This is a genomic window from Enterobacter nematophilus (assembly GCF_026344075.1).
Classification (GTDB): Bacteria; Pseudomonadota; Gammaproteobacteria; order Enterobacterales; family Enterobacteriaceae; genus Enterobacter; species Enterobacter nematophilus.
Map to the genome: position 1 here is coordinate 1 of NZ_JAPKNE010000003.1, position 57671 is coordinate 57671.

The 57671-nt window shown below is 55.5% G+C and carries 50 protein-coding genes, 1 tRNA gene and 1 rRNA gene (1 of these 52 running past the window's edge); 22 read left to right on the forward strand and 30 right to left on the reverse strand.

The genetic code is table 11. From position 1 onward, the window contains the following. Positions 1-7 precede the first annotated feature (7 nt). A tRNA-Thr gene (locus OSH03_RS09720) sits at positions 8-83 on the forward strand. A gap of 43 nt (positions 84-126) precedes the next feature. Beyond that, positions 127-242, forward strand: a 5S ribosomal RNA gene (gene rrf, locus OSH03_RS09725). Positions 243-348: 106 nt separating this feature from the next. On the opposite strand, the gene OSH03_RS09730 is transcribed toward rrf, so the two are convergent. The 7 genes from OSH03_RS09730 to OSH03_RS09760 form a co-directional block, all read right to left on the reverse strand. Beyond that, on the reverse strand, positions 349-1107 hold the full coding sequence (locus OSH03_RS09730; protein WP_266178936.1) for an amino acid ABC transporter ATP-binding protein: 759 nt from the start codon (positions 1105-1107) through the stop codon (positions 349-351). 7 nt (positions 1108-1114) lie between these two features. Beyond that, positions 1115-2218 carry an amino acid ABC transporter permease gene (locus OSH03_RS09735; protein ID WP_266178937.1) on the reverse strand — a complete coding sequence of 368 codons (1104 nt, stop codon included), beginning with the start codon at positions 2216-2218 and terminating at the stop codon, positions 1115-1117. A gap of 9 nt (positions 2219-2227) precedes the next feature. Further along, entirely contained in the window at positions 2228-3409 is a 1182-nt protein-coding gene (locus tag OSH03_RS09740) for an amino acid ABC transporter permease (protein WP_266178938.1), read from the reverse strand. 67 nt (positions 3410-3476) lie between these two features. Further along, a complete protein-coding gene (locus tag OSH03_RS09745) occupies positions 3477-4502 on the reverse strand; it encodes an amino acid ABC transporter substrate-binding protein (protein ID WP_061096916.1) in 1026 nt (341 codons plus the stop codon). Positions 4503-4946: 444 nt separating this feature from the next. Beyond that, positions 4947-5168 carry a lipoprotein gene (locus tag OSH03_RS09750; RefSeq protein ID WP_008502867.1) on the reverse strand — a complete coding sequence of 74 codons (222 nt, stop codon included), beginning with the start codon at positions 5166-5168 and terminating at the stop codon, positions 4947-4949. 302 nt (positions 5169-5470) lie between these two features. Beyond that, positions 5471-8584, reverse strand: coding sequence for an efflux RND transporter permease subunit (locus OSH03_RS09755; protein WP_266178939.1), 3114 nt, complete (start codon positions 8582-8584; stop codon positions 5471-5473). A gap of 11 nt (positions 8585-8595) precedes the next feature. Then, positions 8596-9735, reverse strand: a complete 1140-nt coding sequence (locus OSH03_RS09760) for an efflux RND transporter periplasmic adaptor subunit (protein WP_266178940.1) — start codon at positions 9733-9735, stop codon at positions 8596-8598. A gap of 384 nt (positions 9736-10119) precedes the next feature. Between OSH03_RS09760 and envR the strand changes: the two genes are divergently transcribed. Beyond that, positions 10120-10836: an acrEF/envCD operon transcriptional regulator gene (envR, locus tag OSH03_RS09765; RefSeq protein ID WP_266178941.1), complete on the forward strand. Its 717-nt coding sequence runs from the start codon at positions 10120-10122 to the stop codon at positions 10834-10836. On the opposite strand, the gene OSH03_RS09770 is transcribed toward envR, so the two are convergent. The 14 genes from OSH03_RS09770 to acuI form a co-directional block, all read right to left on the reverse strand. Then, the gene (locus OSH03_RS09770; RefSeq protein ID WP_266178942.1) at positions 10752-12833 is read right to left on the reverse strand and encodes a putative bifunctional diguanylate cyclase/phosphodiesterase; all 2082 of its coding nucleotides are present in this window, start codon (positions 12831-12833) and stop codon (positions 10752-10754) included. The two genes, envR and OSH03_RS09770, sit on opposite strands and share 85 nt — an antisense overlap. A 138-nt stretch (positions 12834-12971) precedes the next feature. Next, the gene (locus OSH03_RS09775; RefSeq protein WP_014885446.1) at positions 12972-13136 is read right to left on the reverse strand and encodes a DUF2556 family protein; all 165 of its coding nucleotides are present in this window, start codon (positions 13134-13136) and stop codon (positions 12972-12974) included. Between the two features lie 181 nt (positions 13137-13317). Next, positions 13318-13614: a DNA-binding transcriptional regulator Fis gene (gene fis, locus OSH03_RS09780; protein WP_000462905.1), complete on the reverse strand. Its 297-nt coding sequence runs from the start codon at positions 13612-13614 to the stop codon at positions 13318-13320. A gap of 23 nt (positions 13615-13637) precedes the next feature. Beyond that, positions 13638-14603 carry a tRNA dihydrouridine synthase DusB gene (gene dusB / locus OSH03_RS09785; RefSeq protein WP_008502861.1) on the reverse strand — a complete coding sequence of 322 codons (966 nt, stop codon included), beginning with the start codon at positions 14601-14603 and terminating at the stop codon, positions 13638-13640. 330 nt (positions 14604-14933) lie between these two features. Continuing rightward, a complete protein-coding gene (locus OSH03_RS09790; protein WP_266178943.1) occupies positions 14934-15674 on the reverse strand; it encodes a carbonic anhydrase in 741 nt (246 codons plus the stop codon). Between the two features lie 138 nt (positions 15675-15812). Then, positions 15813-16694 carry a 50S ribosomal protein L11 methyltransferase gene (gene prmA, locus OSH03_RS09795; RefSeq protein ID WP_061096922.1) on the reverse strand — a complete coding sequence of 294 codons (882 nt, stop codon included), beginning with the start codon at positions 16692-16694 and terminating at the stop codon, positions 15813-15815. 11 nt (positions 16695-16705) lie between these two features. Next, on the reverse strand, positions 16706-18157 hold the full coding sequence (gene panF, locus OSH03_RS09800; RefSeq protein ID WP_151412478.1) for a sodium/pantothenate symporter: 1452 nt from the start codon (positions 18155-18157) through the stop codon (positions 16706-16708). Beyond that, positions 18147-18389, reverse strand: coding sequence for a YhdT family protein (locus OSH03_RS09805; RefSeq protein ID WP_006178860.1), 243 nt, complete (start codon positions 18387-18389; stop codon positions 18147-18149). Before OSH03_RS09805 ends, panF begins: the two co-directional genes overlap by 11 nt. 109 nt (positions 18390-18498) lie before the next feature. Beyond that, positions 18499-19848: an acetyl-CoA carboxylase biotin carboxylase subunit gene (accC, locus tag OSH03_RS09810; protein WP_003860388.1), complete on the reverse strand. Its 1350-nt coding sequence runs from the start codon at positions 19846-19848 to the stop codon at positions 18499-18501. 10 nt (positions 19849-19858) lie between these two features. Then, positions 19859-20323, reverse strand: a complete 465-nt coding sequence (gene accB / locus OSH03_RS09815; protein ID WP_008502856.1) for an acetyl-CoA carboxylase biotin carboxyl carrier protein — start codon at positions 20321-20323, stop codon at positions 19859-19861. A gap of 21 nt (positions 20324-20344) precedes the next feature. After that, on the reverse strand, positions 20345-20797 hold the full coding sequence (gene aroQ / locus OSH03_RS09820; protein ID WP_163329768.1) for a type II 3-dehydroquinate dehydratase: 453 nt from the start codon (positions 20795-20797) through the stop codon (positions 20345-20347). Positions 20798-21031: 234 nt separating this feature from the next. Then, positions 21032-21631: a protein-methionine-sulfoxide reductase heme-binding subunit MsrQ gene (gene msrQ / locus OSH03_RS09825; protein WP_061096925.1), complete on the reverse strand. Its 600-nt coding sequence runs from the start codon at positions 21629-21631 to the stop codon at positions 21032-21034. Then, the gene (msrP, locus tag OSH03_RS09830; protein WP_266178944.1) at positions 21632-22633 is read right to left on the reverse strand and encodes a protein-methionine-sulfoxide reductase catalytic subunit MsrP; all 1002 of its coding nucleotides are present in this window, start codon (positions 22631-22633) and stop codon (positions 21632-21634) included. A gap of 77 nt (positions 22634-22710) precedes the next feature. Beyond that, positions 22711-23685, reverse strand: a complete 975-nt coding sequence (gene acuI, locus OSH03_RS09835; RefSeq protein WP_266178945.1) for an acrylyl-CoA reductase (NADPH) — start codon at positions 23683-23685, stop codon at positions 22711-22713. A 182-nt stretch (positions 23686-23867) separates the two neighbouring features. On the opposite strand from acuI, the gene csrD reads away from it, so the two are divergent. The 8 genes from csrD to tldD all read left to right on the forward strand — a co-directional run bounded on the left by csrD (position 23868) and on the right by tldD (position 36132). Next, the gene (gene csrD, locus OSH03_RS09840) at positions 23868-25808 is read left to right on the forward strand and encodes an RNase E specificity factor CsrD (protein WP_266178946.1); all 1941 of its coding nucleotides are present in this window, start codon (positions 23868-23870) and stop codon (positions 25806-25808) included. Between the two features lie 282 nt (positions 25809-26090). After that, entirely contained in the window at positions 26091-27134 is a 1044-nt protein-coding gene (gene mreB, locus OSH03_RS09845; protein ID WP_000913396.1) for a rod shape-determining protein MreB, read from the forward strand. A gap of 61 nt (positions 27135-27195) precedes the next feature. Next, the gene (mreC, locus tag OSH03_RS09850; protein ID WP_028014605.1) at positions 27196-28212 is read left to right on the forward strand and encodes a rod shape-determining protein MreC; all 1017 of its coding nucleotides are present in this window, start codon (positions 27196-27198) and stop codon (positions 28210-28212) included. Beyond that, positions 28212-28700, forward strand: a complete 489-nt coding sequence (gene mreD / locus OSH03_RS09855) for a rod shape-determining protein MreD (protein WP_266178947.1) — start codon at positions 28212-28214, stop codon at positions 28698-28700. Before mreC ends, mreD begins: the two co-directional genes overlap by 1 nt. A gap of 9 nt (positions 28701-28709) precedes the next feature. Further along, positions 28710-29303 carry a Maf family protein gene (locus OSH03_RS09860; RefSeq protein WP_061096929.1) on the forward strand — a complete coding sequence of 198 codons (594 nt, stop codon included), beginning with the start codon at positions 28710-28712 and terminating at the stop codon, positions 29301-29303. Next, entirely contained in the window at positions 29293-30762 is a 1470-nt protein-coding gene (gene rng / locus OSH03_RS09865) for a ribonuclease G (protein WP_008502847.1), read from the forward strand. The genes OSH03_RS09860 and rng overlap by 11 nt, the downstream gene beginning before the upstream one ends. A 42-nt stretch (positions 30763-30804) precedes the next feature. Beyond that, positions 30805-34602, forward strand: coding sequence for an AsmA2 domain-containing protein YhdP (gene yhdP / locus OSH03_RS09870; RefSeq protein ID WP_266178948.1), 3798 nt, complete (start codon positions 30805-30807; stop codon positions 34600-34602). 84 nt (positions 34603-34686) lie between these two features. Further along, the gene (gene tldD / locus OSH03_RS09875; RefSeq protein WP_061096931.1) at positions 34687-36132 is read left to right on the forward strand and encodes a metalloprotease TldD; all 1446 of its coding nucleotides are present in this window, start codon (positions 34687-34689) and stop codon (positions 36130-36132) included. A gap of 111 nt (positions 36133-36243) precedes the next feature. On the opposite strand, the gene aaeR is transcribed toward tldD, so the two are convergent. Next, complete coding sequence (gene aaeR, locus OSH03_RS09880; RefSeq protein WP_028014600.1) at positions 36244-37170, reverse strand: HTH-type transcriptional activator AaeR; 927 nt, start codon at positions 37168-37170, stop codon at positions 36244-36246. Positions 37171-37349: 179 nt separating this feature from the next. Between aaeR and aaeX the strand changes: the two genes are divergently transcribed. The 5 genes from aaeX to OSH03_RS09905 all read left to right on the forward strand — a co-directional run bounded on the left by aaeX (position 37350) and on the right by OSH03_RS09905 (position 42328). After that, complete coding sequence (gene aaeX, locus OSH03_RS09885; RefSeq protein WP_003860416.1) at positions 37350-37553, forward strand: p-hydroxybenzoic acid efflux pump operon protein AaeX; 204 nt, start codon at positions 37350-37352, stop codon at positions 37551-37553. A 7-nt stretch (positions 37554-37560) separates the two neighbouring features. Then, positions 37561-38493, forward strand: coding sequence for a p-hydroxybenzoic acid efflux pump subunit AaeA (aaeA, locus tag OSH03_RS09890; protein WP_028014599.1), 933 nt, complete (start codon positions 37561-37563; stop codon positions 38491-38493). Between the two features lie 5 nt (positions 38494-38498). After that, the gene (aaeB, locus tag OSH03_RS09895) at positions 38499-40466 is read left to right on the forward strand and encodes a p-hydroxybenzoic acid efflux pump subunit AaeB (RefSeq protein ID WP_151412461.1); all 1968 of its coding nucleotides are present in this window, start codon (positions 38499-38501) and stop codon (positions 40464-40466) included. Positions 40467-40555: 89 nt separating this feature from the next. Next, positions 40556-42010 (forward strand): NAD-dependent succinate-semialdehyde dehydrogenase, encoded by a 1455-nt coding sequence (locus OSH03_RS09900; RefSeq protein WP_061096933.1) that lies wholly within the window; start codon positions 40556-40558, stop codon positions 42008-42010. Between the two features lie 45 nt (positions 42011-42055). Next, positions 42056-42328, forward strand: coding sequence for a barstar family protein (locus tag OSH03_RS09905; protein ID WP_028014596.1), 273 nt, complete (start codon positions 42056-42058; stop codon positions 42326-42328). A 61-nt stretch (positions 42329-42389) separates the two neighbouring features. Here the strand turns inward: OSH03_RS09905 and yhcN (OSH03_RS09910) are convergent, their stop codons facing one another. The 3 genes from yhcN (OSH03_RS09910) to argR form a co-directional block, all read right to left on the reverse strand. Next, positions 42390-42656 (reverse strand): peroxide/acid stress response protein YhcN, encoded by a 267-nt coding sequence (yhcN, locus tag OSH03_RS09910; RefSeq protein ID WP_061096934.1) that lies wholly within the window; start codon positions 42654-42656, stop codon positions 42390-42392. A gap of 110 nt (positions 42657-42766) precedes the next feature. Further along, positions 42767-43030: a peroxide/acid stress response protein YhcN gene (yhcN, locus tag OSH03_RS09915; protein WP_014885423.1), complete on the reverse strand. Its 264-nt coding sequence runs from the start codon at positions 43028-43030 to the stop codon at positions 42767-42769. A 374-nt stretch (positions 43031-43404) separates the two neighbouring features. After that, a complete protein-coding gene (gene argR / locus OSH03_RS09920; RefSeq protein ID WP_008502836.1) occupies positions 43405-43875 on the reverse strand; it encodes a transcriptional regulator ArgR in 471 nt (156 codons plus the stop codon). Between the two features lie 397 nt (positions 43876-44272). On the opposite strand from argR, the gene mdh reads away from it, so the two are divergent. Further along, a complete protein-coding gene (mdh, locus tag OSH03_RS09925; RefSeq protein ID WP_014885422.1) occupies positions 44273-45211 on the forward strand; it encodes a malate dehydrogenase in 939 nt (312 codons plus the stop codon). Between the two features lie 61 nt (positions 45212-45272). Here the strand turns inward: mdh and degS are convergent, their stop codons facing one another. The 3 genes from degS to zapG all read right to left on the reverse strand — a co-directional run bounded on the left by degS (position 45273) and on the right by zapG (position 48369). Further along, positions 45273-46340 carry an outer membrane-stress sensor serine endopeptidase DegS gene (gene degS, locus OSH03_RS09930; protein ID WP_028014593.1) on the reverse strand — a complete coding sequence of 356 codons (1068 nt, stop codon included), beginning with the start codon at positions 46338-46340 and terminating at the stop codon, positions 45273-45275. A gap of 92 nt (positions 46341-46432) precedes the next feature. Then, positions 46433-47800 (reverse strand): serine endoprotease DegQ, encoded by a 1368-nt coding sequence (gene degQ, locus OSH03_RS09935; RefSeq protein WP_266178949.1) that lies wholly within the window; start codon positions 47798-47800, stop codon positions 46433-46435. A 170-nt stretch (positions 47801-47970) separates the two neighbouring features. Continuing rightward, entirely contained in the window at positions 47971-48369 is a 399-nt protein-coding gene (zapG, locus tag OSH03_RS09940; RefSeq protein ID WP_010436126.1) for a Z-ring associated protein ZapG, read from the reverse strand. Between the two features lie 189 nt (positions 48370-48558). Between zapG and zapE the strand changes: the two genes are divergently transcribed. From zapE to sspB, 5 genes are all read left to right on the forward strand, one after another. Continuing rightward, positions 48559-49683: a cell division protein ZapE gene (gene zapE, locus OSH03_RS09945; protein WP_266178950.1), complete on the forward strand. Its 1125-nt coding sequence runs from the start codon at positions 48559-48561 to the stop codon at positions 49681-49683. A gap of 289 nt (positions 49684-49972) precedes the next feature. Continuing rightward, complete coding sequence (gene rplM / locus OSH03_RS09950; RefSeq protein ID WP_003860434.1) at positions 49973-50401, forward strand: 50S ribosomal protein L13; 429 nt, start codon at positions 49973-49975, stop codon at positions 50399-50401. 15 nt (positions 50402-50416) lie between these two features. After that, complete coding sequence (gene rpsI, locus OSH03_RS09955) at positions 50417-50809, forward strand: 30S ribosomal protein S9 (RefSeq protein WP_003860436.1); 393 nt, start codon at positions 50417-50419, stop codon at positions 50807-50809. Between the two features lie 308 nt (positions 50810-51117). Further along, entirely contained in the window at positions 51118-51756 is a 639-nt protein-coding gene (gene sspA, locus OSH03_RS09960) for a stringent starvation protein SspA (RefSeq protein WP_028014589.1), read from the forward strand. Positions 51757-51761: 5 nt separating this feature from the next. Next, entirely contained in the window at positions 51762-52259 is a 498-nt protein-coding gene (sspB, locus tag OSH03_RS09965) for a ClpXP protease specificity-enhancing factor (protein WP_061099617.1), read from the forward strand. A 29-nt stretch (positions 52260-52288) separates the two neighbouring features. Here sspB and gltD read toward each other — a convergent pair whose 3' ends face one another. Both gltD and gltB read right to left on the reverse strand, forming a co-directional pair. Further along, complete coding sequence (gene gltD, locus OSH03_RS09970) at positions 52289-53707, reverse strand: glutamate synthase subunit GltD (RefSeq protein WP_061096937.1); 1419 nt, start codon at positions 53705-53707, stop codon at positions 52289-52291. Positions 53708-53716: 9 nt separating this feature from the next. Then, a protein-coding gene (gene gltB / locus OSH03_RS09975; RefSeq protein WP_253543353.1) for a glutamate synthase large subunit crosses the window boundary here: on the reverse strand, positions 53717-57671 show its 3' portion. 506 nt of this gene lie beyond the right edge of the window; only the last 3955 of its 4461 coding nucleotides appear in the window; its start codon lies off the right edge, out of view; it ends in the stop codon at positions 53717-53719.

Here is a 57671-nt window from a genome sequence, read left to right on the forward strand (position 1 = left end):
TTAGCGTGCTGATATGGCTCAGTTGGTAGAGCGCACCCTTGGTAAGGGTGAGGTCCCCAGTTCGACTCTGGGTATCAGCACCACTTTATACTTAGGTTAAAGTTCGGCAAGAAGTAAAAGAATTTGTCTGGCGGCTTTAGCGCGGTGGTCCCACCTGACCCCATGCCGAACTCAGAAGTGAAACGCCGTAGCGCCGATGGTAGTGTGGGGTCTCCCCATGTGAGAGTAGGGAACTGCCAGACATCAAATAAGTGAAAAGGCCATCCGCAAGGATGGCCTTTTTGCGTTTCTGCCCTGCACAAACCGTAGGCCGGGTAAGGCGAAGCCGCCACCCGGCAGAGCAAACGACTAATGAATCACCTGCGACAGGAATGCTCGCGTACGTTCTGACTTCGGATGCGCAAAGAACTCATTCGGCGGTGCCTGCTCAACAATCTCGCCGCGGTCCATAAAGATCACCCGATCCGCTACCGTTCTGGCAAAACCCATCTCATGCGTCACGCAGAGCATCGTCATACCGGATTGCGCCAGCCCAATCATGGTATCCAGTACCTCTTTCACCATTTCCGGATCCAGGGCAGATGTTGGTTCGTCAAACAGCATGATTTTCGGTTTCATGCACAGCGAACGGGCGATAGCCACACGCTGCTGTTGCCCGCCCGAGATCTGGCCGGGAAACTTATTGGCGTGCTCCGCGATACGAACGCGTTCCAGGTAGTGCATCGCCAGCGCCTCCGCTTCCTGTTTCGGCATCTTTCGGACCCAAATCGGCGCAAGTGTACAGTTCTGCAGAACGGTCAGGTGTGGAAACAGATTAAAGTGCTGGAATACCATTCCCACTTCCTGCCGCACGCGTTCGATATTGCGGATATCTTCATTCAGCTCGATACCATCAACCACAATGCGCCCTTGCTGATGCTCTTCAAGATGGTTAATACAGCGAATGGTTGTGGATTTACCTGAACCGGAAGGGCCGCAAAGGACGATGCGTTCGCCCTGCTTTACCTTAAGATTGATGTCCTTCAGGACATGAAACTGTCCGTACCATTTATTGACGTTTTCCAGCGTAATCATCGCGTTGGCGGGTGTCATAGTAATCTGGCTCATAATTTCCTCAGTGCGGTGTACGCCCGGTGTTAAAGCGCTTTTCCAGATGCTGGCTATAGCGCGACATGCTAAAACAAAAGATCCAGTAGATCAGAGCGGCAAAGACATATCCCTCGGTGGACATACCCAGCCAGACAGGGTCAACGGTTGCCTGTTGTACGCTGCTAAAGAGATCGAACAATCCGATGATGATCACCAGGCTGGTATCTTTAAAGAGAGCAATGATCGTATTGACCAGTCCAGGGATAACCAGCTTGAGCGCTTGCGGAAGGATCACCAGCCCCTGCGTTTTCCAGTAACCGAGCGCCAGCGATTCCGCCGCTTCGTACTGGCCTTTGGGCAACGCCTGCAGGCCACCGCGCACAACTTCAGCGACATAGGCGGACTGGAAGAGAATCACCCCGACCAGGGCACGGATCAGCTTGTCGATCGTTGTGCCTTCCGCCATAAACAGCGGCAGCATGACCGACGACATGAACAGTACGGTGATAAGCGGTACGCCGCGCCAGAATTCAATAAAGATAACGGAAAGCACGCGTACGACCGGCATTTTTGAACGGCGACCCAGGGCGAGTAAAATGCCCCACGGCAGCGCGCCGGCGATCCCTACTGAAGCGATAATCAACGTCAACGTCAGACCGCCCCACTGGCGTGTTTCAACACGTTCCAGCCCCAGGAAACCGCCATACATCAGCACCCAGACAATAATCGGATACACCACAGCCCAGCCGGCAATATACCGTCCACGATGAGGCAGCTTTTTCCAGAACATCACCGCGATAGAGAGCAGGCCGATGACCAGCGCCAGATTAATCCGCCAGCGCTGTTCATGCGGATACAATCCATACATGAACTGACCGAAGCGCTCATGAATAAACACCCAGCAAGCGCCGGCTTTTGTGCAGTCTGCTCGGGTTGAACCGACCCAGTTGGCCTGTATAACCGCCCAGTTCAGCAGGGGAGGGATCAATTCCCACATGAGCCACAGGCAGACAATCGTCAGCAGGCTATTACTCCAGCTGGAGAATAGATTCTTACGCGCCCAGAGAATAAAACGTCCACCCGTCGAGCTGGCAGGGCGCGAGGAGTGCGACAGTATCGCTTTTGTCATCATAGATCCTTAGCGCTCGACCAGTGCTATACGACGGTTGTAAAGGTTCATCAGCAACGAAATGGCCAGACTGATGATCAGATAGACGGACATGGTGATGGCAATGGTTTCTATAGCCTGTCCGGTCTGGTTAAGCACGGTTCCGGCGAAAAGAGACACCATATCCGGATAACCAATGGCAGCTGCCAGCGATGAGTTTTTGACAATGTTGAGATACTGGCTGGTCAGGGGCGGAACGATCACCCGTAAAGCCTGCGGAATAATGACCTGGCGAAGCGTCACGGTATTCGGTAAACCGAGTGAACGTGCCGCCTCGTGCTGCCCATAAGGTACGGCCTCGATCCCGGAGCGGATGATTTCCGCAATAAACGCGGAGGTGTAAATTGAAAGCGCCAGCGTTAGTGCTGCCAGTTCAGGAATTAACACCATTCCGCCCTGGAAATTGAACCCGCGCAGATGAGGAATATCCCAGTGCAGGGCTGCACCAAAAAGCCAGTGAGCAACTAACGGTAAGCCAACAGTCAGCGCAGCGGCTGCTGGCCATGTTTTACGAAGCTGGCCGGTTTTAATCTGGTGCTTGCGGTTATAGCGGAACAGGCCGACGGAAATCGCGAGCGCAACAATAATAGCGACGATAAAGGCGTAAATCCCTTCGGCAACCTGCGGAGAGGGAATGTATAACCCACGATTACTCAGGAAAAACAGCTCAAACGCATCGACGGCCTGGCGGGGACCGGGAAGGTTACGCAGCACCGCGAAATACCAGAAAAAGATCTGCAGCAGCGGTGGGATGTTGCGAAACGTCTCAATATAAATAGTGGAAAGCTTTCGCAGGAGCCAGTTTTCAGAAAGACGCGCCAGCCCAATAAAGAAGCCCAGGATGGACGCGAAGACAATACACAGTGCGGATACCAACAGCGTATTCAGTAAACCAACCACAAACACGCGTCCGTACGTGTCTCCTTCCTGATAGTCGATAAGGTGCTGAACAATCCCAAACCCCGCGCTGCGATCCAGAAACGCAAAGCCAGAGGTAATACCGCGATTATTCAGGTTAGTGATGGTGTTATGGATGAGATACACGGCGATAAGAACAACCGCAACAATAGCAATAATCTGGAATAGCCAGGCGCGGACCGCAGGATGAGAAAAGGATAGCGATCCTTTTACGGCTGAGCGGCGATGGGACATAAAGAAACCTCAGTAACCATGACTCTGGAGTGGGCACTGCCCGAGCAGTGCCCGTTACAGCTATGACTTAACGTACTGGTGGCGCGTACTGAATGCCGCCGTTATTCCAGAGATTGTTCTGGCCGCGTTTGATCTTCAGCGGGCTTTCCGATCCCACGTTACGCTCGAAGATCTCAGCGTAGTTACCCACCTGTTTGACGATGTTGTAAGCCCATTTGTTATCCAGCTTCAGATCTTTGCCGAAGTCACCTTCTTTACCGAGCAGGTGCGCCATATCCGGGGTGGAAGGATTCGCCGCTTTCTCATCGACGTTTTTCGAGTTGATGCCCATCTCTTCTGCATTCAGCATGGCAAACAGCGTCCAGCGAACGATAGAGAACCAGTCTTCATCGCCACGACGAACAACCGGTCCGAGAGGTTCTTTGGAGATTACTTCAGGCAGAACAATCCATTCCGCCGGATTGCTCAGCTTAATGCGTAATGCATACAGCTGTGACTGGTCAGAGGCCAGCGTGTCGCAGCGACCGGATTCCAGCGCTTTGGCTGATTCATCCGAGCGGTCGAAAGTCACTGGGGTGTATTTCATCTTATTTGCTTTGAAATAATCCGCGACGTTCAGCTCGGTATCGGTGCCCGCCTGGATACACACGGTGGCGCCGTCCAGTTCTTTGGCGCTTTTCAGGCCCGCTTTATTGTGGGTCAGGAAGCCGATGCCGTCATAATAGGTCACGCCCGTAAATGACATCCCCATGCCTGCGTCACGGGAAGAGGTCCAGGTGGTATTACGCGAGAGCATGTCAACTTCGCCGGACTGCAGCGCCGTAAAGCGCTCTTTCGCCGTCAGCGGGGTGTATTTTACTTTGCTGTCATCACCAAAAACCGCAGCGGCGACGCCACGGCAGACATCCACATCAATACCGGTAAATTTGCCGTTCGCATCGGCATAAGAGAAGCCAGGCAAACCGTCACTGATACCGCATTGAACAAAACCTTTCTTTTTAACGGCATCCAGCGTCGTTCCCGCATGGGCTTGACCAGCTATGGCAAACAACATGCCTGCAGCGGTCAGGCTGGCTATCATCGTCTTTTTCATAATGGATCCTGTGTGGCGAAATTTATTGTTATAGAAGCGTTTTTAAGCGCTTAACCTGTCTGTGGCATTGGCCAACGTTTATAAAGCAAACGTAATGCCAGTTTTGCGTTCAGCGAAATAAGTGATAACTGAACGCTTAATGCAGAGTGTAGACAGGCTTAAATAAAATGAGCGCCCCGAAACAGTGCGAAATTACAACCTGTGCCACAAATTGGAGCAAAAGTTTTAACCGGGATGAGATAAAAGACGAGATAGTTTCAGCAGTGAATATTGGCAGAGTATTCAATAGTATTAATGTATGAAAATCATCAGATATAAAAAAGTGTTGATAGCGGTTGGATGAAATTACATATAAGAATAAATACGGTACTTTTTTATTTATTAGAAAATGGTGCACTCATTAAAAGCAAAAGCGCGGCCGGAGCCGCGCTTTCTGAGCAGATGTTACTTCGTCAGGGCAACAATACCTAACGTCAAACCCGCTACTGCGGCAGCGCCGCCGGCGATAGCACCCGCTGTTTCCCAGTTATCCTGGGTGGTGCCTTTCATACAGGTATTGGTATGGACCAGTCGACCCTGGTCATCGTAAACCGGTACACAAGGAGAGTCGTGCGCGCAACCAGCAAGCAGCGCAGCGAGAAGTGCAACGGAAATGAACCTTTTCATGATGTTACCTCAGTATTATTTCTCATTCGCTACAAAGCCAGGAGGGCTATTAACGAACTGGAGATTATTTTACCACCAGGGTAAGTTCCCGTTACACGTGGAATAATCTCAAATTATGTAGTTTGTAAAAATCATGGAGAAAAAGCGTTTCATGAATGAATTCATGGAGAAATTATGGAGACGCAAGAGGGCATTTTTACTTAATGCAAACTCATGAGGTTTTAATGCGCAATCCGATAATGACTAATCCTTTGTTTATATTAAAAATAAAAAAGGCACCAAACGGTGCCTTCAGGGATATATTAATCCTGATGGTTGGTAAATCGTCGCCGGACCACCACAAAGAAAACGGGCACGAAGAAAATCGCCAGAAGCGTTGCGGAAAGCATGCCTCCCATTACGCCCGTACCGACGGCGTTTTGCGCGCCGCTCCCGGCCCCGGAGCTGATCACCAGCGGCATGACGCCAAGTATGAAGGCCAGAGAGGTCATCAGGATCGGGCGAAGACGCATTCGTGAGGCTTCCAGCGTGGCTTCAATGATCCCTTTACCTTCTTTTTCCATCAGGTCTTTAGCAAATTCGACGATCAGAATGGCGTTTTTCGCCGATAAGCCAATCGTCGTCAATAGGCCGACCTGGAAATAGACGTCATTGTTTAACCCGCGCAGCGACGCTGCGAAAAGCGCCCCGATGACGCCCAGCGGCACAACCAGCATGACAGAGAAGGGAATGGACCAGCTTTCATACAGCGCTGCCAGGCACAGGAACACCACGATCAGCGAAATGGCGTACAGGGCAGGCGCCTGGTTGCCGGAAAGACGCTCCTGATAAGACATTCCCGTCCAGTCATAGCCAATGCCGGAAGGCAGTTTTGCCGCCAGGCTTTCCATCATCACCATGGCCTCACCGGTACTTTTCCCTGGGGCTGACTCACCGAGGATCTCCATGGACGGCATGCCGTTATAGCGTTCCAGACGAGGGGAACCGTAAACCCAGTGAGCGCTGCTGAAGGATGAGAACGGCACCATTTCCCCATTCGCGCTGCGCACGTAGAGGTTGTTGATGTCCCCCGGCAACATACGGAATTTCGCATCCGCCTGGACGTAAACTTTTTTCACGCGGCCATGATCGATAAAGTCATTCACATAGGTACCACCCAATGCCGTCGATATCGTCTGGTTGACGTCAGATATGCTAATACCCAACGCCTGCGCTTTCTCCTGATCGACATCCAGCTTGAACTGCGGTGTATCTTCCAGACCGTTAGGACGCACGCGAACCAGCAGGTCAGGGTGCTCTTTCACCATACCGAGCAGCTGATTACGCGCCTGCGTCAGCTGGGTATGCCCCAGGTTTGCCTGATCGATAAGTTCAAAGTCGAAGCCCGTTGCGGTTCCCAGCTCGATAATGGCAGGCAGGTTAAACGGAAATACAAGGCCGTCTTTGATCTGGCTGAAGGCTTTTGTCGCTCGGCCCACGATGGCCCCAACGCTATTTTCCTCTCCAGAACGTTCTTCCCATGGCTTCAGGCTAACGAAGGCGATACCGGAGTTCTGGCCCTGGCCGCTAAAGCTAAAGCCGTTAACGGTAAAGACGGATTCAACGTTCGCTTTCTCTTTAGTCAGATAATAGTCCTGAACCTGGTCGAGAACCTGCTGAGTACGCGTCTGAGTCGCACCCGCCGGGAGTTGGACCATCGTCATAAATACCCCCTGATCCTCTTCAGGCAGGAAGGAGGTAGGTAAGCGCAGGAACAGCACCGCCATCCCACCGACAATAATGACGTACACCACCAGATAGCGACCAGTCTTACGCAAAATACCGCTTACGCTGTTGCTGTAGTGCTCCACGCTCTTATCAAAGAGCGCATTGAACCAGCCAAAGAACCCCCCTTTCTTCTCATGATGATCGCCAGAGACGGGCTTAAGCAGCGTTGCGCAGAGTGCAGGCGTCAGGATCAGCGCAACCAGCACGGAGAGCGCCATGGCGGAAACGATAGTCAGCGAGAACTGACGATAGATGGCGCCCGTCGAGCCACCAAAAAAGGCCATCGGAACAAAGACCGCCGAGAGAACCATGGCGATCCCCACCAGCGCGCCCTGGATCTGCTCCATAGACTTCTGCGTGGCCTCTTTCGGCGGCAGCTTGTCCTCGACCATCACGCGCTCAACGTTCTCAACGACCACGATGGCGTCATCAACCAGCAGCCCTATCGCCAGCACCATCCCGAACATCGTCAGGGTGTTGATGGAAAAACCGAACGCCGCCAGTACTGCGAAAGTCCCCAGCAGCACGACCGGCACCGCAATCGTGGGGATAAGGGTTGCCCGCAGGTTTTGCAGGAACAGATACATGACCAGGAAGACCAGAACGATCGCTTCAAACAGGGTCTTCACCACTTCATGAATAGAAATTTTCACAAAAGGCGTGGTGTCATAGGGATAGACGACCTTCAGCCCCTGCGGGAAGAACTGTTGCAGTTGCGCCAGTTTGCTCTTGATGGCGGCCGCTGTATCCAGCGCGTTTGCCCCGGTTGCCAGCTTAATCCCCAGGCCGGTGGCTGCCTGCCCGTTGATTTTGGTCACCATATTGTAGTTTTCGCCACCCAGCTCAATGCGAGCGACATCCTTCAGGTGAACCATCGAGCCGTCCTGGTTCACTTTGAGCGTCACGCGGCCAAACTCTTCGGGTGATTTCAGGCGAGTCTGCGCGATGATGGAGGCATTCAACTGCTGTCCGGGCACAGACGGCGTACCGCCCAGCTGGCCTGCCGCTATCTGATCGTTCTGCGTTTTCAACTGGTTGATAATATCCAGCGGTGTCAGCTGGTATTTGTTCATCGCGTTGCTGTCGAGCCAGATGCGCATCGCATACTGGGCACCAAACAGCTGAACGTCGCCGACGCCCGTCGTGCGGCTGATAGCATCTTTGACGTTCGAGGCGACATAGTCGGAGATATCATCCTGAGTGAGGTTTTTGTTGTCCGAAACAAAACCGGCGACCAGCAGGAAGCTGCTGCTGGATTTTTCAACGCCAATCCCTTGCTGCTGTACCTCTTGCGGCAGCAGCGGCATGGCGAGCTGCAGCTTGTTCTGCACCTGCACCTGGGCGATGTCCGGATCCGTTCCTGACTCGAAGGTCAGGGTGATGGTGACATTACCTGCTGAATCGCTGGTGGAAGACATATACATCAGGTTGTCGATACCGTTCATGTTCTGTTCGATAACCTGGGTCACGGTATCCTGCACCGTCTGGGCGTCAGCGCCGGGGTAGGTTGCGGAAATTGCCACGGCAGGCGGAGCAATCGTCGGATACTGGGCGACGGGCAGTTTGAGAATAGCCAGCCCGCCTGCAATCATCAAAATGATGGCAAGTACCCAGGCGAAAACCGGCCTCTGAATAAAGAAATTAGCCATGTCGTCGTTCCTTAACCGGCGGGAGTCGTGGTGGTATCTGGCGTGGCGACGACGGTAGCCCCTGGTCTGACTTTTTGTAATCCGCTGACAATCACGCGGTCACCGTTTTTCAGCCCTTCCGTCACCAGCCAGCGGTCGCCAATGGCCTGAGGCGCAACGACGGTACGTGATTCAACCTGGTTTTTATCATTAACCACCAGCACGGTTGCGTCGCCTCGCGGCGTACGGGTCACTCCCTGCTGCGGAACCAGAATGGCATCTGGCTGTATGCCTTCATCAATGCGGGCGCGAACGAACATCCCCGGTAACAGCAGGTGTTGAGGATTCGGGAAAATGGCGCGCAGCGTGATTGAGCCGGTGCTTTCATCCACCGTAACGTCGGAGAACTGCAGGGTGCCTTTCAGCGGATAGGGCTGGCCATTCTCCATCAGCAGCTCAACGCTGCTGGCCGTGTCACCTTTTTGCAGGCTCGTCTGCTTCAGGCGCATAAATTCATTGCTCGACTGGGTGACATCGACATAAATCGGATCAAGCTGCTGGACCGTCGCCAGCGCCGCGGCCTGCCCGTTCGTGACGAGCGCCCCTTCCGTCACGCTGGATTTGCCGATGCGGCCATCGACAGGGGACGTTACTTTGGTATACGCCAGGTTGATACGTGCGCTTTCAACGCCCGCTTTTGCGGCGACAACGCTGGCATCTGCCTGCTGGGCCGTGGCCACGGCCTGGTCATACTCCTGCTTGCTGACGTACTGTGTTCCCACCAGTGGGAGATAACGTTTCACCGTCAGGTGTGCAATATTGGCTGCCGCCTGCGCCTTTGCCAGCTCGCCTTTCGCGCTGTCGTAAGCCGCCTGATAGGTGGCAGGATCAATCTGATAAAGTGAATCCCCTGCTTTTACATCGCTACCTTCCGTGAAGTTGCGACGCAGAATGATACCGCTAACCTGTGGACGAACCTCCGCAACGCGGAACGCATCTGTTCTGCCCGGGAGTTCAGTTGTGACGGCCAGCGGCGCGCTTTTCACGATATGGACGCTGACCTGAGGCGCCTGTGCATGTTGTTGTTGATTTTCCTGGCCATCGCATCCAGTGAGCAGTACAGCGCAGACAATGAAACCGGCTAAGGGTAAACGTCTGAAATGATTCGTCATTACTGTTCCTTTAAATACCCATTAACCGATGTTTGCCTTAGATCGGTAGTTGGGGCAGAGGGAAAAAATAAAATGTAGCTGCGTATAATAATGAGGGTATTTAATGTTTTTTAATTTATAAGTGCGAATGACGAGGCCTGAGGGTAAAATCAGAATCGGTCTCGTAGAAAAGAGGGATATACTTCTGCCCGATAAATCAGGTTAATAGGGTTTAATACGCAAATCATTTATTTCGTGAATTTAATTCCAGGTATGTATTTAGGCTACTTATAGATTAAGTAAATTGACTTTTTTTGTGCAAAATTAAAACGGGTTTTAGTGAATACTTCCAGCCATCCGAACCTGATGTTACGTATATACCCAGTGAGTAAAGAGTAGCTGTCAATGGCGCGTAAAAAGAAAGAAGAGGCTCAACAAACACGACAGCAGTTGATAGAGGCGGCTATCGGGCAGTTTGCGACGCGAGGCGTAGCCAGCACGACGCTGACGGATATCGCAGATGCCGCAAAGGTTACGCGTGGTGCTATCTACTGGCACTTTACCAGTAAAGCAGAAATATTTAATGCCATTTGGGAACAGCAATTACCGCTGCGTGACATCATTCGCGACAGGCTTTCTCTCTCCGAAAATGACGACCCGTTGTTAATGCTTCGTGAGCAATTTATTACTGCGTTGCAGTATATCGCGCACGAACCCCGTCAATGTGCGCTGTTACAAATTTTGTATCATAAGTGTGAATTTAATAGCGATATGATTTCAGAGAATGAAATTAGGAAACGCATTGGGTTTAATTATGATTTTTTGCGCGTTACGCTGGAAAAATGTATTTCTCGGAACATCATTTCGTCGCAGGTGAACGTTGATCTGACCATAATCGTATTCCACGGTTTTTTTAGCGGCATCATTAAAAACTGGTTAATGAATACCGACAGTTTTAATCTTTACCAGCAGGCGCCAGCCCTGGGCGACTGTATTCTGGCGACACTCCCTCTCTTGCGCGTGTCGCCTCGTGATGATTACTCCACAGCGCCTGGCAACATTTCACCCCGTGCGCAAAGCGCCTCGATGGTCTGCGCGCTGGCGGGTTTACCTAACAGATAACCCTGTAAGGTATTACAGCCCAGCTCCGTCAAAAAGGTTTGCTGCGCTTCGGTTTCCACACCTTCAGCCACGACTTTGAGATTGAGCGTTTTCGCGAGGGCCACAATCGCAGAGACAATGGTGGCATCCTCGCTTTCACCGCTTAACTCTTTCACAAACGCTCTGTCTATCTTCAGTTCACAGGCCGGTAAACGCTTGAGATACAGCAGGCTCGAATATCCGGTTCCAAAATCATCAATCGAGGCTTTCACCCCAGCATCCGTAAGCTCTGTCAGCACCCGCACGCTTTCATCGGGGTTGCTCATCGCCGTAGTTTCCGTGACTTCCAGGATCAGCATTTCCGGCGGGACGTGATGACGCTCCAGGCAGTCGAGCACTGTTTTAACCAGCGAGGGCTGTTCGAACTGCAGCGTCGACAGGTTTACTGCCATTGACCAGTTTCGATGCCCCTGAAGATGCCATTCCCTCAGCTGGCGACAGGCTTCATTGAGCACCCAGTTACCAATAGGAATGATAAGCCCGGTTTTTTCCGCCAGCGGCAGGAAAAGATCCGGCGTCAGTAAACCCCGCTTCGGATGCTGCCAGCGCAGCAGCGCTTCAAACCCGAGGAGGGGGCCCGCGGGCGCGTGAAATTTTGGCTGATAAAGCAGGCGTAGTTCATCACGATCGATAGCCATCCACAGATCGTTCATTAACTGAAGATGCGTCTGCGCCAGCGTGTTCATGGAGGGCTGGAAAAAGTGATACCCGTTTCGGCCCATATGCTTGGTGTGATACATCGCCGCGTCGGCGTTAAACATCAGCTCGCGTTCGGTTTTGCCGTCGTGAGGGTAGAGGGCGATACCAATGCTAAGCGTTACCACCAGTTCATAGGGGTCGAGAGTGAACGGGCTATCGATCGCCCGCACCAGCGAATTTGCCAGCGAGGCCGCATCGTCCGGACCTTCTCCTTCAGCCAGCAGAACAAACTCATCGCCGCCGATGCGTGCAAGGGTAAACTGGCCCTTCAGGAGATGCAGCAGACGCTGCGTAACGGCGACCAGCAGCCTGTCACCGACATCATGGCCGTAGGCGTCATTGACGGCTTTAAAACCGTCGAGATCCATGAACATGAGGGCGAAATGGGTACCTTCACGGTCAGCTTTGCTGATGGCCTGATCGAGCCGGTCCTCCAGCAGGATACGGTTGGGCAGACGCGTCAGCGTATCGTGCAGCGCCAGTTGCGCAAGTTCCCGGTTCGCTTCTGCCAGCGACGAGGCCAGAAGGGCGGTTCGTGCCTGCAGGCGGGCATCCAGCATCGACACCAGCAGGGTGATCCCAAGAATAGAGAGCGCGACGACGCTGACCAGCACGGCCAGCCAGCTGCCGTTAATACCCTGATGGTGAACCATGGTAGACATTGGAAACTGCGCGGCTTTCATCCCGGCGTAGTGCATACCGGCGATGGCAATTCCCATCGTGATGGCGGCACCCAGGCGCATCAGCACCACCTGAGCGGCTTCGTGGCGCAGGCGGAAGGTCAGCCACAATGCCGCAAGCGAAGCGGCAAGCGCAATCACGACCGAAATGGCTACCCACAGCGTGTCCCAGACGATCCCCGGCATCACCTCCAGCGCTGCCATACCGGTGTAATGCATGGCAACAATACCGATTCCCATCACCAGAGCGCCGGGGAGCAGGCGGCGCATGCGCAGCTGTTCACAGCTGACGAGCCATAGCGCAAACAGTGACGACCCCACGGCGATGACCATAGATAAAATCGTCAGGGTCGCGTTGTAGCTCATGCTCATGGAGAGATCCATCGCCAGCATGCCGATAAAGTGCATGGCCCATACGCCAATGCCCATTGCAACACCGCCTCCCGCCAGCCAGACGCGCGCTGCGATGCCCTGACTCCCGGCGACACGTGCTGCCATATTCAGCGCGGTGTAAGCGGCAAGGATGGCAACAGCAAAGGAGAGGGCTACAAGGATAGGGTTGTATTGGCTAACCAGCATGGTCGGTTCTACTCGAGTATGACGTTACGCAGGAGAGGTAGAGAAGGGCGAGACATTATCACCGTCAGGTAACGGCTCAAAGGGATTTAAATCCCCGTTTTTAGTGGGTAATACGGGGAGGTCGGAAACGGCAGGGCGTTAATCGAGTTCTGAACAGTTCACTAACTTCAGCGGATTGACGGAGTTCATATTGCGGCACTTGTCGGTTTCGGTGCTCATCAGTTCAATCCACTGCATCAGGAGGGCATCGAAAAGGAAAACGGAGATTGCAAAGACAACCAGCCACCAGTATTTACGAATCATTGTGTCATTCCGCGAGAAGAGAGAGCCACTGAAGTGGTGGAAATATACACGAAAAGAAGCGGTTTAAAAGCGGGATAAGCGAAGGTTTACAAAGCGTTGACTGTGACAGAAAACGACAATAAAAAAGGCGCATCCCCATGCCAGGTAGCGCCTTTTTAAACAAGCAGTTAGCTAATCGAAATTAGTTCATGCCGTATTTTTTCAGTTTCTTACGCAGAGTACCACGGTTGATACCCATCATCAGCGCAGCGCGGGTCTGGTTACCGCGGGTGTATTGCATCACCATGTCCAACAGTGGCTGTTCAACTTCAGCCAGTACCAGCTCATACAGGTCATTAACATCCTGACCATTCAGTTGAGCAAAATAGTTCTTCAGTGCCTGTTTAACCGAGTCACGCAGGGGCTTTTGAGTTACCTGATCCTGAGAGTTAACGGTAGAAACGGTCAGTACGTCAGAATTTACGCGTTGTTCGAACATAGTTCTGTCAGCTCTTTATTTCATTACGCAAGATTTTCGAAGTATGCCTCCAACGCCTCCAGCTGTTCGCTGGCATCCTCAATGGCGTTGAATGTGCGCCGAAACTGGTCATCTGGAGCGTGCTCCTGGAGATACCAGGAGACGTGTTTACGCGCAATTCGGTACCCTTTTGCCTGGCCGTAGTGGTCATGCAGTTCCCGAACATGCGAACAAAGCAAGCGCTTTACCTCTGCCAGAGGCAGTGGGGCAAGCAGCTCCCCAGTGTCCAGATAATGCTGGATTTCCCGGAAGATCCAGGGTCTTCCCTGAGCTGCACGTCCTATCATCAGAGCATCAGCTCCCGTATAGTCGAGTACAGCCCTGGCTTTAAGCGGGTCAGTTATGTCGCCATTCGCGATAATCGGAATGGAAACCTTCTGCTTAACTGCCCGAATGCTGTCGTATTCAGCTTCACCATTGAACAAACAGGCGCGAGTGCGTCCGTGGATGGTCAGGGCCTGAATACCACAATCTTCGGCCAGTTGGGCAATCTCTACACAGTTACGGTGTTCCGGCGACCAACCCGTGCGAATCTTCAACGTAACAGGAACGTCCACTGCGCTGACAACCGCCGTCAGGATAGCTTTCACCTGGTCGGGGTATTGCAGAAGGGCTGAACCTGCAAGCTTGCGATTCACCTTTTTGGCCGGGCAACCCATATTGATATCAATAATCTGGGCACCACTTTCCACGTTAATACGCGCGGCATCTGCCATCTCTTCAGGCACGCTTCCGGCAATTTGCACGGTGCGAATACCTGGTTCATCAATGTGCACCATCCGAAGGCGGGATTTATCGCTTTCCCAAACCTGCGGGTTAGACGACATCATCTCGGATACGGTTAAACCGGCTCCCATCTCATAGCACAGCGTCCTGAACGGCCGGTCGGTAATACCTGCCATTGGGGCTGCGATCAGGCGATTTCTAAGCTGGTGGTGTCCGATGCGCATGAGTTAAGAAATGACCATACTGTGACTGCAAGGCGGCGTATATTACGCATTTTTTGCACGAGATGAAAGGCCAAACTTTGAACAATCCACTGTTATAGATCAAGGAATCGCCGCTCAATCTTTCTGTTGAAAATTATTCATTATTTAAATCATTGGGTTATGCTTGAATGGTTGTTTTATGGGCGCTTACAATTTCCCGTAACTTCTCATCAATTCTGAATAAATGCGACATATGAGCGGGATAATCTGCTGTTTTTAGCAGCAGATTTCCCCGCTTCATTGCGATCTACGTCGCATTTTAGAACATGATCTCAGGGCAAAAAATGCAGGTTATTCGACCACAAGACGACCATGGAGGGACTGTACCGGACGGTTATTATCGTGATGCATTGTGTGGGTGAATTTCTCGAGCTGCTCGGCGGAGACCGTCAGCGGATGCTTAAGCACGATCCAGGTGACGCCTTCTGAACACGGTGGCGTGGTTAGCGAACCGCTAAAACGCCAGTACGTTTTATCTTCCGGCAGCAGCTTATTCAGGTTGAGCTCCTGCTTGATGGAGACGTTCAGCTCAGCCTGCTGAGGCATCACGCTCCACAATTTATTCAGCTCCGGATTCGCGGCCCCTTTGTCGAACATGACCGCGACCACCGTCAGTTCCCCCTTCGCGTTTTTATGCACAAGGTGCATTTCCATTGCGTAATGCTTGCCATGCACGGTGTTTTCGCTCGGCGCGTGGAAGTGGAACTGTTGTAACGTCCAGGTTTGCTTATCCAGCGTGATGGTGTCGCGGGTGTCGGCCTGCTCGCTTGCCTGAATGGTATGGCCATTGTTTGTCAGCGTCACAGGGCCATCAATGTAGTGCGTTTGCAGCGGGGAAAGGTGGGCGTTAACGGTCGAGTCAATATTAATCGGAGACTGGTTCATTCCGCTGTTACAGGTTTTGTACGCTTCATCCAGTTCGCCCCAGTGCTCCGGTGAACTTTCTCCTTTGTAGCTCCAGTGTGATGCGCATGCGGAAGCCGAGATCATGCTCAGCGCTAACAGCGCTGCCTTGCCATAAACGTGTTTCATAATATTCTTCCTGTGAATTTTTATTATCAAAATCAAAACATATCAATATGATTTGTATGGTTATTTTACCGGAGGCAGGCCAGGGGCGGGAGGAATATTCGAGGAGAAAAGGCGTGGTCAGAGGACCACGCCAAATACTTATTTTTTACGACCGGTAATACGGCACCACTCTTCCTTCTCCACAACAGGGTCGAGAGCGAAAAGATCGGCGTAGGCTTCGCAAACGCTCTCTGCCTGGCTTGCCAGGATGCCAGAAAGTCCCAGCAGACCGCCCTCAACGGGCAGCACGCTGATTAATGGCGCCAGTTCACGCAGCGGGCCCGCGAGGATGTTTGCGACCACCACATCGGCTTTCATGGCTTCTGGCTGCGCTTCCGGCAGGTATAGCTCCAGGCGATCGGAGACGCCGTTACGCTCGGCATTATCGCGGCTGGCCTGAATGGCCTGCGGATCGATATCGATCCCGATAGCTTTCGCCGCGCCCAGTTTCAGGGCGGCAATCGCAAGGATCCCGGAACCGCAGCCGAAGTCGATCACTGTCTTACCTTCCAGATCCAGACCATCCAGCCACTGCAGGCAGAGGGACGTGGTTGGGTGGGTGCCGGTGCCAAACGCCAGGCCTGGGTCGAGCATCACGTTAACCGCGTTTTCATCGGGAACCTCGCGCCAGCTGGGGCAGATCCACAGACGTTTGCCGAACTGCATCGGGTGGAAGTTGTCCATCCACTCGCGTTCCCAGTCCTTGTCTTCCAGCTGTTCGATTTTATGCACAAAACCTGCACCCAGAAGAGGATGGTTTTCCAGAATCGCCACCACCTCTTTCATGTCGGTTTCGGCATCAAACAGGCCAATCACGTCGGTATCACCCCACAGGCGCGTTTCGCCGGGGAGCGGTTCAAAGACCGGCGTGTCGTGCGTGTCCTGGAAGGTGATGGAGACAGAGCCGGCTTCCATCAGCGCATCGCTCAGCTCTTCGGCGTTCGCGCCGGTTGTGTTCAGTTTTAGTTGGATCCACGGCATGGCAAAACTCTTTATTTATCAGTAGAAATCATAGCGGGTTGTGGGGCGGGCTGACCGAAACGGTTCCCCACCACAAACGCCAGTAAACTTAGCAGTAACGAAGGCACAATCGGATGGAAGCCCAGATACTGAATCTTAAATGTCGCAAGGATGGCATACAGCACACCGCCAACAATCATCGCGCTCAGCGCGCCTGCAGCGTTCGCGCGTTCCCAATAAAGACCTAATACCAGCGGCCACAGGAAAACGGCTTCAAGACCGCCAAACGCAAGCAGGTTCAGCCAGATGATCATCTCCGGCGGACGCCATGCGGCTAACATCAGCAAAGCGCCTAATACCAGCGTAATGACGGCAGACATCCGCTTCAGGCGACGTTCATTTTCAACCTGCTCAGGGCGCAGGTTAAGATAGAGATCTTTAATGATCGTAGCGGAACTTTGCAGTAACTGGGCGTTAATGGTCGACATAATGGCGGCCATTGGGGCAGCGAGGAAAATCCCGGCGGCGAAGGGCGGCAGCACTTTAACCATCAGCGTTGGGATCACCAGATCCGGCACGGTAAGGTCGGGGATCACCGCGCGCCCTAATGCACCTGCCAGATGCATACCAAACATCAGCACCGCGACCACAATCGTCCCGATGATGATGCCCTTGTGAACGGCTTTACTGTCTTTATAGGAGATACATCGCACGGCGGTATGCGGCAGACCAATCACCCCGAAGCAGACCAGCACCCAGAAAGAGGTCATAAAGGTCGGCGAGAGGATATCATCCGCGCCCTGCGGTGAGACCAGTTTCGGGTCAATCGCTTCAAGGGTTTCCACCGCATGAGTGAGTCCACCCGCGGCATGAACAATCCCCACCAGCAGAACGATCGTGCCGATGAGCATGACCATTCCCTGCAGCGTATCGTTCAGCACGCTGGCGCGGAACCCGCCAAACGCGGTATACAGCGCGATGCTTACCCCGAAGATAATCAGGCCTGTCTCGTAAGGGATCCCGGCCGCCGTTTCCAGCAGGCGCGCCCCGCCGATAAACTGTACGGTCATCGCACCGATAAAGGCCACCAGCAGGCTTAAGCTCGCCAGCCACACCAGTAAGCGGCTCTGGTAACGGGCAAACAGCATGTCGTTGAGCGTGACGGCATTATAGCGGCGCGCCAGAATGGCAAATTTTTTGCCCAGAATACCGAGGGAGAGCCAGACGGCAGGCAGCTGGATCATAGCCAGCAACACCCAGCCTAACCCGTACTTGTAGGCCGCACCGGGACCGCCAATAAACGAGCTGGCGCTAATATAGGTCGCGGTAAGCGTCATCGCCAGCACGACGCCGCCCATCGAACGGCTGCCGAGGAAATACTCATTCAGGAAAGTGCCGGTCGCTCTTTTACGCATGGCATAAATGGATAAACCAAACACGACCAGCAGGTATGCGACCAGCGGCAGAATGACTTCAAGCTGCATCATCGTCCTCCAGCGGAATATCCCGGTAGATGAATTTCACCATCGCCCAGCACAGCAGAATAAACACCAGCGGTACCAGCAGGCAGGCCATTTCAAACCAGTGCGGCAGGCCGGTGATGCCGATAGCGGAGTCAGGTAAGTAAGCAGTTACTAACCATGCAGCAAGATAGAGAAGGGTCAGCCACAGCGCCCAGCGCGCTTCTTTATGGGCCTGAACAAAACGTTTGTCCATTTTTTGTCCCTTGTGGATGCAGAAAGCGGGGATTGTACATGATGGGGCTTTGCGATCCCCAGAAATAAAAAAAGGCCGGATAATCCGGCCTTTTAGCAACACAGCTCTCTTACTTCTCGTTCAGGCCGAGTTTTTTCTCCAGGTAGTGGATGTTCGTCCCACCATTCTGGAAGTGCTCGTCGCTCATAATGCGCATCTGCAGATCAACGTTGGTTTTGATACCGTCGATGATCAGCTCCTGCAGGGCGTTCTTCATGCGGGCAATCGCCACGTCACGGTTTTCGCCGTAGCAGATAAGCTTGCCGATCATTGAGTCATAGTACGGCGGTACGGTGTAACCGGCGTAAATATGAGATTCCCAACGCACGCCAAAGCCACCCGGCGCATGGAAACGCGTGATTTTACCCGGGCTTGGCAGGAAGGTGTTCGGGTCTTCGGCATTGATACGGCATTCTACCGCATGGCCTTTCACCACGACTTCTTCCTGCTTGATGGACAGAGGCTGACCGGCTGCGATACGCAGCTGCTCTTTGATCAGGTCAACGCCGGTGATCATTTCGGTCACCGGGTGTTCAACCTGAATACGGGTGTTCATTTCAATGAAGTAGAACTCGCCGTTTTCGAACAGGAACTCAAAGGTACCCGCCCCGCGATAGCCGATATCGACGCACGCTTTGGCGCAACGCTCGCCGATGTAGCGACGCAGTTCCGGGGTAATGCCCGGCGCTGGCGCTTCTTCGACCACTTTCTGGTGACGACGCTGCATTGAGCAGTCACGTTCTGCCAGATAGATAGCGTTACCCTGACCGTCAGCCAGCACCTGAATTTCGATGTGGCGTGGGTTTTCCAGGTATTTTTCCATGTACACCATGTCATTGCTGAAAGCCGCTTTCGCTTCCGCTTTGGTCATGGAGATGGACTGCGCCAGTTCAGCGTCGCTGCGCACAACGCGCATACCGCGACCGCCGCCGCCGCCGGACGCCTTAATGATAACCGGGTAGCCAATGCGTTTAGCATGAGCACGGTTAGCATCCATGTCGTCGGTCAGAGGGCCGTCAGAGCCTGGTACGGTTGGAACACCGGCTTTTTTCATCGCGGTGATTGCAGACACTTTGTCGCCCATCAGGCGAATGGTGTCGGCTTTCGGACCGATGAAGATAAAGCCAGAACGTTCAACCTGCTCAGCAAAGTTGGCGTTCTCAGAGAGGAAGCCGTAACCCGGATGAATTGCCACCGCGCCGGTGATTTCAGCGGCGCTGATGATAGCCGGGATGTTCAGATAGCTTTTTACGGACGGAGCCGGGCCAATACAGACCGTCTCATCCGCCAGCAATACGTGTTTTAAATCGCGATCCGCGCTTGAGTGCACAGCGACTGTCTTGATGCCCAGTTCTTTACAGGCACGAAGAATACGCAGTGCGATCTCGCCGCGGTTGGCGATAACAATTTTATCCAGCATGTTCGCCTCGTTACTCGATGACGACCAGCGGCTCGTCAAATTCAACCGGCTGACCACTTTCGACCAGAATCGCTTTCACAGTACCTGATTTGTCTGCTTCGATCTGGTTCATCATTTTCATCGCTTCAACGATGCACAGGGTATCGCCTACGTTGACTTTCTGACCCACTTCGATGAACGCCTTCGCGTCCGGGCTCGGGGTGCGGTAGAAAGTACCAACCATTGGGGAACGTACGATGTGACCACTGATTTCTGCTGCAGCGGCAGGTGCGGCTTCAGCTGCTGCTGGCGCAACGGCTGCGGAAAGCGCAGGCTGCTGCACTGGCGCAGCGTAAGCTTGCTGCATTACCGGGAAGCTAGCGGCTGGGGCTGCACGGCTGATGCGTACAGACTCTTCGCCTTCAGAAATTTCCAGTTCGGAGATGCCTGATTCTTCAACCAGCTCGATCAGTTTTTTAATCTTACGAATATCCATGAGTGGGTTCCGTACTCTTGTTTAGTGTGATTGTGACAGGCGTTTTACCGCTGTCTGTAAAGCGTATGAATAGCCGTCTGCGCCCAGTCCGCAGATAACGCCAGCAGCGATATCCGACAGATACGAATGGTGGCGGAACGGCTCTCGGGCGTGCACGTTACTCAGGTGGATCTCGATAAACGGGATACTCACCGCAAGCAGTGCGTCGCGGATAGCAACACTGGTGTGCGTAAACGCGGCCGGATTGATCAGGATATAGTCCACATTGTCTTTAGCCTGATGAATACGGTCGATGATTGCGTACTCCGCGTTTGACTGAAAATGATCCAAATCCACATTCAGCGAGGCTGCTTCCGTGCTCAGACGGTTAACAATTTCGCTCAATGTCAGCGTGCCGTACTTCTCTGGCTCACGGGTGCCGAGCATGTTCAGGTTCGGTCCGTTTAAAACTAAGATATGGAACTTATCAGTCATTATGCCGCTATCTCCTGCGATTTTCGGGTAAAAAACAAAATATACCGTCGAAGCGCAAATGTCACCTTTTCAGAGGCCCAAAACCGCTGTCAGGCGAACCAAGGTCGCACATTATAACGATTTCGTAGCATTTGGCAGCTAAATACTGGTCTTATCAGGGAAGATTATCAACCGCAATCCAAAAAAGATTTGCGGTTGAGAGGTAATCTGCGGGAAAACGCACAGTTTCGCGAACTATCGCAACCACTGGCGGAACTTCTTGTAACGCCATGCTAAAAGCGCCACGGCCGCCAGCGCGTAAAGGACCGGCTGTGGAGAGAGGATCTTCACCGACCACAGATAATGAATGGGGGCGAGGATCGCGACAAGATAGACGAAGTTGTGCAGCAACTGCCAGCGACGGCCCAGCTTTCGCTGCGCATATTGCGTGGACGTCAGCGCTAACGCCAGTAAAACCACCCAGCTCACAATACCCAGCGTCAGATAAGGCCGAGTCACCAGCTCGCGGCCAAGCAGTGTCAGATTGTTAATTCCCAGTTCCAGCAGGGCGTAGCTGGTGAGGTGCAGGGTCGCCCAGGCAAAACACCATAGCCCCAAAAGCCGACGGGTGCGTATCAATAATGGCTGTTTAGCGTAGCGCGCCAGCGGCGAGACGAGCAAGGTGGCCAGCAAAAATTTCAGAGCCATCCGACCCGTAAAATGCTGGATATCCTTTGCCGGATCGGCGCTAAAGAGGCCCTGGCTGGCCGCCCAGAACAGCCACAGAAAAGGAAGTATCCCGGCTAAATGCAGCAGCACTTTCAGCCAGGTTATCTGCTTTGCCGTTAATCGCACTCAGAAGTTCTCCCGTAAATTAAGGCCACGGTAAAGAGACGCCACTTCATCCGCATACCCGTTAAACAGCAGCGTGGGCTGGCGCTTCACGTCCAGCGCGCCGCCGGCGCCGATAAAGCGTTCCGTCGCCTGCGACCAGCGGGGATGATCCACATGCGGGTTCACGTTGGCGAAGAATCCGTATTCACCCGGCGCCGCCAGGTTCCATGTCGTTGGCGGACGTTCGCGGGTCAGCTTAATGCTGACGATTGATTTAATCCCTTTGAAACCGTATTTCCACGGCACGGTTAAACGGATGGGGGCACCGTTCTGCGGCGGAAGCGCCTTGCCGTAAACGCCGACGGTCAGGAGGGTAAGGGGGTGCATGGCTTCGTCAAGACGTAACCCTTCAACGTACGGATACTCCAGCCCGCCGCCGATAAACCGGTCTTTCTGGCCCGGCATCTCGTCCGGGGCGTAGCGCGTCTGGAAGGCGACGTATTTTGCGTTGCTGGTGGGCTCAACCATCGCCAGCAGCTTATGCAGCGGGAAGCCTACCCAGGGCACCACCATCGACCAGGCCTCTACGCAGCGCATGCGATAGATACGCTCTTCGAGCGGGAAGCGGGTGGTCAGATCGTGATGGTCCAGCGTCAGCGGTTTTGCCACTTCGCCGTCGATTTTCAGCGTCCACGGATCGGTTTTCATGCTGCCGGCATTGGCGGCAGGATCGGCTTTATCCAGACCAAATTCGTAGAAGTTGTTGTAGCCGGTGACTTTATCTTCCGGCGTCAGCGCCAGCTTGTTTTGCCATTCGGCGGGTTGGGTAAAGGTAAGCGGGGCGCCGGAAGGGGCCTTTGGGCGATCGTTGCCTTTAAACCAGTCGAGCAGGTCGGCGTGCGCCGCTGGAGAGAGCGTCAGTGCCGTGGCGCTGATGCCAAGCATTTTCAGGATCTGGCGGCGCTGTAACATAAAGACAGACTCAGACGTTACGTCGGCTTCCGTCAGTTTTCGGTTTTTCATGGCATCCTCCGTCATGCGTTTTTCTAAGCATGACGGAGGAGAAGCGTTAGCGCGAATATGTCACGAAAATTTGAAGATTAGGCGATTTTCACCAGCGCGCGGCCGTGGAACTGGTTATCCATGATCTTACTGGCATATTCAGGTGCCTGGCTGAGCGTAATTTCGGTGGCGCTCTGGGTATAGAAAGATTCCGGCAAATCGCGCACCAGACGCTCCCATGCCTCTGCACGGCGAGCCGCAGGCGTCATCACGGAATCCACGCCCTGCAGGCGGACGTTACGCAGAATAAATGGCATGACGGTCGTTGGCAGGGCAAATCCGCCCGCCAGGCCGCAGGCTGCCACGCAGCCGCCGTAGTTCATCTGCGCCAGGACTTTTGCCAGCACCTTATCACCGACGGTATCCACCGCGCCTGCCCAGACCTGTTTTTCCAGCGGGCGGGTCTCGGCAAACTCATCGCGGCCAAGAATGCGGCTGGCGCCGAGCAGACGCAGATAATCATGCGTGCTTTCACGGCCGGAAACCGCCGCAACCTGATAACCCAGCTTGTGCAGCAGCGTGACCGCCGTGCTGCCCACGCCACCGCTGGCCCCGGTCACGACAATTTCACCCGACTCGGGGCGAATACCTGCATCTTCCAGCGCCATCACGCACAGCATGGCGGTAAAGCCCGCGGTACCAACGATCATCGCTTTGCGGCCATCTATGCCTTTCGGCATAGGCACCAGCCAGTCGCCCTTCACGCGCGCCTGCGTTGCCAGACCGCCCCAGTGATTTTCGCCCACGCCCCAGCCGGTGAGCAGCACCTGCTGGCCCGCATGAAAACGGGGATCTTCGCTGCTGTGAACCCGGCCAGCAAAATCAATACCGGGCACCATAGGGAAATTTCGGATGATTTTACCCTTACCGGTGATCGCCAGCGCATCTTTATAATTTAAACTGGACCAGTCGATGTCGACGGTGACGTCGCCTTCCGGCAGGCGAGTCTCTTCTACGGCCTGTACGGAGGCAAGCGTTTTGCCGTCCTGCTGTTCTAAGATTAAAGCCTGCATATGGGGTCCTCACGGCTCAGATGATTGGAAAATAGTTCCTGGAGACTATACTCGCTCAGGGTAAAGCAATGCCGATTTAACGCAATAAATTGCCAGATACGCCAGGTTTGGTAGTATGCCGCATTTGAAATGCAAGTTAGCGCTTACTCGCTACCCCATCAACCCACGGAGTAATCTCAAGGATGCGATTAACGACGAAGTTCTCGGCTTTTATCACCCTGCTGACGGGGCTTACCATCTTTGTCACGCTTCTTGGTTGCTCTCTGAGCTTTTATAACGCCATCCAGGACAAACTGGTCAACCGAGTGCAGTCCGTTGCGTCGGTGATTGATACGCGTCTGCTGACCACTCCGCTTCCTGAGCTTTCCCGGGAGCTGGATGAGCTGATGGTGCCGGTTGATATAATTCAGGTCGACATTCAGCAGGGAAAGCATGCGGTTTTAAGCCATGAACGGCAGGACAGCTATCGACCTGCGGGTGTGGTGAGCCAGTATCGGGAAGTAACGGTGCACTCCCTCAAAAATCCGGGGATGACCATACGCATGGTCTACCTCGATCCGATGGCCAGCTATTTCCGTTCCATGATGACCACCGCGCCGCTCACTGTCGCCGTCGGCTTCATTATTTTGCTGATTTTTCTCGCGGTCCGCTGGCTGCGCCGCCAGCTCTCCGGTCAGGAACTGCTGGAGAACCGCTCCGTGCGTATCCTGAACGGCGAACGCGGCCCGCAGGTGCGCGGCTCGGTCCATGAATGGCCGTCACGCGCCAGCAGCGCGCTGGATACGCTGCTCTCAGAGATCCAGTTTGCCAGCGACCAGCGCAGCCGTATGGATACGCTAATCCGCTCTTATGCCGCGCAGGATAATAAAACCGGCCTTAACAACCGCCTTTTCTTTGACAATCAACTCGCCACGCTGCTCGACGACCCGGAGAAAGTGGGCACGCACGGGGTGGTGATGATGATTCGCCTGCCCGATTTCGATCTGCTGCGCGACACATGGGGACAGCGGGCGGCGGAAGAAAATCTCTTTACGCTGATCAACCTCCTCTCCACCTTTATTATGCGCTATCCGGGCGCGCTGCTGGCCCGTTACCACCGCAGCGACTTTGCCGTATTGCTGCCGCACCGCACGCTGAAGGAATCAGAAAGCATTGCCAGCCAGCTGCTTAAGGCCGTCGACGCGCTGCCGCAGAGCAAAATGCTCGACAGAGACGATATGGTTCATATGGGGATCTGCGCCTGGCGCGGCGGACAGTCGACAGAGCAGGTGATGGAGCATGCGGAAGCGGCCACCCGCAACGCGGTATTGCAGGGGGCGAACGGATGGGCGGTCTACGATGATTCGCTGCCGGAAAAAGGGCGCGGAAACGTGCGCTGGCGTACTTTGATTGAGCAAATGCTGAGTCGCGGTGGGCCACGTATTTATCAAAAACCGGCGGTCATGAAAAACGGCTATGTTCATCACCGGGAATTGATGTGCCGTATTTTCGACGGGACGGAAGAGGTTATTTCTGCGGAATATCTGCCGATGGTGCTGCAATTTGGGCTCTCCGAAGAGTATGACCGCCAGCAAATTACACGCCTGATTCCGTTTTTATCATTCTGGCCCGAAGAGAACCTGGCGTTACAGGTCACCGTTGAGTCATTAATACGCCCGCGTTTTCAGCGCTGGCTGCGTGATACATTAATGCAATGCGAAAAATCGCAACGCAAACGCATTATTTTTGAACTTGCTGAGGCGGATGTGGGTCAACACATCAGCCGGTTGCGTCCGGTAGTCCGTTTGATCAACGCGCTCGGTGCCCGTGTCGCGGTAACGCAGGCTGGTTTAACGCTGGTCAGCACCAGCTGGATTAAGGAGCTGGATGTGGAGCTATTAAAGCTACATCCGGGGCTGGTAAGGAATATTGAAAAGCGCACGGAAAACCAGCTGCTGGTTCAGAGTCTGGTTGAAGCGTGTAAGGGAACGCGAACGCAAGTATTTGCCGCAGGCGTGCGCTCCAGAGGCGAATGGCAGATGTTAGCAGAGCGCGGGGTAACGGGTGGTCAGGGCGATTTTTTTGCTGCCTCTCAGCCGCTTGACACCAACGTGAAAAAATATTTGCAAAGATACTCTGTTTGACCTGCCGTTTACGTTGTTTTCACGTAGAATATCGCGCCTGTAGCTTTGAGTATGTCGAGCAAAAAGCCAGTGAACGACCTTTAACGGGTTACAAATGTCAGTGAGGAACACGACTGTTTACTCAGCCCTGAGGGAGTCAGGGGATGAATTTGTAACATCAGGAAACGTACTGCACAAATTTTCACCGTTGCAGATGATTTTTGCGCCTTGTCGCTGCTGCGTGTGGTTGGTAAAGTAAGCGGATTTTGTTTTCCGCCCCAGCTTTCAGGATTATCCCTTAGTATGTTGAAAAAATTTCGTGGCATGTTTTCCAATGACCTGTCCATTGACCTGGGTACCGCGAATACCCTTATTTATGTAAAAGGACAAGGCATCGTATTGAATGAGCCTTCTGTTGTGGCCATTCGTCAGGATCGTGCAGGCTCGCCGAAAAGCGTGGCCGCAGTGGGTCATGACGCGAAGCAGATGCTGGGTCGTACCCCTGGCAACATTGCCGCTATTCGCCCAATGAAAGACGGCGTTATCGCTGACTTCTTCGTGACTGAAAAAATGCTTCAGCACTTCATCAAGCAGGTTCACAGCAACAGCTTTATGCGCCCAAGCCCGCGTGTGCTGGTGTGTGTGCCGGTTGGCGCAACTCAGGTAGAACGCCGCGCAATCCGTGAATCTGCCCAGGGTGCAGGTGCACGTGAAGTGTTCCTGATTGAAGAGCCAATGGCTGCGGCAATCGGTGCGGGCCTGCCTGTTTCTGAAGCCACCGGTTCTATGGTGGTGGATATCGGTGGTGGTACCACTGAAGTAGCCGTTATCTCTCTGAACGGCGTGGTGTACTCCTCCTCCGTACGTATCGGCGGTGACCGCTTCGATGAAGCCATCATCAATTACGTGCGCCGTAACTACGGCTCTCTGATCGGTGAAGCCACCGCAGAGCGTATCAAACACGAAATCGGTTCTGCATATCCGGGCGATGAAGTGCGTGAGATCGAAGTGCGTGGCCGTAACCTGGCGGAAGGTGTTCCACGCGGCTTTACCCTGAACTCCAACGAAATTCTGGAAGCACTGCAGGAACCACTGACGGGCATCGTGAGCGCGGTAATGGTTGCGCTGGAACAGTGTCCACCAGAGCTGGCGTCCGACATCTCCGAGCGCGGTATGGTTCTGACCGGTGGTGGTGCGCTGCTGCGTAACCTCGACCGCCTGTTGATGGAAGAGACAGGTATTCCTGTCGTAGTTGCAGAAGATCCACTGACTTGCGTCGCCCGCGGTGGTGGCAAGGCGCTGGAAATGATCGACATGCACGGCGGCGACTTGTTCAGCGAAGAGTAGTCATGGTGAAAGGGTAGCGAATCGCTACCCTTTCTCTCTGACACGAGAATACGCATAGCCTATGAAGCCAATTTTTAGCCGTGGCCCATCGCTACAGTTTCGCCTCATTCTGGCGGTTCTGGTTGCGCTTGGCGTCATTATTGCCGATAGCCGCCTCGGTACGTTCAGCCAGATCCGAACGTACATGGATACCGCCGTCAGTCCTTTCTACTTTATATCAAATGGTCCCCGTGAACTGCTCGACTCCGTTTCTCAAACGTTGTCTTCACGAGACCAGCTCGAACTTGAAAACCGGGCATTACGCCAGGAACTGCTGCTGAAAAACAGCGAACTGCTGATGCTGGGGCAATACAAGCAGGAAAACGCGCGTCTGCGTGAACTGCTCGGCTCACCGCTGCGTCAGGACGAGCAGAAGATGGTTACCCAGGTGATCTCCACCGTGAACGACCCTTACAGCGATCAGGTTGTGATCGACAAAGGGAGCGTGAACGGAGTGTATGAAGGTCAGCCCGTCATCAGTGATAAGGGCGTAGTAGGCCAGGTTGTTGCCGTCGCCAAACTGACCAGCCGCGTGCTGCTGATTTGCGACGCCACCCACGCGCTGCCGATCCAGGTCCTGCGTAATGATATCCGCGTGATTGCGGCCGGTAATGGCTGCACGGACGATCTGCAGCTGGAACACCTGCCTGCTAACACGGACATCCGTGTCGGCGACGTGCTGGTGACGTCCGGTCTCGGTGGACGCTTCCCTGAGGGCTACCCGGTTGCGGTGGTCTCTTCGGTTAAGCTGGATACGCAGCGTGCATACACCGTGATTCAGGCCCGTCCAACCGCCGGTTTACAGCGTCTGCGCTACCTGCTGCTGCTCTGGGGCGCCGATCGTAACGGTGCTAACCCGATGACGCCTGAAGAGGTGCATCGCGTGGCGAACGAACGCCTGATGCAGATGATGCCGCAGGTTCTCCCGCCAGCGGACTCAATGGGGCCGCCTGCGCCCGTGCCTGCGCCGGCAACCGGGTTAACGCAGCCGCAGCCTGATGCGCCGCCACCGCCTAAACTCTCTTCGGGAGGGCAGTAGTGGCAAGCTATCGTAGCCAGGGACGCTGGGTCATCTGGCTCTCGTTCCTCATTGCACTGTTGCTGCAGATTATGCCCTGGCCGGATAACATTCTCGTTTTCCGGCCAAACTGGGTCTTGCTCATTTTACTTTACTGGATCCTTGCCCTGCCGCATCGCGTAAATGTCGGCACGGGTTTTGTGATGGGTGCCATACTGGATCTCATTAGTGGCTCTACGCTGGGCGTGCGCGCCCTGGCCATGAGCATTATTGCGTACCTCGTCGCACTGAAATTCCAGCTCTTCCGTAACCTCGCGCTCTGGCAACAGGCCCTGGTCGTGATGCTGTTGTCGCTTGCTGCGGATATCGTTGTTTTCTGGGCAGAGTTTTTAGTGATCAACGTCTCTTTCCGACCGGAAGTGTTCTGGAGTAGTGTAGTAAACGGTGTGCTCTGGCCGTGGCTATTCCTGCTGATGCGTAAGGTTCGCCAGCAGTTTGCTGTGCAATAAAAGGTTTCTATGACGTCTCTGTATCTTGCTTCCGGCTCCCCGCGCCGTCAGGAACTCCTGGCGCAGTTAGGGGTCTCTTTTGAACGCATCGTGACCGGCATTGAAGAAAAACGTGCTGAGGGCGAAAGTGCCCGGCAGTACGTGTCTCGTCTGGCGCGCGAGAAAGCGCTGGCGGGCGTGGCCTGCGTGCCGCGCGATCTGCCCGTGCTGGGAGCAGATACCATCGTTATCCTTAACGGTGAAGTCCTCGAGAAACCGCATGACGCCGACCATGCGGCGCGCATGCTGCGCAAGATGTCCGGGCAAACGCACCAGGTGATGACGGCCGTCGCGCTGGCGGACAGCCAGCACGTGCTGGATTGCCTGGTGGTTACGGATGTCACGTTCAGAGTGCTTACCGACGACGAGATCGCCGCTTACATTGCCAGCGGTGAACCGATGGATAAAGCAGGTGCATACGGTATTCAAGGGCTGGGTGGCTGTTTTGTCAGGAAGATTAATGGCAGCTATCACGCCGTAGTCGGCTTACCGCTGGTGGAAACGTATGAGTTGCTGAGCAATTTTAACTCACTGCGTGAGGGAAGGGATAATTATGACGGCTGAATTGTTGGTAAACGTAACGCCATCGGAAACCCGTGTGGCCTATATTGACGGTGGCATTCTTCAGGAAATTCATATTGAGCGTGAAGCGCGGCGCGGAATAGTAGGCAATATCTACAAAGGTCGTGTCAGTCGTGTACTGCCGGGTATGCAGGCGGCTTTTGTAGATATTGGACTGGATAAGGCGGCATTTTTACATGCCTCCGACATCATGCCGCACACCGAGTGCGTTGCGGGCGAAGAGCAAAAGCAGTTTGCCGTTCGCGACATTTCCGAGCTGGTGCGTCAGGGCCAGGACTTAATGGTGCAGGTGGTTAAAGATCCCCTCGGCACCAAAGGTGCCCGTCTGACCACCGACATTACCTTACCTTCCCGCTACCTGGTCTTTATGCCGGGCGCGTCTCATGTGGGCGTTTCGCAGCGTATTGAAAGCGAAAGCGAGCGCGAGCGGCTGAAGAAAGTGGTCAGCGCCTACTGTGATGAACAGGGCGGGTTTATTATCCGCACCGCCGCAGAAGGGATCAGCGAAGAAGACCTGGCGTCGGATGCGGCTTACCTGAAGCGCGTCTGGACCAAAGTGATGGAGCGTAAAAAGCGCAACCAGACCCGCTACCAGCTTTACGGGGAGCTGGCGCTTGCGCAGCGCGTGCTGCGTGATTTTGCCGACGCGCAGCTCGACCGCATCCGCGTGGACTCTCGCCTGACGTATGAAGCGCTGCTGGAGTTTACCGCTGAATACATCCCGGAAATGCCGGGCCTGCTGGAGCATTACACCGGGCGTCAGCCGATCTTCGATCTCTATGATGTCGAAAACGAGATCCAGCGCGCCCTGGAGCGTAAGGTCGAACTGAAGTCCGGCGGGTATCTGATCATCGATCAAACCGAAGCGATGACCACCGTCGATATCAACACCGGCGCGTTTGTCGGCCATCGCAATCTGGATGACACCATCTTCAATACCAACATCGAAGCCACGCAGGCGATTGCGCGCCAGCTTCGTCTGCGCAACCTCGGCGGCATTATCATCATCGACTTCATCGATATGAGTAATGAAGACCATCGCCGCCGCGTGCTGCACTCGCTGGAGCAGGCGCTGAGTAAAGATCGCGTGAAGACCAGCATCAACGGCTTCTCTCAGCTGGGGCTGGTGGAAATGACGCGCAAGCGCACCCGCGAGAGCGTTGAGCATGTGCTGTGTAATGAGTGCCCGACCTGCCATGGACGCGGAACGGTAAAGACGGTTGAGACCGTCTGCTACGAAATTATGCGCGAAATCGTCCGTGTTCATCATGCCTACGACTCCGATCGTTTTCTGGTCTATGCTTCCCCTGCGGTGGCTGAAGCGCTGAAAGGCGAAGAGTCGCACGCGCTGGCGGAAGTGGAAATCTTTGTCGGCAAACAGGTAAAAGTACAAATTGAACCGCTCTATAACCAGGAGCAGTTTGACGTCGTAATGATGTAAAACGCAGTACGCTGCGTGACGAAAGCTGACAAGGAGAGATGCGTGAGGCGATTGCCGGGGATTTTATTGCTTACAGGGGCAACGCTGGTCGTGATTGTCGCGTTGCTCGTGAGCGGGCTACGCCTCGTGTTACCGCATCTGGACAGCTGGCGTCCGCAGCTGCTGGCGAAAATCGAATCCACCACCGGCGTGCCGGTGGACGTCAGTCAGGTCAGCGCCAGCTGGCAGAACTTTGGCCCGACGCTCGATGTCCGGGACATCAACGCCAGCCTGAAAGACGGCGGCTACCTGAAAATCAAACGCGTGACCCTGGCGCTGGACGTCTGGCAGAGCCTGCTGCATCTGCGCTGGCAGTTTCGCGATCTCACCTTTTATCAACTCCAGTTTCTGACCAATACGCCGCTGACGGGCGGTGATAACAATCAGGGCCTGGAAGCCAACCGCTTCAGCGATCTCTTCCTCCGCCAGTTCGATCATTTCGATCTTCGCGACAGCGAAGTGAGCTTTATTACCCTTTCCGGCCAGCGCGCCGAGCTGGCGATCCCGCAGCTGACCTGGCTCAACGGCAAGGATCGGCACCGCGCCGAGGGGCAGGTCAATCTTTCCAGCCTGAACGGCCAGCACGGCGTCATGCAGGTGCGTATGGACCTGCGTGACGATGACGGCCTGTTAAACAACGGCAAAGTCTGGCTGCAGGCCGACGATGTGGATGTAAAGCCCTGGCTCGGCGACTGGTTACAGCAAAACATGCAGCTGGAAACCGCCCGTTTCAGCCTTGAGGGCTGGATGACCCTGACGAAAGGGAAATTTGCCAGCGGCGATATTTGGCTGAAGCAGGGGGGCGCGAGCTGGAAAGGCGAAAAACAGCAGCATCAGCTTTCCGTTGATAACCTCACCGCGCACGTGACGCAGGAAAAAGAGGGCTGGCAGTTCGCCATCCCGGATACGCGCATCACGATGGACGGCAAGCCGTGGCCGCGCGGTGCGCTGACGCTGGCCTGGATGCCTGAACAGGACGTGGGCGGCGCGGCCAGTAAACGCAGCGACGAGCTGCGCATCCGCGCCAGTAACCTGGATCTGGCGGCCATTGAAGGTCTGCGCTCCATGGCGGCAAAGCTCTCTCCGGACCTGGGCGAGATCTGGCTGGCGACGCAGCCGAGCGGAAAGATTGATTCTCTTGCGCTGGATATACCGCTTCAGGCGACGGAAAAAACACGTTTCCAGGCATCCTGGAAAGACCTTGCCTGGAAGCAGTGGAAGATGCTGCCGGGCGCGGAGCATTTCAGCGGCAAGCTGGAAGGGAGCGTGGAGAACGGCAGGCTGACGGCGGATATGCACAACGCTAAAATGCCTTACGAGACGGTCTTCCGCGCGCCGCTGGAAATTGAGCAGGGCAGCGCGGTGCTTAACTGGCTCCGTAACGATAAGGGCTTCCAGCTTGATGGTCGCCATATCGACGTTAAAGCCAAAGCGGTACACGCGCGCGGTGACTTCCGCTATTTGCAGCCGCAGGGTGACGAACCGTGGCTGGGTATTCTGGCCGGGATCAGTACCGATGACGGCTCTCAGGCATGGCGCTATTTCCCGGAAAACCTGATGGGGAAGGCGCTGGTCGACTATCTGAGCGGCGCAATTCAGGGCGGTCAGGCGGAAAACGCCACGCTGGTCTACGGAGGTAACCCGCATCTTTTCCCGTACAAACATAATGAGGGACAGTTCCAGGTGCTGGTGCCGCTGCACGACGCCACCTTCGCGTTCCAGCCGGGCTGGCCCGCGCTGAAAAACCTGGATATCGAGCTTAACTTCCTCAACGACGGATTATGGATGAAGGCGGACAGCGTCGCGCTGGGCGGCGTAACGGCCAGCAACCTGACGGCCAACATCCCGGACTACTCAAAAGAGAAGCTGCTGATTGATGCCGACATCAACGGCCCCGGGAAAGCGGTGGGACCGTACTTTGAGGAGACTCCACTCAAAGAGTCGCTGGCGGCGACCCTTCAGCAGCTCCAGCTCGATGGCGATGTGAATGCTCGCTTACATCTTGATATCCCGCTGGACGGTGAGATGACCACCGCCAAAGGTGACGTCCGTCTGAAGAACAACAGCCTGTACATTAAACCGCTTGATAGCACCCTGAAAAATCTCAGCGGACAGTTCAGCTTTGTGAACGGTAATTTGAAAAGCGAGCCGCTTACCGCCAGCTGGTTTAATCAGCCGGTAAATATCGACTTCTCAACAGCCGAGGGGCAAAAGGCTTATCAGGTGGCCGTCAATCTGGGCGGCAACTGGCAGCCGTCGCGTATGGACGTCCTGCCGAAGCCGATTGAGGCGTCAGTGGCGGGCGCGGTCGCCTGGCAGGGCAAAGTGGCCATCGACCTGCCTTATCACGCCGGGGCAAAGTATAAGGTCGACATCACGGGCGACCTGAAGAATATTCAAAGCCAGCTGCCCGCGCCGCTGGATAAACAGGCCGGACAGCCGCTGCCGGTGAAGCTTAACGTGGATGGCAATCTGGAGAGCTTCGCGCTGACCGGAAGCGCGGGCGGAACAAACCACTTTAACAGCCGCTGGCTGCTTAACCGCAAGCTTACCCTCGACAAAGCCATCTGGACGACGGACAGCAAAACCACGCCGCCGTTGCCTGAGCATGCGGGCGTTGAGCTGAATCTCCCGCCGATGGATGGCGCTGAGTGGCTGGCGCTGTTCCAGAAAGGCGTTGGGCAAAACGTTGATGAAGCCGCCCAGTTCCCGCAGATCATTACCGTACGCACGCCGTCGCTGATGCTGGGCGGACAGCAGTGGAACAACCTGAGCATTGTCTCCCAGCCAACCGCTAACGGCTCAAAAGTGGAGGCTCAGGGCCGGGAGATCAACGGCACGCTGACCATGCGCAATAATGCGCCGTGGCAGGCAGCGATCCGCTATCTCTACTACAACCCGGCCGCCGCGAGTAAAGATAAACCGGCGAATACATCCCCACTGAGTAATACCACCCGCGTCGATTTTAGCGGCTGGCCCGATCTGCAGCTGCGCTGCGCGGAGTGCTGGCTGTGGGGGCAAAAGTACGGCCGTATCGACGGTGATTTTGCCATTCAGGGGAATACGCTTAAGCTCTCCGGCGGGTTGATCGATACCGGCTTTGGCCGCATGACGGCGGGCGGGGAATGGGTGAACAAGCCGGGCGAGCAGCGCACGTCCCTGAAGGGCGACATTAAAGGCAACAAGCTGGATGCGGCGGCCAACTTCTTTGGCATCAGCACGCCGCTGCGCGGCTCCTCGTTTAACGTTAATTACGATCTTCACTGGCGCGCCGCGCCGTGGACGCCGGACGAAGCGTCTCTGAACGGTATTCTGAAAACCCACTTTGGCAAAGGTGAAATCGCCGACGTCAGCACGGGGCGCGCCGGGCAGATCCTGCGCCTGCTGAGTTTTGATGCGCTGCTGCGCAAGCTGCGCTTCGATTTCAGCGACACCTTCAGCGAAGGTTTCTACTATGACTCCATCCGCAGTACGGCGTGGATCAAGGACGGCGTTCTGCATACGGACGACACGCTGGTGGATGGGCTGGAAGCGGACATCGCCATGAAAGGCTCTGTCAACCTCGTGCGTCGCGAGCTGGATATGGAAGCCGTGGTGGCGCCGGAAATTTCCGCAAGCGTGGGCGTGGCGGCGGCCTTTGTGGTGAACCCGATTGTCGGTGCGGCGGTGTTTGCCGCCAGTAAAGTGCTGGGGCCGCTGTGGAGCAAGGTCTCCATTCTGCGCTACCGCATTACCGGCCCGGTGGATAAACCGCAGATTAACGAGGTGCTGCGCCAGCCGCGCAAAGATGCACAGCAATGATTTGACGTGGGCTGGTAATTGCCTCACTCTCAATAAATACGATCTTTATACCGCCACGGGCGGCAACGAACGAGTAGCAATACGATGAGTCTGAACCTGGTAAGTGAACATTTGCTCGCAGCGAACGGCCTGAGCCATCAGGACCTGTTCTCCATTCTTGGTCAACTGACCGAACGCCGTCTCGACTACGGCGATCTCTATTTCCAGTCGAGCTATCACGAATCCTGGGTTTTAGAAGACAGCATCATCAAAGATGGCTCATATAACATCGACCAGGGCGTCGGCGTGCGCGCCATCAGCGGCGAAAAAACCGGTTTTGCCTATGCCGACCAGATTAGCCTGGCCGCGCTTGAGCAGAGCGCTCAGGCCGCGCGTACCATTGTGCGCGATACCGGCGACGGTCGCGTGAAAACCCTGGGTGAAGTGCAGCACTCCGCGCTTTATACCAGCATCGACCCGCTGCAGAGCATGACCCGCGAAGAGAAGCTGGACATTCTGCGCCGCGTGGACAAAGTGGCGCGCGCCGCCGACAAACGCGTGCAGGAAGTTTCCGCCAGCCTGAGCGGTGTGTATGAACTGATTCTGGTGGCGGCAACGGACGGTACGCTGGCGGCCGATGTACGTCCGCTGGTGCGTCTCTCCATCAGCGTGCAGGTCGATGACAACGGCAAACGCGAGCGCGGCTCAAGCGGCGGCGGCGGTCGTTTCGGCTATGACTGGTTCCTGGGCGACGTTGACGGCGAAGCGCGCGCTGACGCGTGGGCTAAAGAAGCCGTGCGCATGGCGCTGGTGAATCTTAATGCTGTTGCGGCGCCGGCCGGGACATTCCCGGTGGTGCTGGGCGCAGGCTGGCCGGGCGTGCTGCTGCACGAAGCGGTGGGCCACGGTCTGGAAGGCGATTTTAACCGTCGCGGGACGTCCGTATTCAGCGGCCAGATGGGTCAGCTCGTCTCCTCTGAGCTGTGCACCGTAGTGGATGATGGCACTATGCCTGACCGCCGCGGCTCAATTTCTATCGACGATGAAGGTACGCCAGGCCAGTACAACGTGCTGATCGAAAACGGCGTGCTGAAAGGCTACATGCAGGACAAACTCAACGCGCGCCTGATGGGCGTAGCGCCGACGGGTAACGGCCGTCGTGAATCCTACGCGCACCTGCCGATGCCGCGCATGACCAACACCTATATGCTGCCGGGCAAATCCACGCCGCAGGAGATTATCGAATCCGTGGATTACGGTATCTTTGCGCCAAACTTTGGCGGCGGCCAGGTGGACATCACCTCCGGTAAGTTTGTTTTCTCCACCTCAGAAGCGTATCTGATCGAGAAAGGCAAAGTGACCAAAGCGGTGAAGGGTGCAACCCTCATTGGCTCCGGCATTGAAGCCATGCAGCAGATTTCCATGGTCGGTAACGATCTGAAGCTGGATAACGGCGTGGGTGTTTGCGGTAAAGAAGGCCAGAGCCTGCCGGTTGGCGTGGGTCAGCCAACGCTGAAGGTTGATAACCTGACGGTGGGCGGCACGGCGTAATTTTTCCTCCCCCCCTCACCCTAACCCTCTCCCCAACGGGGAGAGGGGACTGCCCCGTGCGGTCTTTTCCCCCTCGCCCCTTTGGGGAGAGGGCCGGGGTGAGGGAAAAGCCTACTCTTTCCTTCTCCCCCGCATCCCCTGAAACAGCTCCGCCACGTCCACAAAATAGTCCGTCAGATAGTTAATACACACCTGCACCTTCAGCGGCAGCTTGTCCTTTTCGGTATACAGGGCGTAGACCGGGCGCGGATCGGACTGGTAGCGCGGGAAGAGGATCTCCAGCACGCCGCTGTTGATCTCATTGATCACCCACATCAGCGGCACGTAGGCGATCCCGGCGCCGGCCACCAGCCAGCGGGAGATGGTCATCGGATCGTTGGTGACGAACCGGCCTTCTGGCAGAAGCCTGGTGGAGATCCCTTCCGGGGCTATCAGTTCAAACTCATTATCGGGGCGGACGCTGTACTCCAGCCACGAGTGGTTAGCGAGATCGGCAGGTTTCTCCGGCACGCCGTACTGTGCCAGATAGCTCTTCGAGGCGCAGACCACCATCGGCATGCTGCCCAGCCTGCGCGAGAACAGGCTGGAATCCTGCAATGCGCCAACGCGGATCACCACGTCTAATCCATCGGCAATCAGGTCCGGCGCAGGAATGCCCGTCACCAGATTGACGGTAAGCCCAGGGTACTCTTTCAGCATGTCCGCCGTCATGGCAGCGAGAACATTTTGTGCCATAGTTGAAGAACACCCTATGCGCAGGGTGCCGATCGGCGTGTTGTTAAAGGCATAAAGCTGTTCGTGAACATCCTGCACTTCATGCAGCATGCGGCGACAGCCCTGATAGTAAATTTTACCGGCTTCCGTCAGCCCGATGCTGCGGGTGCTGCGGTTGAGCAGCTTAACCTGAAGCTCATCTTCCAGTTTGGACACCGTCTGGCTGATGGATGAGACGCTCATCTGAAGCTGGCGCGCGGCGGCGGTAAAGGAGCCGAGTTCAACCACTTTGGCGAAGACGGACATGCGTTTTAAACGTTCCATTGTTCACTCTGGCTTAAAAGTGATTTAGATCACATATGATAGATAACAGCATAACAGTTACGTTAATATATTATTAATTACATAACGGCTGCACCATTCTCGCCCTGCGTTTCTTGCTCTCCTGCGATGGCGTGCGCTTAAAAATTCTGAAGCCTGCACTCTCTCTTATCAAGGTCAACATGAGTCTGTTTCCCGTTATCGTGGTGTTCGGTCTGTCGTTCCCACCGATATTTTTCGAGCTTCTTTTATCACTGGCGATCTTCTGGCTGGTGCGCAAGGTGCTGGTCCCGACCGGGATCTACGATTTCGTCTGGCACCCTGCATTGTTCAATACCGCGCTGTATTGCTGCCTGTTTTACCTGATATCGCGCATGTTTGTCTGAGGTTGATGTGAAAACGCTAACAAGAAAAATCTCCCGCACCGCCATTACCATGGCGCTGGTTATCCTCGCGTTCATCGCTATTTTTCGCGCCTGGGTTTATTACACCGAATCACCGTGGACGCGTGACGCGCGCTTCAGCGCCGATGTGGTGGCTATTGCCCCCGACGTGGCCGGCCTTATCACGGCGGTTAACGTTCACGATAACCAGCTGGTGAAGAAAGATCAGGTCCTGTTTACCATCGACCAGCCTCGCTATCAGAAGGCGCTGGAGGAAGCAGAAGCAGACGTAGCCTATTACCAGGCGCTGGCCGCGGAGAAACGCCGTGAGGCTGGCCGCCGCAACCAGCTGGGCGTTCAGGCCATGTCCCGTGAAGAGATTGACCAGTCCAACAACGTGCTGCAAACCGTGCTGCACCAGCTGGCGAAAGCGCAGGCAACTCGCGATCTGGCGAAGCTCGACCTGGAGCGTACCGTGATCCGCGCGCCAGCCGATGGCTGGGTGACCAACCTCAACGTCTATGCCGGGGAATTCATTACCCGCGGCTCAACTGCCGTGGCGCTGGTTAAACAAAACTCCTTCTACGTGCTCGCCTATATGGAAGAGACCAAGCTGGAGGGCGTCCGTCCGGGTTATCGCGCAGAAGTCACGCCGCTTGGCAGCAACCGCGTCTTTAAAGGTACCGTTGACAGCGTCGCCGCAGGGGTAACCAACTCCAGCAGCTCTAACGATGCCAAAGGGATGGCGACGGTGGATTCTAACCTGGAGTGGGTGCGTCTGGCGCAGCGCGTGCCGGTACGTATTCATCTCGATGAGCAGCAGGGCAACCTGTGGCCAGCGGGTACCACGGCGACGGTGGTGATCACCGGAGAAAAAGACCGGGATGCCAGCCAGGACTCCCTCTTCCGTAAAATTGCCCATCGCCTGCGCGAGTTTGGTTAATCGCCATGGGTATCTTTTCCATCGCCAGCCAGCACATTCGCTTCGCCGTGAAGCTGGCGTGCGCCATCGTGCTTGCGCTGTTCGTTGGCTTCCACTTCCAGCTTGAAACCCCTCGCTGGGCGGTGCTCACCGCTGCGATTGTCGCAGCGGGCCCAGCCTTCGCCGCGGGCGGGGAACCCTACTCTGGCGCGATCCGCTATCGCGGGATGCTGCGTATCATCGGGACCTTTATCGGCTGCTTCGCGGCGCTGACCATTATTATTCTGATGATCCGCACGCCGCTGCTGATGCTCATGGTCTGCTGCATCTGGGCGGGTTTCTGCACCTGGATCTCGTCTCTGGTGAAAGTCGAGAACTCCTACGCCTGGGGGCTGGCGGGCTATACCGCGCTGATCATTGTCATCACCATCCAAAGCGAACCGCTTCTCGCGCCGCAGTTTGCCGTGGAGCGCTGCAGCGAAATTGTGATTGGTATTGTCTGCGCGATCGTGGCTGATCTGCTTTTCTCTCCGCGCTCGATCAAGCAAGAGGTGGATCGCGAGCTGGACGCGCTGATCGTTGCCCAGTACCAGCTGATGCAGCTGTGCATTAAACACGGCGACAGCGAAGAGGTGGATAAAGCCTGGAGCGGGCTGGTACGCCGTACGCAGGCCCTGGAAGGGATGCGCAGCAACCTCAATATGGAGTCGTCGCGCTGGGCGCGGGCGAATCGTCGCCTTAAAGCCCTCAATACCGTCTCCTTAACGCTGATTACCCAGGCGTGCGAAACCTATCTCATCCAGAACACCCGCCCGGAAGCGGTCACCGATACGTTCCGCGAGCTGTTTGCCGAGCCGGTAGAGACCGTGCAGGACGTGCATAAGCAGCTTAAGCGCATGCGCCGGGTGATTGCCTGGACCGGGGAGCGCGACACGCCGGTAACCATCTATACCTGGGTTGGCGCCGCGACGCGCTATCTGCTGCTGAAGCGCGGTGTAATCAGTAACACCAAAATCAGCGCGGCGGAAGAAGAGGTGCTCCAGGGCGAAGTGGTGATCAAGGCGGAATCAGCCGAGCGCCATCACGCGATGGTCAACTTCTGGCGTACCACGCTTGCCTGCATGCTCGGCACGCTGTTCTGGCTGTGGACGGGCTGGACGTCCGGCAGCGGCGCGATGGTAATGATTGCCGTCGTGACCGCGCTGGCGATGCGTCTGCCTAACCCGCGCATGGTCGCCATTGATTTCCTCTACGGCACCATCGCCGCGCTGCCGATTGGCGCGCTCTATTTCCTGGTCATCATCCCGTCGACGCAGCAGAGCATGCTGCTGCTCTGTATTAGCCTGGCGGTGATGGCGTTCTTTATCGGCATTGAAGTGCAAAAGCGCCGCCTGGGATCGCTGGGGGCGCTGGCGAGTACGATTAACATCATCGTGCTGGATAACCCGATGACCTTCCACTTCAGCCAGTTCCTCGACAGCGCGCTGGGTCAGCTGGTGGGCTGTTTCCTGGCGATGATGGTGATTCTGCTGGTGCGCGATAACTCGCAGGCGCGCACGGGGCGCGTGCTGTTGAACCAGTTTGTATCGGCTGCCGTGTCGTCGATGACCACCAATACCGCGCGTCGTAAAGAGAACCACCTGCCCGCGCTCTATCAGCAGCTGTTTTTACTGCTGAACAAGTTCCCGGGCGACGTTGCGAAGTTCCGCCTGGCGTTAACCATGATCATCGCGCACCAGCGTCTGCGTAACGCGCCGGTGCCGATCAACGACGATCTCTCGGCCTTCCACCGTCAGCTGCGTCGTACCGCCGACCATGTGCTTTCCGCCAGCAGTGACGACAAACGCCGTCGTTACTTTACCCAACTGCTTGAAGAACTGGATATTTATCAGGAAAAACTCAAGCACTGGCAAGCGCCGCCACAGGTGACCGAGCCGGTAGGTCGGCTGGTGTTTATGCTGCATCGCTACCAGAATGCCCTCACGGATAACTGACTGAAGTAAAAAAACCGACGCCAAAAGCGCCGGTTTTTTTGTGGCTATACTTATTCCAGCACGTACTTACATTCAGGAAGGGAGGACACATGACGACTCAGGCGCTTCAGGACAACACCCTTTTTCAGACCGGCTATCTGGTTGACGGCATCTGGAAAACGCTGGACACAACGTTTGATGTGCTGAACCCCGCGACCGGTGAGGTCATCGCCAAAGTGGCGAAAGCGGGTAAAGCGCAAACCGAAGAAGCGATCGCAGCGGCCACCAAAGCCTTCCCGGCATGGCGTGCCAAAACCGCGAAAGAGCGTTCGGCCATTCTTTACCGCTGGTACGAACTGATTATTGAAAATAAAAGCTGGCTCGGGCGGTTAATGACTACCGAGCAGGGCAAGCCTCTGAAAGAGGCGGAAGGGGAAGTGGAGTATGCCGCCAGCTTTATCCAGTGGTTTGCCGAAGAGGCCAAGCGCGCGAACGGTGAAATTATTCCGCCGATCAAGCCCGGCTCGCGCATTCTGGCGACCCGTGAACCCATCGGCGTCGTCGCGGCCATCACGCCGTGGAATTTCCCGATGGCGATGCTCACCCGCAAGTTAGGCCCGGCGCTGGCAGCCGGGTGTACCGGGGTGATCAAACCTGCCAATAACACGCCGCTCAGCGCCTTTGCGCTGCTGACGCTGGCAAAACAGGCGGGCGTGCCCGACGGTGTGCTCAACGCGGTGGCCGGAAATACCCATGAAATCAGCGACGCGATCATGGCCAGCCACGACGTGCGTAAAATCTCCTTTACCGGTTCGACCTCCGTCGGCAAAACGCTGGTGCGCAACGCCGCAGAAACCATGAAAAAAGTCTCGATGGAGCTGGGGGGAAATGCCCCGTATATCGTCTTTGAGGATGCCGACATCGAGGCTGCGGTAAAAGGCGCGATCGCCAATAAGTTCCGCAATGCGGGGCAGGTCTGCGTCAGCGTTAACCGCTTCTACATTCAGGAAACCGTCTACGACAAGTTTGTGAATAAGCTCGCAGATGCGGTTAATGCCCTTAAGGTGGGGAATGGCCTTGATGACGGCGTCGTCGTCGGGCCGCTGATTGAATCCGCCGCGGTCGACAAGGTTCGTGAGCACGTTGAAGATGCTGTCGCACGAGGGGCGACCGTGCTGGCGGGCGGCAAACCCCATCCGCTGGGCGGCAATTTCTGGATGCCAACCGTGCTGGGCGACTGTCACGAAGGCATGAAGCTGGCAGAAGAAGAGACGTTTGGCCCGGTTGCGGCGTGTTTCCGCTTCACCTCGGAAGATGAGGTCATCCAGCGCGCGAATAACACGCCTTACGGGCTGGCGGCTTACTTCTACACCCAGAACCTTTCCCGGGTTTTCCGCGTTTCACAGGCCATCGAGAGCGGGATGATTGGCATTAACGAGTGCGCCGTTTCCACCGAACTGGGGCCTTTCGGCGGCGTAAAAGAGTCCGGTCTTGGGCGTGAGGGATCCGTGCTGGGGCTGGAAGAGTATCTGGAAGTTAAAACCCTGCATATCGGGGGATTATAATAGACAGGGCGGCATCTGCCGCCCGCCTGGACTGAGTGGCTGGCAATGAAAACCTATACTTTTGATTTTGACGAAATCGACAGTCAGGAAGACTTTTATCGGGAATTTATCCGGGCGTTTGATCTTGAACGGGAAAGCGTGACCAATCTGGATACGCTGTGGGACGTGGTCACCGGCAGCATGCTGCCGCTACCGCTGGAGATTGAGTTTATCCATCTGCCCGATAAGCTGCGCAGACGTTTCGGCGCGCTGATATTACTCTTCGATGAAGCGGAGGAAGAGCTTGAAGGACAGCTGCGCTTTAACGCGCGGCATTAAATGAAAAAAGCCCCTGACCACGAGGCCAGGGGCAAGTCGTATGATGAGATACGACGAGGGTTTATTTATACAGTTCTGCCGTGGCATGCCAGTGGTCACCCTGATTCAGTTCGGTGACGCGATAGCTGCTGGCGCCTGCTTTCTCAGCTTTGGCGGCAAGTTCCTGACGAATGTCCATCGGGGAGCCGGTGACTGACGTCACGGAGACGCTGCCCATCGGCTGCAGATTTTGTGCCTGATCGGCATTCACTTGCTGCACGGCTGCGCTTGCGCCGAAAGAGAGAACGGATGCCAGACCCAGGGTTGCGATGATCAATTTGGTTTTCATAGTTTTTACTCCTGAACAGGTTTTTTGCTCAACGGCGAGAAGGGTTGAACTGCTATTTTTATGCCTGGTGCCGTTGAGTGGAGAATTACGTCTTCAGTGATTACTAAAACTTATTTGTACAGCTCGGCGGTGGCGTGCCAGTGGTCACCGGAACGTGCTTCGATGATGCGATAGGATGACGCACCTTTTTCTTCCGCTTTTTTGTTCAGCATCTCATGCATGTCCATTGGAGACGTGCCAACAGCGCCGACAGAAACCGTACCGATTGCCTCACGGGATTGCGCCTGGTCAGCATTAATAGCGTCAGCCGCGAAAGCACCGAAGGACAGGACAGACAGGACGCTCAGCGCCGCTACAGTAGTTTTGATTTTCATGATTCTTACCTCGTCGAATTTTTTAGTGGGGTCTTGTTTCGTGACCCTCATCACAAAATCAAGTATACACTAATAACGGCAAAAATTAATACCAGACTAATGGTTTCCCTTGTTATTACGTGTTAAACACGCTTTTTTTTATAACCTAATTGCATAATATTGGGTGTTTTATGAGCAAGTTACGCTGGTATTTATAAGTAAATCATAGGGATATCGCATTTTGATTTTTTGTGCGATTTACGGGATTGTTATTCACTGGATGAATGTTAATGAGTGGTAAAAAGCACTAATCGTCAAAGCAAGGGCAGAGAAATAAAGGGGGAAATGAGGCAAGAGCAGAATGATCCCCGCAGCGGCGCTACGGGGAGAGCGCATTACAGTTCCTGTTCGAACAGAACCAGAATCGCTTCGTGGAGATCCTTCACGGAGAAACCGCTAGCCGGGGTGGTAAAGATGGTGTCATCACCGGCAATGGTGCCAAGGATACCCTCTGTTTTACCTAACGAGTCCAGCATGCGGGCAATCAGCTGCGCGGCACCCGGGCTTGTGTGGATGACCACAACGGCGTCGTTATAGTCGATATCCAGAACCAAATTCTTGAGCGGACTGGAGGTGGTCGGCACGCCAAGTTCTGCCGGCAGGCAATAGACCATCTCCATCTTGGCGTTGCGGGTACGCACCGCGCCAAACTTGGTTAACATGCGGGAGACTTTCGACTGGTTGATGTTATCGAAGCCTTGTTCCTGCAGCGCCTGAACAATTTCTCCCTGAGAACTGAATTTCTCTTCTTTAAGTAGCGCCTTAAACGCTTTTACCAATTCTTCTTGCTTAGACGAGCTTCGCATAAGTCACCCGGAATATGACGAAAGAAACAACATTATTATGCATGTGGATGAATTTTTATGCAAATTATCTGCTCAATGGCAGGCTGAAATAATGTTATGAAAGGGAGTGATTTTATCAGATTTCGTTATCAGAAAACATGCCTGGGTCACGCCGCGCAAATAAGCTTAAAAGTAAATTAAATGTTATCAAAATGATGTTGTTTTGGTGGCGGGGCAGGGTGTATTGTAACCACCTCTTAATTCGTTGCCATCTGTCGTCAGATAGCTTTCTGGTGAGAGATAAAGTCGTGTGACCTCAAATTCTTTAGCTTCGAAAATTGTAATTAAAGACATGCTGATTTAAGGTCGCGGCAACGGATTTACAGATACTTAAGTTAACCATAATAAGGAGTTTAGGATGAAAGTCGCAGTCCTCGGCGCTGCTGGTGGTATCGGCCAGGCGCTTGCCCTACTACTGAAAACCCAACTGCCTTCAGGCTCAGAACTCTCCCTGTACGATATTGCTCCGGTAACCCCAGGCGTGGCGGTTGACCTGAGCCACATCCCGACCGCTGTCAAAATCAAAGGCTTCTCCGGTGAAGATGCGCGTCCTGCGCTGCAGGGTGCTGACGTGGTCCTGATTTCTGCAGGCGTGGCGCGTAAGCCAGGCATGGATCGTTCAGACCTGTTCAACGTCAACGCGGGCATCGTGAAAAACCTGGTGCAGCAGATTGCTGAAGTGTGCCCGAAAGCATGCATCGGTATCATCACTAACCCGGTGAACACCACCGTTGCTATTGCAGCCGAAGTGCTGAAGAAAGCGGGTGTGTACGACAAAAACAAACTGTTCGGCGTGACCACGCTGGATATCATCCGTTCCAACACCTTCGTTGCTGAGCTGAAAGGCAAACAGCCAACAGAAGTGGAAGTGCCGGTTATCGGCGGCCACTCTGGCGTGACCATTCTGCCTTTGCTGTCGCAGATCCCGGGCGTGAGCTTCACCGAGCAGGAAGTGGCTGACCTGACCAAACGTATCCAGAACGCGGGCACCGAAGTGGTGGAAGCGAAGGCGGGTGGCGGTTCTGCAACCCTGTCTATGGGCCAGGCGGCTGCACGTTTCGGTCTGTCACTGGTTCGCGCCCTGCAGGGCGAGAAAGGCGTTGTTGAATGCGCTTACGTTGAAGGCGACGGCGAACATGCCCGCTTCTTCTCTCAGCCGCTGCTGCTGGGCAAAAACGGTATTGAAGAGCGTAAGTCTATCGGTACGCTGAGCGCGTTTGAGCAAAACGCGATGGAAGGCATGCTGGACACGCTTAAGAAAGATATCACCCTGGGTGAAGAGTTCGTTAACAAGTAAAACGAAGCGCCACCCGGCAAAAAAACCGAAGCACTTACTGGCTTCGGTTTTTTTATGGCTGTTAGTTTGTTGCCGGGTATTCCTGAATCGTCACGTGCAGCGTCATTTTCTTATCGTTGCGCATGATTTCCACAGGGATGATCGAGCCAGGGCGAATTTCGGCCACCTGGTCCATCGTCTCCAGCGCAGAGACTGCCGGCGTGCCGTTGACCGACACGATGACATCGTTAACCTGAATCCCCGCGTTAGCCGCCGGGCCACCCGGTGCCACCTCGTTGACCACGATGCCCTGAATCTGATCGATACCGCCGCCCTGAGTATGCATCGGCGCAATTTCGCGCCCGCCGATACCGATATAGCCGCGGATCACGCGTCCGTCGCGGATCAGCTTATCCATAATCTTGGTCGCCAGCTGGAACGGAATAGCAAAGCCGATCCCTTCCGGCGTCTCGCCGTCGTTACTTTTATCGAACGAGAGGGTGTTGATGCCCATCAGTTCGCCCAGCGAGTTGACCAGCGCGCCGCCGGAGTTACCGTGGTTGATTGACGCATCCGTCTGCAGGAAGTTCTGCCGCCCTGACGGGTTAAGGCCAATGCGGCCGGTTGCGCTGATGATCCCCTGCGTAATCGTCTGGCCGAGGTTATAAGGGTTACCGATTGCCAGGACGACGTCGCCAATGTGAGGCGTGCGTTTACGGTTGATCGGAATGACCGGCAAGCCGCCCGTGGCGTTAATCTTCAGCACGGCCAGGTCGGTCAGGCTGTCTGAACCCACAAGCAACGCCTCAAACACGCGGCCATCCTGCAGGGCGACGATGATCTGATCGGCATCGTTGATCACGTGTTTGTTCGTAATAATGTAGCCGCGCTCGTCCATAATCACCCCGGAGCCGAGGGTGCGGATCTCCAGCTGGTTATGCGCTGAGCTATTGAGGCCGCGGTTATAAACGTTAACCACGGCAGGGGCGGCGCGGCGAACGGCCTGGTTATAGGTCGCCGGCGTTTCATCCGTGCTGTCGAACTGGGGAGCAGACAGCTTATTAAACTGACGCAAAGACGGCATCGCCAGCAGCAGCAGGCCAGCGACAATCAAACCGATGACAATGGAACGTAAGAGCTTTAAAAGCATGATGCGCGTGTCGTGAAAAAAGGAACGATTTGCAGCATAACATGAGTTATCCGGACATCACACGCAGCGGTGATGTCCGGGATCGCAAATGCTTAGCGCAACAGAATGTAGATAGACTCATTGCCACGCATGACCTGCAGGGCAATGACCGCCGGTTTACTCTCCAGCACCTTGCGCAGTTCGGCAATGGACTGCACGCGATTGCGGTTCACGCCAATGATGACGTCTTCCTGATGCAATCCGGCCTGCGCGGCAGGGCTGCTCTTCTCGACGGTGTCCAGGCGAATGCCTTTCGTACCGTCTTTCAGCTGCCCGTCGCTCAGCGTTGCCCCCTGCAGCGCCGGGGCGATAAGCTCCGCACTGGCAGATGACGAGGTGCTCTTATCCAGCGTTACTTCGACGTTCAGCGGCTTACCGTCACGGATCAGGCCCAGCTTCACTTTGGCTCCCGGTTCGGTGGTGGCGATACGCGAACGCAGCTCAGCAAAGCTGCTCAGCGGCTTGTCGTTAAGGCTGACGATCACATCGCCCGATTTGATGCCTGCTTTTGCCGAGCCGGAGTTTGGCAGCACTTCACTGACAAACGCACCGCGCTGCACGTTGATATTGAACGCTTTCGCGATATCCGCGCTCATCTCCATGCCTTTAATACCCAGCAGTCCACGTTTGACTTCGCCAAACTGAATTAGCTGCTGCGCCAGCGTTTTAGCCATATTGCTCGGGATCGCAAAGCCGATCCCAATGCTGCCGCCGCCCGGCGCCAGAATCGCCGTGTTAATGCCGATCAGCTCGCCGTTAAGGTTGAGCAGTGCCCCGCCGGAGTTTCCGCGGTTGATTGAGGCATCGGTCTGGATGAAGTTTTCCAGGCCTTCCAGATTCAGGCCGCTACGTCCCAGCGCCGAGATAATGCCGGAGGTGGCGGTTTGCCCTAAACCAAAGGGGTTGCCCACGGCAACGGCAAAATCACCGACGCGCAGTTTGTCGGAATCCGCAATGGCAATCTGGGTCAGGTTGCTCGGGTTCTGCACCTGCAACAGCGCGATGTCGCTCTGGTCATCGCCGCCAATCAGTTTGGCGTCAAATTCGCGGCCATCGTTCAGCTGGACGCTGATTTTATCGGCCTGGCTGATGACATGATTGTTGGTCAGAATATAGCCTTTAGCCGCATCAATGATGACGCCAGAGCCCAGGCCTTCAAAAGGCTGAGCCTGCTGGTTGGGGGACTCATCGCCAAAATATTTTTTCAGTTCTTCCGGTACGCGCTGGCTTTGAACCGCCGTGCCTTCTACCTGAACGCTCACAACCGCGGGCAATACTTTTTCCAGCATCGGCGCGAGGCTGGGAATGGCTGCCTGTCCCGGCACCTGCGAAGGCAACGCCGCACCGGCAGGGAAGGACGCCGAGAGAGATAACCCGACACTTAACGCTAACGCGCTCAACAGCTGGTTTTTTTTCTTCATTGATGCTGACTCTCGTATCCTGGAATGAAAGAAGAACGGCCCAAAATCATGATGATGTTATTGAATTTTATACCGCTGAACAATGAGGTGTTTGACTAAATAATAGCTGGGGACGGGAAGAAAGGACGGGCGCAAGAGATGCGCCCGTAAAATATATTTATGTTGTGCGATTAATCGCGTTTTGCGCCACCGCGCAGCAGGCCGGACGCGCCGTCAGAGTAGTCGCGTGGCATCTGAACCGGAGCCTGATCGTTACCGGCTTCTGAGTCGGCCAGACGGTTGCGGAACGGGTTAGTCTCCGCGGTCATTTCCGGCAGCAGGCTGCTGGAGCTTTTCGCCATATGCTGATACAGCTGACGGTAGTCGGTCGCCATGTTGTCCAGCAGCTCGGCGCTACGGGCAAAGTGGCTGACCAGCTCTTCGCGATACTCTTCCAGCTCTGCTTTATTCTTTTCCAGTTCGTACTGCAGTGACTGCTGCTGACGCAATTTGCGGTTACCGAAACGCATGGCCACAGCACCGATCACGATGCCGACGACTAAACCGATTAGCGCATATTCCCAGGTCATGAACTTCTCCCGTTGTCTTGTTGTTCCGTAGGGTGTTGGCTCGGCTCCTGCCTGTGCCTGATAATGCCACTATAACCGCTATTTCCGCAGAAGTGGAATCCTGACGTATCATCGCGTAGTGTAGAACGGCCTTTTTTTCATCAGTCACGCCTGCTGATGAGCGTTAATTGAAGGAATAACAATAAGATTATGCAAAACCTGTCCCCTGCATCGCGATATCAACTGGCCCTGAATGAGGGCACTCATCAGCCTGATGACGTTCAACGTGAGGCGGTAAACCGTCTGGAGATGATTTATCAGGCGCTCACGGCAAAACCTGCTGAAGTAGAACAGAGTGGCGGGCTCAAGGCCGCGTTTGGGCGCCTGCTCGGCAAAAAAGCGCCGCAGGATCAGGCTCCGGTGCGCGGTTTATATATGTGGGGCGGCGTCGGTCGCGGGAAAACCTGGCTGATGGATCTGTTTTACCTCAGCCTGCCGGGTGAGCGTAAGCAGCGCCTGCACTTCCATCGCTTTATGCTGCGGGTGCATGAAGAGCTGACCGCGCTGCAGGGCAAAAGCGATCCGCTGGAGATTGTGGCTGACAGATTCAAGGCGGAAACGGACGTGCTCTGCTTCGATGAGTTTTTCGTGTCTGACATCACCGACGCCATGCTGTTAGGCGGCCTGATGAAAGCGCTGTTTGCCCGCGGGATCACGCTCGTTGCCACGTCGAATATCCCGCCAGATGAACTCTATCGCAACGGCCTGCAGCGGGCGCGCTTCCTGCCCGCCATCGATGCTATCAAGCAGCACTGCGACATCATGAATGTCGATGCCGGTGTTGATTATCGTCTGCGCACGTTAACGCAGGCTCACCTGTGGCTTTCGCCGTTAAACGCCGACACCACCCGCGAGATGGATAAACTCTGGCTGGCGCTGGCGGGTGCAAAACGCGAAAACGCACCGACGCTGGAGATTAACCATCGTCCGTTGCCAACCCTTGGCGTAGAAAACCAAACGCTGGCGGTCTCTTTTACGACGCTCTGCGTGGATGCCCGCAGCCAGCATGACTACATTGCGCTTTCGCGCCTGTTCCACACCGTGATGATGCTGGATGTGCCGGTGATGACGCGGCTGATGGAGAGCGAAGCGCGGCGTTTTATTGCGCTGGTGGACGAGTTTTACGAGCGCCACGTCAAGCTGGTGGTCAGCGCCGAGGTGCCTTTATATGAGATCTACCAGGGCGAACGGCTGAAGTTCGAGTTCCAGCGCTGCCTCTCGCGCCTACAGGAGATGCAGAGCGAGGAGTACCTGAAGCTGCAGCATATGCCATAAAAGCCCCCCTCTCCCTGTGGGAGAGGGGCTGGGTGTGAGGGCATCAGGCCGCACAAACTCGCCCCCCGAAAAACCTATTCCAAATCACATTTAAGGGTCGATCTTTGACCTCAACTTCTCTATAATCTTGCGACCCCACGTTACGAGAAGGTTTTTTTCCCGAAACTTTCTATGTGTCGGCATGTGCTATTCGAAGGGGTAGGTTTGCCGGACTTTGTCGTGTGAACCTCAACTGACTAAACGTTTGGGTGTTCACCAACGTGTAACTTATTATTTGGGTAAGCTTTTAATGAAAACTTTTACAGCTAAACCAGAAACCGTACAGCGCGACTGGTATGTTGTTGACGCGACCGGTAAAACTCTGGGCCGTCTGGCTACTGAACTGGCTCGTCGCCTGCGCGGTAAGCATAAAGCGGAATACACTCCGCACGTTGATACCGGTGATTACATCATCGTTCTGAACGCTGACAAAGTTGCTGTTACCGGCAACAAGCGTACTGACAAAATGTACTACCACCACACCGGCCACATCGGTGGTATCAAAGAAGCGACCTTTGAAGAGATGATTGCCCGCCGTCCTGAGCGTGTGATTGAAATCGCGGTTAAAGGCATGCTGCCAAAAGGCCCGCTGGGTCGTGCTATGTTCCGTAAACTGAAAGTTTACGCAGGCAACGAGCACAACCACGCGGCACAGCAACCGCAAGTTCTTGACATCTAATCGGGATTATAGGCAATGGCTGAAAATCAATACTACGGCACTGGTCGCCGCAAAAGTTCCGCAGCTCGCGTTTTCATCAAACCGGGCAGTGGTAAAATCGTAATCAACCAGCGTTCTCTGGAACAGTACTTCGGTCGCGAAACTGCCCGCATGGTAGTTCGCCAGCCGCTGGAACTGGTTGATATGGTAGAAAAACTGGATCTGTACATCACCGTTAAAGGTGGTGGTATCTCCGGTCAGGCAGGTGCGATCCGTCACGGTATCACCCGCGCTCTGATGGAGTACGACGAATCCCTGCGTTCTGAACTGCGTAAAGCTGGCTTCGTTACTCGTGACGCTCGTCAGGTTGAACGTAAGAAAGTGGGTCTGCGTAAAGCACGTCGTCGTCCACAGTTCTCCAAACGTTAATCCATTCTGCTTACGCAGAACGATTGGCGAAAAACCCGCTTCGGCGGGTTTTTTTATGGATAATGCGCAGGTTATCCACAGTAACATTTCATATATCTTCTCTTTTTCCACATTTCCAGAATCCCCTCACCACAAAGCCATCAAAATCTGGTAAACTATCATCCAATTTTCTGCCCAAATATCGGTGAATACTCGATTTTTGTTCGATTCTTGAACAATGTGTCTTCTCGGGGATGGGCGATACAACATCTGGCTGGCCCCTGTTGGGCTGGTAGCAGTAAAAATTCTGAATATACCTGGAGGTTTTCATGGCTGTCGCTGCCAACAAACGTTCGGTAATGACGCTGTTTTCTGGTCCTACTGACATTTATAGCCATCAGGTTCGTATCGTGCTGGCCGAGAAGGGTGTCAGTTTTGAGATCGAGCATGTGGAAAAGGATAACCCGCCTCAGGATCTGATCGATCTCAACCCGAGCCAAAGTGTACCGACGCTGGTGGATCGCGAGCTGACCCTGTGGGAATCCCGTATCATTATGGAATACCTGGATGAGCGTTTCCCGCATCCGCCGCTGATGCCTGTTTACCCTGTTGCGCGTGGTGAAAGCCGCCTGTACATGCAGCGTATCGAAAAAGACTGGTACTCGCTGATGAACGTCATCACCAGCGGCTCCGCTTCTGAAGCCGACGCTGCGCGTAAGCAGCTGCGTGAAGAGCTGCTGGCAATTGCCCCAGTGTTTGGTCAGAAACCTTTCTTCCTGAGCGATGAGTTCAGCCTGGTGGATTGCTACCTGGCTCCGCTGCTGTGGCGTCTGCCAATCCTGGGCGTAGAGTTCAGCGGCCCTGGCGCAAAAGAGCTGAAAGGCTATATGACTCGCGTATTTGAGCGCGACTCTTTCCTGGCATCTTTAACTGAACCGGAACGTGAAATGCGTCTCGGCCGAGGCTAATGACTGTGGAAATGTCACAACTTACCCCACGCCGTCCGTATCTGCTGCGCGCCTTCTATGAATGGCTGCTGGATAACCAGCTCACGCCGCACCTGGTTGTGGATGTGACGTTGCCGGGCGTGCTGGTTCCGATGGAATACGCGCGTGACGGACAGATCGTACTGAACATTGCCCCGCGTGCGGTGGGTAACCTGGAACTGGCAAACGACGAAGTGCGCTTCAACGCGCGTTTCGGCGGCGTGCCGCGTCAGGTTTCCGTGCCGCTGGCTGCGGTGCTGGCTATCTACGCGCGTGAAAACGGTGCAGGTACGATGTTCGAGCCGGAAGCGGCATACGATGAAGAGGTTGCCAGCCTCAACGATGACGAAGGCATCACCGCCAGCGAAAGCGAAACGGTAATGTCCGTGATTGATGGCGATAAGCCCGATCGTGAAGATGACAACGATCCTGATGACGATCCGCCACCTCGCGGTGGTCGACCGGCGCTACGTGTCGTTAAATAAAAAAACAGGCCCGATTGGGCCTGTTTTTTTTACACTTCCAGGTAGTTTAGGATCCCGTCGGCCGCCTTACGACCTTCGGCAATCGCCGTGACCACCAGGTCAGAACCGCGAACGATATCGCCACCGGCAAAGATTTTCGGGTTGCTGGTCTGGAACGCGTTATCGCTACCCTCTGGCGCAATCACGCGGCCCTGCGAATCCAGCTCGACGCTGTGCTTCGCCAGCCACTCCATGCTGTGAGGACGGAAACCAAACGCCATCACCACGGCATCGGCCGGGATTACATGCTCAGAGCCTGCGACAATCTCCGCGCGACGACGGCCTTTTGCATCCGGCGCGCCCATCTCCGTGCGCGCCATCTTCACGCCGCTCACTTTACCGTTGGCATTCACTTCAATACCCAGAGGCTGGATGTTGAACTGGAACTCCACGCCCTCTTCGCGCGCGTTTTTCACTTCGCGCTTAGAGCCCGGCATGTTCTCTTCGTCACGACGGTAGGCGCAGATGACGTGCGCCGCATTCTGACGAATGGACGTACGCACGCAGTCCATCGCGGTATCACCGCCGCCCAGCACCACCACGCGTTTGCCTTCCATGCTGACGTATGGCTCATCGGCCGTTTCGCCATAGCCCATGATCTGCTTGGTGTTGGCAATCAGGAACGGCAGGGCATCATAAACGCCCGGCGCGTCTTCGTTCTCCAGACCGCCGCGCATGGACTGATAGGTGCCAACGCCCAGGAACACGGCGTCATAATCCTTCAGCAGGTCGTCGAGCTGCACGTCGCGGCCCACTTCCACGTTCAGTTTGAACTCGATGCCCATGCCGGTGAAGATTTCACGGCGACGGGTCATGACCTCTTTTTCCAGCTTAAAGGCCGGGATACCGAAGGTCAGCAGACCGCCGATTTCCGGATGGCGGTCAAAGACCACCGCCTTCACGCCGTTGCGGGTCAGCACGTCCGCGCATGCCAGGCCCGCCGGGCCCGCGCCGATGATCGCCACGCGCTTGTCGGTTTGCTTCACCCCGGTCATATCCGGACGCCAGCCCATCTCGAACGCTTTATCGTTGATATAGCGCTCGATGTTGCCGATGGTTACCGCACCGAACTCGTCGTTCAGCGTACAGGAGCCTTCGCACAGGCGGTCCTGAGGACACACGCGGCCGCACACTTCCGGCAGGGTATTGGTCTGGTGAGACAGCTCGGCGGCTTCAAAAATACGCCCTTCATTGGCCAGCTTCAGCCAGTTCGGGATGTAGTTGTGTACCGGACATTTCCATTCGCAGTAAGGGTTACCGCAGGACAGGCAGCGGTCTGCCTGTGCTTTGGCCTGGCCTTCCGAAAACGGCTCATAGATTTCAACAAATTCAATTTTGCGGATCTTCAGCGGTTTCTTTGGCGGATCAACTCGCTGCAGGTCGATAAACTGGTATACGTTCTGGCTCATCTGAATTCCTTACTGCGCCTGCACGCGCAGCTCTGCTGCGCTACGACTACGGTGACCCAACAGGGCTTTAACATCGCTGGACTTCGGCTTAACCAGCGCAAATTTCGCAGAGAACGCCGGCCAGTTCGCCAGGATCTCTTCGCCGCGCGAAGAACCGGTATGCTGCACGTGTTCGGTAATCAAACCGCGCAGGTGTTCTTCATGGATAGCCAGCGTATCAACGTCCAGCACTTCCACCAGCTCCGGGTTCACGCGTTTGCGGAACTCACCGTCTTCATCCAGGACGTACGCAAAACCGCCCGTCATGCCTGCGCCGAAGTTCACGCCGGTTTTACCGAGAACGCAAACAATCCCGCCCGTCATGTATTCACAGCCGTTGTCGCCAATACCTTCCACCACGGTGATCGCACCGGAGTTACGCACCGCGAAACGTTCGCCCGCACGGCCTGCGGCAAACAGACGACCGCCGGTCGCGCCGTAGAGACAGGTATTACCGATGATGCTCGCTTCGTGGCTGCGGAAGGCTGAGCCGACCGGAGGACGCACCGCCAGCAGACCGCCCGCCATGCCTTTGCCGACGTAGTCGTTGGCATCACCGGTCAGGTACAGCTCAACGCCGCCTGCGTTCCATACGCCGAAGCTCTGACCCGCGGTACCGCTGAAGTGGGCGGTAATCGGATCCGCTGCCAGCCCCTGGTCACCGTGCGTCTGCGCGATGTAGCCGGAGAGGGATGCGCCCACGGAGCGGTCGGTGTTGCGGATATCAAACCAGAACGTTTTGCTCTGCTTGTCGTCCACGTACGGCTTCGCCTGCTGCAGCAGCTGCGCGTTCAGCACGCCGTTATCGAACGGCGGGTTGTTCTCGGTGCAGTAAACCGCTTTGCCAGGGTGCGGCTGCGCGGTTTCAAGCAGCTTAGACAGCTCCAGCTTCTGCTGCTTCGCCGTGAAGCCTTCCAGCTCTTTGAGCAGGTCGGTGCGGCCAATCAGGTCTACCAGGCGCTTCACGCCCAGCTGCGCCATCAGCTCGCGGGTTTCGCGAGCGATGAAGTCAAAGTAGTTGGTCACTTTGAACGGCAGTCCGTGATAGTGGTTTTTACGCAGCTTCTCGTCCTGGGTCGCAACGCCCGTTGCGCAGTTGTTCAGGTGGCAAATACGCAGGTATTTACAGCCGAGCGCAACCATTGGGCCGGTACCGAAGCCGAAGCTTTCCGCGCCGAGGATCGCCGCCTTGATGATGTCGAGGCCGGTTTTCAGGCCGCCGTCCACCTGGAGACGGATCTTGTGGCGCAGACCGTTAGCCACCAGCGCCTGCTGGGTTTCCACCAGGCCAAGCTCCCACGGGCAGCCCGCGTATTTCACGGACGAGAGCGGGCTTGCGCCGGTGCCGCCGTCGTAGCCGGCGATGGTGATGAGATCCGCATAGGCTTTCGCCACGCCGGTAGCGATGGTACCGACGCCCGGCTCGGAAACCAGCTTCACGGAGATCATCGCTTTCGGGTTGACCTGCTTCAGGTCGAAAATCAGCTGCGCTAAGTCCTCGATAGAGTAGATATCGTGGTGCGGCGGCGGGGAGATCAGCGTCACGCCCGGCACCGAGTAGCGCAGTTTGGCGATGTACGGGGTGACTTTATCACCCGGCAGCTGGCCGCCTTCGCCCGGTTTAGCACCCTGAGCGACTTTAATCTGAATCACGTCGGCGTTGACCAGGTACGCTGGCGTGACGCCAAAGCGACCGGATGCCACCTGCTTGATGCGGGACACTTTGTTGGTGCCGTAACGCGCCGGATCTTCACCGCCTTCGCCGGAGTTGGAGTTGCCGCCGATGCTGTTCATGGCTTCCGCCAGCGCTTCGTGGGCTTCCGGGCTCAGCGCGCCGATGGACATCGCTGCGGTATCAAAGCGTTTGAACAGTTCGGATGCAGGCTCAACTTCGTCAATGCTGACCGCTTCATCGCCCGGATTGAGGGCAATAAGGTCGCGCAGCGTCGCCGCCGGACGGTTGTTCACCAGCTCAGCGTACTGCTGGTAATCGCTGTATTCGCCGCTCTGTACCGCCTGCTGCAGCGTGCGCACCACGTCCGGGTTGTAGGCGTGATATTCGCCACCGTGAACGTATTTCAGCAGACCGCCCTGATCCAGCGGCTTACGTGCCAGCCAGGCGCGTTTGGACAGGTTAACCAGGTCCTGCTGGAAGTCAGCAAAACCGGCCCCGCCGATGCGGCTGACCACGCCCTGGAAGCAGAGGTTGGCGACGTCGTCGTGCAGGCCTACCGCTTCAAACAGCTTCGAACAGCGGTAAGAGGCAATGGTCGAGATGCCCATTTTGGACATGATCTTGTACAGGCCTTTGTTGATGCCGTTACGGTAGTTCAGCATCACCGTACGGTAATCTTTGTCGATGGCGCGGGTGTCCACCAGACGGGCCAGCGTTTCGTAGGCCAGGTACGGGTAGATCGCCGTCGCGCCAAAGCCTAACAGCACGGCAAAGTGGTGCGGGTCGCGGGCGCTGGCGGTTTCCACAATGATGTTGGCGTCGCAGCGCAGGCTCTTATCCACCAGGCGCGTCTGGATAGCGCCCACCGCCATTGGCGCAGGCACCGGCAGACGGTTTTTGGCAATATTGCGGTCAGACAGCACCAGCAGCACGGTACCGTTACGCACCATCTGCTCGGCTTTGTCGCACAGCGCGTTAACCGTCTCTTCGAGGCTCGCTTCGGTCACGTCGAACGTAATGTCGAGCGTGTCGGCGCGGTAGTGCTCCTCGGTCATGGTGGTGAGCTGTTTGAAATCGGAGTACAGCAGGATCGGCGATTTAAAGGTCAGACGGTGCGCCTGGCCTTCGGCTTCGCAGAAGACGTTCATCTCGCGACCGATGCTGGTTGCCAGCGACATCACGTGGGCTTCGCGCAGCGGATCGATCGGCGGGTTAGTGACCTGCGCGAACTGCTGGCGGAAGTAGTCGTAAATAATACGCGGCTGGCTGGAGAGCACGGCAAACGGGGTATCGTCACCCATGGAGCCGACTGCTTCCTGGCCGTTTTCGCCGAGCACGCGGATAACCGAGTCCAGCTCTTCCGCGCTGTAGTTAAACTGTTTCTGGAAGCTGGCAAGCGTATCGTCGTCCAGCTCGCGGCTGCCCACCTCTTCGTCCGGCAGATCTTCAAACGGCACCAGACGACGCACGTTTTTCGCCATCCACTCTTTGTACGGGTGGCGGCTCTTCAGATCGTTGTCGGTTTCGGCGGAGTGCAGGATGCGCCCACCGCGGGTGTCGATAACCATCAGCTCGCCCGGGCCGACGCGACCTTTCTCGACCACTTCGTCAGGCTGGTAATCCCAGATGCCGACTTCAGAGGCGCAGGTGATGAGCTTGTCTTTGGTGATGACGTAGCGCGCCGGACGCAGGCCGTTACGGTCCAGGTTACAGGCAGCGAAGCGACCGTCGGACATAACGATGCCCGCCGGGCCGTCCCACGGCTCCATGTGCATGGAGTTAAAGTCGAAGAACGCGCGCAGCTCAGGGTCCATATCCGGGTTGTTCTGCCAGGCCGGCGGCACCAGCAGACGCATGGCGCGCACGATGTCCATCCCGCCCGCCAGCAGCAGCTCCAGCATGTTATCCATGGAGCTGGAGTCCGAGCCGGTTTCGTTCACGAACGGTGCGGCATCGTGCAGGTCAGGGATCAGCGGGGTCTGGAACTTATAGGTACGGGCGCGCGCCCACTGGCGGTTACCGGTGATGGTGTTGATCTCACCGTTGTGCGCCAGGTAGCGGAACGGCTGCGCCAGCGGCCAGCGTGGCACGGTGTTGGTGGAGAAGCGCTGGTGGAACAGGCAAATGGCCGATTCCAGACGCAGGTCCGCCAGGTCCAGGTAGAAGCGCGGCAGATCAGCCGGCATACACAGACCTTTATAGATGTTCACCAGGTTAGAGAGGCTACAAACGTAGAACTCTTTATCGTCC

What these genes read in the sequence shown, in the direction of transcription:
- OSH03_RS09730 (WP_266178936.1), bottom strand. Translation starts at nt 1,107, where the DNA reads ATGAGCCAGATTACTATGACACCCGCCAACGCGATGATTACGCTGGAA.
- OSH03_RS09735 (WP_266178937.1), bottom strand. Translation starts at nt 2,218, where the DNA reads ATGACAAAAGCGATACTGTCGCACTCCTCGCGCCCTGCCAGCTCGACG.
- OSH03_RS09740 (WP_266178938.1), bottom strand. Translation starts at nt 3,409, where the DNA reads ATGTCCCATCGCCGCTCAGCCGTAAAAGGATCGCTATCCTTTTCTCAT.
- OSH03_RS09745 (WP_061096916.1), bottom strand. Translation starts at nt 4,502, where the DNA reads ATGAAAAAGACGATGATAGCCAGCCTGACCGCTGCAGGCATGTTGTTT.
- OSH03_RS09750 (WP_008502867.1), bottom strand. Translation starts at nt 5,168, where the DNA reads ATGAAAAGGTTCATTTCCGTTGCACTTCTCGCTGCGCTGCTTGCTGGT.
- OSH03_RS09755 (WP_266178939.1), bottom strand. Translation starts at nt 8,584, where the DNA reads ATGGCTAATTTCTTTATTCAGAGGCCGGTTTTCGCCTGGGTACTTGCC.
- OSH03_RS09760 (WP_266178940.1), bottom strand. Translation starts at nt 9,735, where the DNA reads ATGACGAATCATTTCAGACGTTTACCCTTAGCCGGTTTCATTGTCTGC.
- envR (WP_266178941.1), top strand. Translation starts at nt 10,120, where the DNA reads ATGGCGCGTAAAAAGAAAGAAGAGGCTCAACAAACACGACAGCAGTTG.
- OSH03_RS09770 (WP_266178942.1), bottom strand. Translation starts at nt 12,833, where the DNA reads ATGCTGGTTAGCCAATACAACCCTATCCTTGTAGCCCTCTCCTTTGCT.
- OSH03_RS09775 (WP_014885446.1), bottom strand. Translation starts at nt 13,136, where the DNA reads ATGATTCGTAAATACTGGTGGCTGGTTGTCTTTGCAATCTCCGTTTTC.
- fis (WP_000462905.1), bottom strand. Translation starts at nt 13,614, where the DNA reads ATGTTCGAACAACGCGTAAATTCTGACGTACTGACCGTTTCTACCGTT.
- dusB (WP_008502861.1), bottom strand. Translation starts at nt 14,603, where the DNA reads ATGCGCATCGGACACCACCAGCTTAGAAATCGCCTGATCGCAGCCCCA.
- OSH03_RS09790 (WP_266178943.1), bottom strand. Translation starts at nt 15,674, where the DNA reads ATGAAACACGTTTATGGCAAGGCAGCGCTGTTAGCGCTGAGCATGATC.
- prmA (WP_061096922.1), bottom strand. Translation starts at nt 16,694, where the DNA reads ATGCCGTGGATCCAACTAAAACTGAACACAACCGGCGCGAACGCCGAA.
- panF (WP_151412478.1), bottom strand. Translation starts at nt 18,157, where the DNA reads ATGCAGCTTGAAGTCATTCTGCCGCTGGTCGCATACCTGCTGGTCGTG.
- OSH03_RS09805 (WP_006178860.1), bottom strand. Translation starts at nt 18,389, where the DNA reads ATGGACAAACGTTTTGTTCAGGCCCATAAAGAAGCGCGCTGGGCGCTG.
- accC (WP_003860388.1), bottom strand. Translation starts at nt 19,848, where the DNA reads ATGCTGGATAAAATTGTTATCGCCAACCGCGGCGAGATCGCACTGCGT.
- accB (WP_008502856.1), bottom strand. Translation starts at nt 20,323, where the DNA reads ATGGATATTCGTAAGATTAAAAAACTGATCGAGCTGGTTGAAGAATCA.
- aroQ (WP_163329768.1), bottom strand. Translation starts at nt 20,797, where the DNA reads ATGACTGATAAGTTCCATATCTTAGTTTTAAACGGACCGAACCTGAAC.
- msrP (WP_266178944.1), bottom strand. Translation starts at nt 22,633, where the DNA reads ATGAAAAACCGAAAACTGACGGAAGCCGACGTAACGTCTGAGTCTGTC.
- acuI (WP_266178945.1), bottom strand. Translation starts at nt 23,685, where the DNA reads ATGCAGGCTTTAATCTTAGAACAGCAGGACGGCAAAACGCTTGCCTCC.
- csrD (WP_266178946.1), top strand. Translation starts at nt 23,868, where the DNA reads ATGCGATTAACGACGAAGTTCTCGGCTTTTATCACCCTGCTGACGGGG.
- mreB (WP_000913396.1), top strand. Translation starts at nt 26,091, where the DNA reads ATGTTGAAAAAATTTCGTGGCATGTTTTCCAATGACCTGTCCATTGAC.
- mreC (WP_028014605.1), top strand. Translation starts at nt 27,196, where the DNA reads ATGAAGCCAATTTTTAGCCGTGGCCCATCGCTACAGTTTCGCCTCATT.
- OSH03_RS09860 (WP_061096929.1), top strand. Translation starts at nt 28,710, where the DNA reads ATGACGTCTCTGTATCTTGCTTCCGGCTCCCCGCGCCGTCAGGAACTC.
- rng (WP_008502847.1), top strand. Translation starts at nt 29,293, where the DNA reads ATGACGGCTGAATTGTTGGTAAACGTAACGCCATCGGAAACCCGTGTG.
- tldD (WP_061096931.1), top strand. Translation starts at nt 34,687, where the DNA reads ATGAGTCTGAACCTGGTAAGTGAACATTTGCTCGCAGCGAACGGCCTG.
- aaeR (WP_028014600.1), bottom strand. Translation starts at nt 37,170, where the DNA reads ATGGAACGTTTAAAACGCATGTCCGTCTTCGCCAAAGTGGTTGAACTC.
- aaeX (WP_003860416.1), top strand. Translation starts at nt 37,350, where the DNA reads ATGAGTCTGTTTCCCGTTATCGTGGTGTTCGGTCTGTCGTTCCCACCG.
- aaeB (WP_151412461.1), top strand. Translation starts at nt 38,499, where the DNA reads ATGGGTATCTTTTCCATCGCCAGCCAGCACATTCGCTTCGCCGTGAAG.
- OSH03_RS09900 (WP_061096933.1), top strand. Translation starts at nt 40,556, where the DNA reads ATGACGACTCAGGCGCTTCAGGACAACACCCTTTTTCAGACCGGCTAT.
- OSH03_RS09905 (WP_028014596.1), top strand. Translation starts at nt 42,056, where the DNA reads ATGAAAACCTATACTTTTGATTTTGACGAAATCGACAGTCAGGAAGAC.
- yhcN (WP_061096934.1), bottom strand. Translation starts at nt 42,656, where the DNA reads ATGAAAACCAAATTGATCATCGCAACCCTGGGTCTGGCATCCGTTCTC.
- yhcN (WP_014885423.1), bottom strand. Translation starts at nt 43,030, where the DNA reads ATGAAAATCAAAACTACTGTAGCGGCGCTGAGCGTCCTGTCTGTCCTG.
- argR (WP_008502836.1), bottom strand. Translation starts at nt 43,875, where the DNA reads ATGCGAAGCTCGTCTAAGCAAGAAGAATTGGTAAAAGCGTTTAAGGCG.
- mdh (WP_014885422.1), top strand. Translation starts at nt 44,273, where the DNA reads ATGAAAGTCGCAGTCCTCGGCGCTGCTGGTGGTATCGGCCAGGCGCTT.
- degS (WP_028014593.1), bottom strand. Translation starts at nt 46,340, where the DNA reads ATGCTTTTAAAGCTCTTACGTTCCATTGTCATCGGTTTGATTGTCGCT.
- degQ (WP_266178949.1), bottom strand. Translation starts at nt 47,800, where the DNA reads ATGAAGAAAAAAAACCAGCTGTTGAGCGCGTTAGCGTTAAGTGTCGGG.
- zapG (WP_010436126.1), bottom strand. Translation starts at nt 48,369, where the DNA reads ATGACCTGGGAATATGCGCTAATCGGTTTAGTCGTCGGCATCGTGATC.
- zapE (WP_266178950.1), top strand. Translation starts at nt 48,559, where the DNA reads ATGCAAAACCTGTCCCCTGCATCGCGATATCAACTGGCCCTGAATGAG.
- rplM (WP_003860434.1), top strand. Translation starts at nt 49,973, where the DNA reads ATGAAAACTTTTACAGCTAAACCAGAAACCGTACAGCGCGACTGGTAT.
- rpsI (WP_003860436.1), top strand. Translation starts at nt 50,417, where the DNA reads ATGGCTGAAAATCAATACTACGGCACTGGTCGCCGCAAAAGTTCCGCA.
- sspA (WP_028014589.1), top strand. Translation starts at nt 51,118, where the DNA reads ATGGCTGTCGCTGCCAACAAACGTTCGGTAATGACGCTGTTTTCTGGT.
- gltD (WP_061096937.1), bottom strand. Translation starts at nt 53,707, where the DNA reads ATGAGCCAGAACGTATACCAGTTTATCGACCTGCAGCGAGTTGATCCG.